Annotated in this window: 41 protein-coding genes, 3 tRNA genes and 1 pseudogene (1 of these 45 only partly in view); 13 read left to right on the top strand and 32 right to left on the bottom strand. The window is 27.7% G+C overall.

The genetic code is table 11. The features are described 5' to 3' along the window. From KJR01_RS04520 to KJR01_RS04615, 20 genes are all read right to left on the bottom strand, one after another. Positions 1–73, bottom strand: partial view of an ATPase gene (locus tag KJR01_RS04520; protein ID WP_214117469.1) — the beginning only. It extends 518 nt beyond the left edge of the window; 73 of the gene's 591 nt are visible here — the first part of the coding sequence; its start codon is at positions 71–73; the stop codon falls past the left edge of the window. 179 nt (positions 74–252) lie between these two features. Then, the gene (locus tag KJR01_RS04525) at positions 253–2,100 is read right to left on the bottom strand and encodes an Lnb N-terminal periplasmic domain-containing protein (RefSeq protein ID WP_214117470.1); all 1,848 of its coding nucleotides are present in this window, start codon (positions 2,098–2,100) and stop codon (positions 253–255) included. After that, positions 2,101–2,541, bottom strand: a complete 441-nt coding sequence (locus KJR01_RS04530; RefSeq protein ID WP_214117471.1) for a DUF3015 family protein — start codon at positions 2,539–2,541, stop codon at positions 2,101–2,103. A gap of 64 nt (positions 2,542–2,605) precedes the next feature. Next, positions 2,606–2,682: transfer RNA gene (locus tag KJR01_RS04535), tRNA-Arg, on the bottom strand. Positions 2,683–2,706: 24 nt separating this feature from the next. Next, positions 2,707–2,797 (bottom strand) — tRNA-Ser (locus KJR01_RS04540). A 49-nt stretch (positions 2,798–2,846) separates the two neighbouring features. Further along, positions 2,847–5,168 carry a tetratricopeptide repeat protein gene (locus KJR01_RS04545; RefSeq protein ID WP_214117472.1) on the bottom strand — a complete coding sequence of 774 codons (2,322 nt, stop codon included), beginning with the start codon at positions 5,166–5,168 and terminating at the stop codon, positions 2,847–2,849. After that, positions 5,168–6,484, bottom strand: a complete 1,317-nt coding sequence (locus tag KJR01_RS04550; protein ID WP_214117473.1) for an NADH-quinone oxidoreductase subunit N — start codon at positions 6,482–6,484, stop codon at positions 5,168–5,170. Before KJR01_RS04550 ends, KJR01_RS04545 begins: the two co-directional genes overlap by 1 nt. 9 nt (positions 6,485–6,493) lie before the next feature. After that, positions 6,494–7,870 (bottom strand): complex I subunit 4 family protein, encoded by a 1,377-nt coding sequence (locus tag KJR01_RS04555; protein WP_214117474.1) that lies wholly within the window; start codon positions 7,868–7,870, stop codon positions 6,494–6,496. Beyond that, a complete protein-coding gene (nuoL, locus tag KJR01_RS04560) occupies positions 7,863–9,668 on the bottom strand; it encodes an NADH-quinone oxidoreductase subunit L (protein WP_502756448.1) in 1,806 nt (601 codons plus the stop codon). Before nuoL ends, KJR01_RS04555 begins: the two co-directional genes overlap by 8 nt. Beyond that, positions 9,659–9,937: an NADH-quinone oxidoreductase subunit NuoK gene (nuoK, locus tag KJR01_RS04565; protein ID WP_214117476.1), complete on the bottom strand. Its 279-nt coding sequence runs from the start codon at positions 9,935–9,937 to the stop codon at positions 9,659–9,661. The genes nuoL and nuoK overlap by 10 nt, the downstream gene beginning before the upstream one ends. Then, on the bottom strand, positions 9,934–10,443 hold the full coding sequence (locus KJR01_RS04570; RefSeq protein WP_214117477.1) for an NADH-quinone oxidoreductase subunit J: 510 nt from the start codon (positions 10,441–10,443) through the stop codon (positions 9,934–9,936). The genes nuoK and KJR01_RS04570 overlap by 4 nt, the downstream gene beginning before the upstream one ends. Continuing rightward, positions 10,436–11,107, bottom strand: coding sequence for an NADH-quinone oxidoreductase subunit NuoI (nuoI, locus tag KJR01_RS04575; protein WP_214117478.1), 672 nt, complete (start codon positions 11,105–11,107; stop codon positions 10,436–10,438). Before nuoI ends, KJR01_RS04570 begins: the two co-directional genes overlap by 8 nt. 9 nt (positions 11,108–11,116) lie before the next feature. Next, positions 11,117–12,112 carry an NADH-quinone oxidoreductase subunit NuoH gene (gene nuoH, locus KJR01_RS04580; protein ID WP_214117479.1) on the bottom strand — a complete coding sequence of 332 codons (996 nt, stop codon included), beginning with the start codon at positions 12,110–12,112 and terminating at the stop codon, positions 11,117–11,119. Then, positions 12,105–14,510: an NADH-quinone oxidoreductase subunit G gene (locus KJR01_RS04585; protein ID WP_214117480.1), complete on the bottom strand. Its 2,406-nt coding sequence runs from the start codon at positions 14,508–14,510 to the stop codon at positions 12,105–12,107. Before KJR01_RS04585 ends, nuoH begins: the two co-directional genes overlap by 8 nt. Then, a complete protein-coding gene (locus KJR01_RS04590; protein WP_214117481.1) occupies positions 14,500–15,147 on the bottom strand; it encodes a hypothetical protein in 648 nt (215 codons plus the stop codon). The genes KJR01_RS04585 and KJR01_RS04590 overlap by 11 nt, the downstream gene beginning before the upstream one ends. After that, a complete protein-coding gene (locus KJR01_RS04595) occupies positions 15,144–15,371 on the bottom strand; it encodes an NADH-ubiquinone oxidoreductase subunit E family protein (protein WP_214117482.1) in 228 nt (75 codons plus the stop codon). Before KJR01_RS04595 ends, KJR01_RS04590 begins: the two co-directional genes overlap by 4 nt. Next, entirely contained in the window at positions 15,368–16,594 is a 1,227-nt protein-coding gene (nuoD, locus tag KJR01_RS04600; protein ID WP_214117483.1) for an NADH dehydrogenase (quinone) subunit D, read from the bottom strand. The genes KJR01_RS04595 and nuoD overlap by 4 nt, the downstream gene beginning before the upstream one ends. Next, positions 16,594–17,385 (bottom strand): NADH-quinone oxidoreductase subunit C, encoded by a 792-nt coding sequence (locus tag KJR01_RS04605; protein WP_214117484.1) that lies wholly within the window; start codon positions 17,383–17,385, stop codon positions 16,594–16,596. Before KJR01_RS04605 ends, nuoD begins: the two co-directional genes overlap by 1 nt. Further along, positions 17,385–17,885 (bottom strand): NuoB/complex I 20 kDa subunit family protein, encoded by a 501-nt coding sequence (locus KJR01_RS04610; protein WP_214117485.1) that lies wholly within the window; start codon positions 17,883–17,885, stop codon positions 17,385–17,387. Before KJR01_RS04610 ends, KJR01_RS04605 begins: the two co-directional genes overlap by 1 nt. Continuing rightward, complete coding sequence (locus tag KJR01_RS04615; RefSeq protein ID WP_214117486.1) at positions 17,867–18,256, bottom strand: NAD(P)H-quinone oxidoreductase subunit 3; 390 nt, start codon at positions 18,254–18,256, stop codon at positions 17,867–17,869. The genes KJR01_RS04610 and KJR01_RS04615 overlap by 19 nt, the downstream gene beginning before the upstream one ends. Positions 18,257–18,426: 170 nt before the next feature. Here KJR01_RS04615 and rpsL point away from each other — a divergent pair, with 170 nt between their 5' ends. The 5 genes from rpsL (at position 18,427) to KJR01_RS04640 (ending at position 23,096) form a co-directional block, all read left to right on the top strand. Further along, positions 18,427–18,834 carry a 30S ribosomal protein S12 gene (gene rpsL, locus KJR01_RS04620; protein WP_214117487.1) on the top strand — a complete coding sequence of 136 codons (408 nt, stop codon included), beginning with the start codon at positions 18,427–18,429 and terminating at the stop codon, positions 18,832–18,834. Between the two features lie 78 nt (positions 18,835–18,912). After that, positions 18,913–19,383: a 30S ribosomal protein S7 gene (gene rpsG, locus KJR01_RS04625; protein WP_214117488.1), complete on the top strand. Its 471-nt coding sequence runs from the start codon at positions 18,913–18,915 to the stop codon at positions 19,381–19,383. A gap of 12 nt (positions 19,384–19,395) precedes the next feature. Continuing rightward, positions 19,396–21,471 (top strand): elongation factor G, encoded by a 2,076-nt coding sequence (gene fusA / locus KJR01_RS04630; protein WP_214117489.1) that lies wholly within the window; start codon positions 19,396–19,398, stop codon positions 21,469–21,471. A 58-nt stretch (positions 21,472–21,529) separates the two neighbouring features. Beyond that, positions 21,530–21,606, top strand: a tRNA-Arg gene (locus KJR01_RS04635). 956 nt (positions 21,607–22,562) lie between these two features. Further along, positions 22,563–23,096: a YagU family protein gene (locus KJR01_RS04640; protein WP_214117490.1), complete on the top strand. Its 534-nt coding sequence runs from the start codon at positions 22,563–22,565 to the stop codon at positions 23,094–23,096. Positions 23,097–23,125: 29 nt separating this feature from the next. Here the strand turns inward: KJR01_RS04640 and KJR01_RS04645 are convergent, their stop codons facing one another. Together KJR01_RS04645 and fliW are read right to left on the bottom strand one after the other, a co-directional pair. Further along, positions 23,126–23,863 (bottom strand): pyrroline-5-carboxylate reductase, encoded by a 738-nt coding sequence (locus KJR01_RS04645; RefSeq protein WP_214117491.1) that lies wholly within the window; start codon positions 23,861–23,863, stop codon positions 23,126–23,128. Then, on the bottom strand, positions 23,860–24,270 hold the full coding sequence (gene fliW / locus KJR01_RS04650) for a flagellar assembly protein FliW (protein ID WP_214117492.1): 411 nt from the start codon (positions 24,268–24,270) through the stop codon (positions 23,860–23,862). Before fliW ends, KJR01_RS04645 begins: the two co-directional genes overlap by 4 nt. A gap of 83 nt (positions 24,271–24,353) precedes the next feature. Between fliW and bamD the strand changes: the two genes are divergently transcribed. After that, a complete protein-coding gene (bamD, locus tag KJR01_RS04655) occupies positions 24,354–25,016 on the top strand; it encodes an outer membrane protein assembly factor BamD (RefSeq protein WP_214117493.1) in 663 nt (220 codons plus the stop codon). 27 nt (positions 25,017–25,043) lie between these two features. On the opposite strand, the gene KJR01_RS04660 is transcribed toward bamD, so the two are convergent. From KJR01_RS04660 to KJR01_RS04675, 4 genes are all read right to left on the bottom strand, one after another. Then, a complete protein-coding gene (locus tag KJR01_RS04660) occupies positions 25,044–25,706 on the bottom strand; it encodes an anaerobic ribonucleoside-triphosphate reductase activating protein (protein WP_214117494.1) in 663 nt (220 codons plus the stop codon). Then, on the bottom strand, positions 25,703–25,834 hold the full coding sequence (gene nrdD, locus KJR01_RS10375) for an anaerobic ribonucleoside-triphosphate reductase (protein ID WP_214117495.1): 132 nt from the start codon (positions 25,832–25,834) through the stop codon (positions 25,703–25,705). Before nrdD ends, KJR01_RS04660 begins: the two co-directional genes overlap by 4 nt. Then, on the bottom strand, positions 25,831–27,900 hold the full coding sequence (locus KJR01_RS04670; protein WP_284444065.1) for a ribonucleoside triphosphate reductase: 2,070 nt from the start codon (positions 27,898–27,900) through the stop codon (positions 25,831–25,833). Before KJR01_RS04670 ends, nrdD begins: the two co-directional genes overlap by 4 nt. 267 nt (positions 27,901–28,167) lie before the next feature. After that, on the bottom strand, positions 28,168–28,494 hold the full coding sequence (locus KJR01_RS04675; RefSeq protein WP_214117496.1) for a rhodanese-like domain-containing protein: 327 nt from the start codon (positions 28,492–28,494) through the stop codon (positions 28,168–28,170). A gap of 114 nt (positions 28,495–28,608) precedes the next feature. On the opposite strand from KJR01_RS04675, the gene KJR01_RS04680 reads away from it, so the two are divergent. Continuing rightward, positions 28,609–29,922, top strand: coding sequence for a cation:dicarboxylate symporter family transporter (locus KJR01_RS04680; RefSeq protein WP_214117497.1), 1,314 nt, complete (start codon positions 28,609–28,611; stop codon positions 29,920–29,922). Positions 29,923–30,354: 432 nt separating this feature from the next. On the opposite strand, the gene traT is transcribed toward KJR01_RS04680, so the two are convergent. The 3 genes from traT to groES all read right to left on the bottom strand — a co-directional run bounded on the left by traT (position 30,355) and on the right by groES (position 33,114). Beyond that, complete coding sequence (traT, locus tag KJR01_RS04690) at positions 30,355–31,017, bottom strand: complement resistance protein TraT (RefSeq protein ID WP_214117498.1); 663 nt, start codon at positions 31,015–31,017, stop codon at positions 30,355–30,357. Positions 31,018–31,205: 188 nt separating this feature from the next. After that, positions 31,206–32,846 (bottom strand): chaperonin GroEL, encoded by a 1,641-nt coding sequence (gene groL / locus KJR01_RS04695; protein ID WP_214117499.1) that lies wholly within the window; start codon positions 32,844–32,846, stop codon positions 31,206–31,208. A 10-nt stretch (positions 32,847–32,856) separates the two neighbouring features. Continuing rightward, positions 32,857–33,114, bottom strand: a complete 258-nt coding sequence (gene groES, locus KJR01_RS04700) for a co-chaperone GroES (RefSeq protein ID WP_214117500.1) — start codon at positions 33,112–33,114, stop codon at positions 32,857–32,859. 156 nt (positions 33,115–33,270) lie between these two features. Here groES and KJR01_RS04705 point away from each other — a divergent pair, with 156 nt between their 5' ends. The 3 genes from KJR01_RS04705 (at position 33,271) to KJR01_RS04715 (ending at position 37,267) form a co-directional block, all read left to right on the top strand. Continuing rightward, positions 33,271–35,451 carry a translocation/assembly module TamB domain-containing protein gene (locus KJR01_RS04705; RefSeq protein ID WP_214117501.1) on the top strand — a complete coding sequence of 727 codons (2,181 nt, stop codon included), beginning with the start codon at positions 33,271–33,273 and terminating at the stop codon, positions 35,449–35,451. Then, a complete protein-coding gene (gene purB, locus KJR01_RS04710; protein WP_214117502.1) occupies positions 35,448–36,740 on the top strand; it encodes an adenylosuccinate lyase in 1,293 nt (430 codons plus the stop codon). The genes KJR01_RS04705 and purB overlap by 4 nt, the downstream gene beginning before the upstream one ends. Before the next feature lie 305 nt (positions 36,741–37,045). Next, positions 37,046–37,267 (top strand): helix-turn-helix domain-containing protein, encoded by a 222-nt coding sequence (locus tag KJR01_RS04715; RefSeq protein ID WP_214117503.1) that lies wholly within the window; start codon positions 37,046–37,048, stop codon positions 37,265–37,267. Positions 37,268–37,346: 79 nt separating this feature from the next. Here the strand turns inward: KJR01_RS04715 and KJR01_RS10560 are convergent, their stop codons facing one another. Together KJR01_RS10560 and KJR01_RS10565 are read right to left on the bottom strand one after the other, a co-directional pair. Next, entirely contained in the window at positions 37,347–38,231 is an 885-nt protein-coding gene (locus KJR01_RS10560; protein WP_502756449.1) for a methyl-accepting chemotaxis protein, read from the bottom strand. Next, positions 38,205–39,233 (bottom strand): annotated as a pseudogene (locus KJR01_RS10565) (cache domain-containing protein); the annotation flags it as partial. The gene KJR01_RS10560 and the pseudogene KJR01_RS10565, both read right to left, overlap by 27 nt. A gap of 211 nt (positions 39,234–39,444) precedes the next feature. Here KJR01_RS10565 and KJR01_RS04725 point away from each other — a divergent pair. From KJR01_RS04725 to KJR01_RS04735, 3 genes are all read left to right on the top strand, one after another. Next, the gene (locus KJR01_RS04725; RefSeq protein WP_214117505.1) at positions 39,445–41,421 is read left to right on the top strand and encodes a dynamin family protein; all 1,977 of its coding nucleotides are present in this window, start codon (positions 39,445–39,447) and stop codon (positions 41,419–41,421) included. Beyond that, a complete protein-coding gene (locus tag KJR01_RS04730) occupies positions 41,418–43,193 on the top strand; it encodes a dynamin family protein (protein ID WP_214117506.1) in 1,776 nt (591 codons plus the stop codon). The genes KJR01_RS04725 and KJR01_RS04730 overlap by 4 nt, the downstream gene beginning before the upstream one ends. 220 nt (positions 43,194–43,413) lie before the next feature. Then, entirely contained in the window at positions 43,414–43,857 is a 444-nt protein-coding gene (locus KJR01_RS04735) for a hypothetical protein (protein WP_214117507.1), read from the top strand. A gap of 15 nt (positions 43,858–43,872) precedes the next feature. Here the strand turns inward: KJR01_RS04735 and KJR01_RS04740 are convergent. After that, positions 43,873–45,512 (bottom strand): hypothetical protein (locus KJR01_RS04740; RefSeq protein WP_214117508.1); only part of this gene is annotated, 1,640 nt, incomplete at its 5' end.

Raw genomic sequence — 45,512 nt, forward strand, 5'->3', positions numbered from 1 at the left:
TTAAAAAATATAAAGTGGTTTTTCCTGCACCATTTACACCAGCAAAAATAGTAACTATAGGTTGATTTATCATAAATTTTCCTTATATAGATTTTAAGTAATTATAATAAAAATTAAATAATTTTATTAATATAAAAAACTAAAAATATTTTATATTTATTTATATCTTTTTATAAATTTTTAAAAACAATTACTAACCCGAATACTTAGAATTTAAAAAAAATCAAATTAAATTCCAAATCCAAAAAAATATCAAAAATAATAATTTATACCTATTTTAAATGTTTCGTTTTTGTGAAAATATTTTTGAAATTCAGCAAAAATCGCAGTGTTTTTATAAATCTTAAAATGAGTTTTGATACTTAAAATATCTTCTAATAAGCCGTGCTTATAAAAATTCTTATGATAACTTAAACTAAGCTTATTTGCTTTATAAGATAGGCTTGTAATTATTTGATTATTAAAGCTCAAACCATCTTTATAAGCTCTAAAACCACTTAAAAATGATAATAAAAAATACTCATTAACAAAACTAATCCCACCTAAAAGCTCCATATTTGCTAATTTATCATCTAATACATCATCATAAGCTAGTTTAAACAAAAAACTTGGCTTATGATTTATATAGTTAAAATCACTTAAACTTGCAAGTCTTAGCAAAACTAACTCATCTAATTTAGGCTTTTTATTATAATTAATAGTAGTGCTTAAAAATTCTATCCCGATACCTTTATCAAAACCCAAATCATCTTCATAAATATCGTGCAAGGCTGGTCTAATTGATAATAAAGCTTTCTTTTTTGTATCATAAGCAAATGATATTTTGCTAGGATAATTAGCCTTAATTATGCTTTCTTTTGAAGTTTTTAAAGGAAGCTTTGCTATTTTGCTTTGAGATAAATTACTAGATATTTTATGAGTTATTTTTTTGTATTCATCTACACTAAGCTCATTTTTACTAGCATAATACTGACTAAGCTCGTTCGCTAAGGCTAAAATAGAATAATCATAATTTGGCTCAATTTTACCTAAAGCTATATTTTTTGCTAGATTTATCTCATCAAAACTCAAATCTTTTGCTTGATTTAAAATGGTATTTAACTTTGATGCTCTATAGTGATAATCACTAATTAGATTAATATCGTTGATTTTTTGTATAGTATTGCTTGGGATTACGCTATAAATAAATTTATTTCTTAATTTAATATCAGGATTTGCATTCTCAAGTAACCACAAAATATTATAAGAGCAATTTTTATCAAAAAACAAATAAACCGAACTACTATCCTTAATCTCCCATAAATGCAAAATCAGTCTATTTACTTCTTCTTCATTTAATTTTAAATCATACTCGTAAAGGTCTCTATTTTCGCTATCTTTGTATGTTTTTAACATATCATAATAAGGCTTTAAAGAATACTTACCAATGTATCCGCCAAACAAACCTTTAAAGGCAAACATTAAGCCATTTTCATCTTTTTCATCAACATCAGCAGCATAATTAATAGCGTAAGATAAAAGCCTTGAATTGTAATTAGAATTAATTAGCAAAAATGTATGCCCAAACATTGAAGCTGGGGAATTTAAATAAGCAGCTGGAAAAACTATGCTAATTGATTTAGGGCTAATATATTCTAAGAAATTATTCAAATCAGAACAATTTAAATCCTGATTTTTAGTAAGTTTTAGAGATTTTTCTATGTATTTTGCCCTTAAAGGAAACTTGCAAATAAAGTGCAAATTATCATTATCATTGCTAAAAGTTATAGCAGAATCTTTTTGATTTAACTCTTCTTTTTTGCCTAAATATATTTCTTTTTTTAAAAAATACATATATAAATTAAGCTCAAATTCTGATTTTAAATTCCTTTGATTTGAATAAAAAAATTCTTTATTAATTATCTCGCTTTTGTTGTTTGTAAAGTGAAGGAGATTTTTCCATTCTATTGTGTTAAAAACTTGTTTTTGATTAGCTTGTTGAATAATTTCTAAAAACTCATCTTTAGAAATACTTAATTTAGAAAAATCAAGATTTAATAATTCATTATCTTGTGCCTTTGCAAAAATACAAAAGCACAATAAAAATAAAAACTTTTTCAATTATAAAGCAGAAGCTCTATCTAAAACTTGAGCACCTACAACATCGCTTGAATTATAAATAGCTAAGTAATTTGCTCTTAAATTAGCTTTAAATAAATCAGCGTCTTTTACTTCTAAAAGTTCAGCTAAAGTATCTAAATGCTCGCCCATTCCTAAAGCAGCTTCATTTGATAAGGCGTCAAGATTTGCATTTACGAAATTAATTGCTTTTTCATTATGAACTAATCTTGTTTCTTGGCAATTTAGTGTTCCTGTAGTAATACCAAAAGTTTGATTACCTGAAGTTCCGTTTGTAGTAGCTTGTAAAGCATACATAATTGCTGAATCAGGGTTTTTAATAATTATAGTTCCAAGTCCGCAACCTGTTTGAGTATTTGCACCTGCAAATAAAGAAGTGCTAATCGCACCAACAACTACCAATGAAGAAAGTAATTTTCTCATTATAACTCCTTTTAAAGTATTAAAAAAACAAATTATAAAATTATATATTAACAATGAGTATGAATGGTGCGCCCGAAGGAATTCGAATCCCTGACCTTTTGAACCGCAATCAAATGCTCTATCCAGCTGAGCTACGAGCGCATAAAATAAGTTTTTGAAATAAAGTGGCGGACAGAGAGGGATTTGAACCCTCGAGCCCCGATTAAGAGCTGCACCCTTAGCAGGGGTGTGGTTTCAGCCACTCACCCATCTGTCCAATAAGTAAAACGCATATTATATATTTTAAAAATTAGATTTAGCTTAAATTATTCCAAAAGTTGTAATTTTTCATCACATAAATTTTTCCAATCACCACTTTTGCATTCTTTTAAAGTTTCTTTTGCTTTTTCAAATTCTTTATTTTTAATTAGCATACTAGCTTCTAAATATTTTGCATTGCTGTATTCTTCTTCGCTTAATTTTAATTTATATAAATCTATAAATATTTCTTTAGCTTCTTTTATATTATTTTTATTAATTAAAGCATTTAAAGTAATTAACTCTATCTTAGGACTATATAAATTAATACCTAAATAATTTTGTATATTAATTGCTTTTTTACCATAAGTAATAGCTGAAATATCAAGATTATTGTTTTTAAAGTAATTTAAAAATTCGTCATAAACCTCAACTAATCTTAATCCATTGCCGTATTTTTCAAGCTGTTTTAATGAAAAAATAGCATCATTGTATTTGTTTTGCTTAATTAATGATAATGATAAATAATAATATATCTCAAAATATTCTGGTTTTTTAATATTAAATCGTTTATTTAAAATAGATTTGATTATATTTTCCACATCTTTATACTGCTTATTTAAATATAAAAGTTTTGCTTGTTTGATTTTATAAAACACCAAATCTTCATTTTCAAACTTAATTGCAAAATCTAAAGCTAATTTATTTTCTTTTTTTCTTTCTAAACACTCTAAATATTTCATTTTATTAATGACTTTTTCATCACTTATAAAATTATTATTTTTTATGTATCCTAAAACTTCATCGCAATCATCATCATCTAATGCAATATTTAATAAATTAATCAAGCTACTATCATATAAAGAAATTAGCTCTTCATTTTCACTATCTTTTATTTTCTTTTCTAGTTTTAAAATCTTTTCATAATCTTGCTCTTTAAATAATAATTTTACTTCTTCATAAAGAGCTCTTTTTGATATGTTATTATCATATTTAGCCATTAAAAAATTATAATATTCGTGCAATTTGAAGCTATCTTGTTCATCTTTTTCAAAATATAAACTATCAATAGTTTCATCAATAATATTCATATATTCGCCATTTGGAAATAGCTTTTTATATTCATTTAAATATTCATCAGCCTTTTTATAATCATTATTTTTAGCTAAAGAAACACCTAAATTTTTTAACACTCTTTCATAATAAGGGTCTAATTTATTTGAATTTTTAAATAAAAACTCATAAATAGGAGCACTAATATCATACATTTTTTCCTTGAAAAAATCATCAGCTAAACCTAAGGTTTTATCCTTATCTTCTAATAAATATTGCTCATTTGCATTAAAGACTTTTAATACAAATTCCTTAGCTTCCTTTGCTTTATTATGACTAATATTGATTTTTGCTAAAGATATTGCAGCTTTACTAGCCAAAATCGCATCATCTGAACTAAATAAAATATTATTATAAATAATAGTAGCAGCATCTCTTTTGCCGTGAGATAGTAAAAAATCAGCATAGTTTAAACTTGCCAATTTTGTGTAATAAGAATTTGGATGCTCGTTATTTAAAATATCTATAAAATATTCAGCATCACTTCTTTGTTCTAATTTTAAATAAGTTTTTACCATCATTTGCAATATTTCAGTGTAATTCTCATCACTTGGAAAAACTCTTACATAATCTTTTGCACTTGAAATAATTTCTTCGCTTAAAGTGGTATTTTCATTTAGTAAATTAAACATAGCTCTAATTCTATACAAATAAAACTCGCTTATAAAAATACTATTTTTATATTTTTCTAAAGACATATTGCATAAATCTAATAGCTCTTTATATTGCTTATTATCGTAATATTTTTTAATACTCAAATAAGAATTAATATCACTATTATCGCTAATATTTACAGGATTTTGGTCTAAATCAAGTCCTTCTATAAAAGGAGTTTGCAAATCAGGAAAAATCACATCAAAATCAAGTCCATTAGGACTTAACACTCCTTGAGTATATGGAAAAAATATAAAAGTAAAATTTTTAGAAACTTTTTTGCTAGATGCAAAAACCACATTAGTATCATATAATTTTTGCTCGCTATCAACAATACTAACATTTGTTTTAGGGTAAATATATATATCTAAAGTATCTTTTGAATTTTTAAATTCTAATTTGAATAAGGTTAAATCTTGATTTGATAATAACCTTGATTTACCCTTCACACTACATTTAAAATAAGGTTTTAAATTCTCATCTTGTAATTTATCACAAGTTATATCGGTATTGTTTTTAATATGTAAAACTGATATATTTTTATTTATTTCCTTGCCAGAGTTTATATATAGTTCAAAAGAATATAAATAAACGCAAAAGCAAAGAAATAATATTTTTTTCATTATTTAATATAATCTAATCCAACGCTTGCAACAAAAGAAGCAATAACTGCTAAAATTAAAACTATTTTTTGAGCGTTATTAAAATATAAAAATCCTATTTCTTTATCTGCAAAAATTGCTTTTATAAATCTTAAATAAGCAAATAGCATAATAATTGAGCTAAGTGCCATACAAATTGCTGCATAAATATTAACATTTAAAGCTATATTAATTACACCAACCTTAGCAAAAAATACGCCAAATGGTGGCAATGCTGCAAGATTTAACAATAACACAACAATACAAATTCCTAATAAAGGATATTTCTTAAACACCCCTTTTAAATTCTCATAATTTGTGTCTTTAAACGCACCTAAAAACATAAATAATGCGATATTTACAAATGCAAATGTTAAAAAATAATATAAAAACATTTGGCTTGATAAATGAAAAAATGCAAGGGTTGAATAAGCAAAAGATGAATGTGAAACAGAGCTATATACTAACATTGATTTTGCATTATCTTGCTTTAATGACATAACACTAGCAAAAAGCATAGAAGCACAAGCAATAATTAAAATAATCTCACTTACATTGAAGAAATTTTCAAATGAAATCATAAATCTATATGCAAATACCATCATAGCTATTTTTGGAACTATTGAAATAAATCCAGCTAAACTTGAATCAGCCTTTAAATACACATCTTTAAGCCACATATGAAGCGGTGCTACTGATAATTTAAATAATATTGTAATTCCTATCATAACAAAGGCTAAAATACTAGCCGTGCTAATTGTAGCTAATGAGTTTAGTTCTAAACTTGCACTATCAAAATAATACATTGCAGAACCCATAGCAAAAAATGCTGAGCCTAGCATTCCGTAATTAAAGTATTTAATAGCACCTTCAATTGCTTTTTTCTTAAACGCTATTAAGCTATAAAGTGCTAAAGAAGAGCCTTCAAGAGTTATAAAAGCTACTATTAAATTATTAGTGCTTACCATAAAATTTAAACAAGCTATCATCATTAAAAATAATGCAAAAAACTCACCTTCATCAGCTCTTTTATTAGCAAGTAGAAAATAAATAGCTGATAGATTGATTAATATACTTGAATATTTTGCTAAATTATCAAATATAAATAAATCAAAAAAACTCTCATCATAAGGGCAATTAAATTGGCAAATAATAGCAATTATTAAAGCCACAATACTAAGCCCTTTTAAAGCTCTTAAATCAAATTTATAAAATAAATTAGCAACCAATATAAAACAAGCAAAAACTATCAAAGCAAGTTCAGGTAAAATAAGTAATACATTTAAATCAAGTTGCATTCTATCTCCTTATACCGCAAAGTTGATATAATCTAAAATTATATTAGGATTTACTCCAAATACAATTATAATCAAAGCTATGAAAGATAAAATTATTATCTTAGATAAACTAACCTTTATGTCTTTAGCTTCATTTTCTTTACTTAAAAAGCTATTTCTAAACATATTTAACATATAAACAGCTCCAAGTATCACAACTAAAGTAGCAAAAACTCCAGCCATCTTACTAGCTGCAAATACTCCATAAAGAACCAAAAACTCACCTGCAAAGCTTATAGTAAGTGGTAAAGAAATTGATGAAAATAATAAAACTCCAAAAATAAATGTCAAATAAGGCATATGTTTAGCTAAGCCCTTTAACTCACTTAGATTATAAGTTTTGTAATTATCTTTTAAAATTTCAGCGTAAAAAAACATTGCCCCACTTACAATAGCATGAGCTACCATATAAACAACAGCTCCACTTAAAGCAATTGGATGCATAGAAAAAATACCTAAACAAATAATTCCTAAGTGTGATATTGAACTCATTGCACTTAATTCTTTATAATTTTTCGCATTGCTTGCTAGAAGTGCTGCATAAATTGCTGAAATTATACATAATGTATAAATTATCCCACTAAATTCATTAATGCTAACAGCAAATAAAGGAAGGCAAAACTTAATCATTCCAAAAGGCGCCATTTTAAAACTTGCAAGCATTACAGAAACAAAATTAGGTGCTTTTGAATAAGTTTTAATAGCCCAACTATGAAATGGAAAAATAGGAGCTTTTATAGCAAATGCTAAGAAAAATCCTATAAATAATAAAGTATTTTCAATAGGACTTAAATTTGTAGTTGAGAAATAACTAATATCAAAATTTAAAATCGCATCATTAACTCTTGCATTATAAGCTAGATAAATCATAGCAAGTAGCATAAAAATTGAGCCTAAAAATGCAAATACAAAAAATGACCTAGCTAGTTTTGCTTCATTGTTTTTAACCATTAAATATAAAAGTGGAAATAATGAAACTTCCCAAAAAATATAAAATAATAAAGCATCATTTGCTAAAAATAAACCATTCATACAAGCACTTAAAATCATAGCACTTATTAAAAAGTCTTTTGTTTGTTTAGAAAAAAAGCACATTGACAAAAATAGCATTAAATTTGCAACAAAAGCTAAAGTAAATGCTATCTCATCAGCTTTTAAATTAATCCCAAAATTAAAAGCTTTTATTAAAGTATAGTTAAATGTATGAATTTCATCAATTATCACATAATAATTAAGGCATAAAATTATAAAAGAAAATAAAATTCCGCTAATTTTAGAAGCCTTATCATTTATAAAATATGCACTAACCCCAAAAATTAAAGGTAAAAATATCAATAAACTAAGCATATATCACCACCATTGTTAAAAGTAAAAACACACAAAATGCACAAATAAACACAATGTGAAGAGTTAAGTTATTGTTTTTGTTCTCACAAGAAACAAGATTTAAAAGCTTTTTAGGACATTCAAAAATAAATGAATATAGACCTTCTTCAAATCCTGTTAATACTTTAGCTAAACATTTATAAGGTTGTATGAAAATAATCTCATATAATTTAGGTATGTAATATTCATTTTCTAAAAGCTTTTTATATTTACAATTGCAAGTTTCTTTTGCACCATTTTTATAAACTACTATAGCTAAAACTATTCCTACTATAGCAACCACTAAAGAAATAGCAATTAATACATAATTATGGTGTAATTCTTGCATAGGAATTCTAATAAATTCAAAGAATTGACTATCCCAAAAACCTGCAATAATTGCTAATATTGCTAAAGGTAGCATTGCAATTAATGCTATAGGTTTTGCTTCGTGTGGATGGATTGTGTGATTTTTTGGAGCAAAAAATACCATCATTAATAGTCTAAAACTATAAAACGCTGTTAAAAACGCTGTAAATAATAAAACAGAATATAAGCCAAAATGCTCTATTACAAATGCAAAATCTAAAATCTTATCTTTTGAGAAAAATCCTGCGAATGGATAAATACCACTTAAAGCTAAACTTGCAATTATCATTAAAACTGCTGTAACTTTCATAGGTTTATACAATTTACCCATTTTGTAAATGTTTAATTCATCGTGCATTGCGTGCATAATATTTCCAGCACCTAAGAATAATAATGCTTTAAAAAATGCGTGAGTTACTAAATGAAATAATGCTATTTTATAAGCTCCTAAACCACAAGCTACGAACATATATCCAAGTTGAGAAAGTGTAGAAAATGCCACAATTCTTTTTAAATCTTTTGCAGCAATTGCCATTGAAGCAGCAAATAAAGCTACAAAAGCACCTAAACAAGCTATAAAATAACTTACATTTGGAACTTGCGAAAATAAATCGTGAGAGCGAATTACCAAATAAACACCAGCAGTTACCATCGTAGCAGCGTGGATTAATGCTGAAACTGGTGTTGGACCTGCCATCGCATTTGCTAGCCAAGTATGGAATGGAAATTGAGCTGATTTACCCATAGCACCAACAAATAGTAAAGCAGCAATTAAAGTTAATAAATTAGGATTTAACATTTCGTGAAAGCTTAATATAGCAAATACTTCTTTATAACTTAAAGTTCCGAAATTAAAATATATTAAAAATATTCCTAAAAGCATTGCAAAATCGCTTATTCTATTCATAATAAAAGCTTCATTTGCTGCTAATGAGAATTTTTCATTTTGATACCAAAAGCCGATTAATAACCAAGAGCATAGACCAACGCCTTCCCATCCAACAAATAGTAATAAGAAATTATCACTCATTACTAAAATTAGCATACAAAATACGAATAAGCCTAAAAATGCAAAGAATTTATTAAAACCTTCATCGTGCTCCATATAATAAATACTATAAAAATGCACACAAGTAGCAACTAATGTTACAACGCACATCATAGTAAGGCTAACAGAATCTATTAAAAAGCCGAAATTAACATTTAAAATTCCTATCCAATGACCCAAACTAATATACAAATTCTTATCTGCTAAATAATATAAAGATATAAAAGCAAAAATACAAGCTAAAAGCATTAAATAAGAACAAAAATAACCTATTACTTTATTTTTTGGAGAAAAAGAATAAATTCCTGCAAAAATTGCACTTAATAATGGTAAAAATAAAACACATAATAAACTCATTTGCACTCTCCAAAATCTAGACTTTTATCGCGTCTATATTTAATCACACAAAAGCTAAGCCCAATAGCTACTTCGCAAGCTGCTATTGCCATAATAAAAATAGCAAAAACTTGCCCATCTAAAGCATTGTGCATTTTTGAAATTGCTACAAAAGCTAAATTTGCAGCATTTAACATTATTTCAGTAGATATAAAAAACATTATTAAATTCTGTCTTTTTAATACTCCTACTAAACCAATCAAAAACAATACAATTGATAATAATAAATAATTCATTGTTCTTCCTTTATCTTCTTTGCTACTAGCACAATAGCTGCTATTATTACCATTAGTAAAACCACTGCAACTATCTCAAAAGCTAAAAGGTATTTTGTAAATAAAATAATCCCTAAACTACGAGTATTTTCAAGCTCTTCACTAACCAATAAACTTGATTGAGATAAATTTAACTTAAATCCTAAAGTCATAATTATCATAAGAACACTCGCTAAAATACTTAAACTAAAAAAAGTTTTTTTATGTTTTAGCTTTTCTTTTAATTCTTTGCTTAAATCAAAAAACATCATAGCAAAACTATAAAGCCCTAAAACAGCACCACTATATACTATAATTTGAGCAGCACCCAAAAACTCTGCTCCTAATAAAAAATAATGAGCGCTTAAAAATACCATTCCACAAGCAAGAGAGCTAAGAGAATATAAAATATTTTTAGAACTTACCGCAATTATAAAAAATCCCGCAACTAAAGCAGCGAAAATATAAAATATAATTAACTCAAACATCTTTTGCCTCTTTATTCGTTTTATCTTCTTTTGTATCGCTAGAATTTGAAATTGAAGCTTCACTTTCTCTTGCTTTCATTACATCATAATAATTTGGTGTAACCTTTACAAAATCATCAGCATCAGCTCTTAAACTTCCAGCACCTTCAAATTCAACTTGATTAATTAGATTATCAATTGGAGTTAATATATCTTTTTTATGTGCGAAATATGACCTTTGCTCTGCTGCATTTTCATATTCAACACCATGCACGATAGCAAGTTCAGGACAGACTTCAGCACAAAATCCACAATAAATACAACGACCAAGATTAATAGAATAATTACTTACTAATTTTCTACCATCATCGCCTAATTTTGTCTCCATTCTAATACAATTTGAAATACAAATTTTTTCACACAACCCACAACCAATACAGCGTTCATTTTCGCTTTCAATAAATCTTTGCAATCTATGCACAGCACGATAACGATTATCTAATTTGATTTTTTCCATTGGATATTTAATAGTTGCTGAATTACCCCTTTTTAAGGTTTCATTAATTATAAATGCTAAACCGCTGATTAAATCAGTATTTAAACATCTTTTAACACTTCTTATAAATTTTTCATAAGGAGTAAGAATTAATTTTCTTTTTTCATCTACTACATAATATTTTTTCATATATTCTCCTTATAAAGCCAATAACGCAGTTATGATTAAATTCGCACCCGCAACAGGTAATAATATCAAATAGCTCATTCTCATAACTTGATCAGCCCTTAAATGTGGGAAAGTCCCCCTAGCCCAAAAATACCAAGAAAATACAAAGCATATTTTTAAAATCATAGCAATAGCGCCTGGTATGAAATAAAAATCGTTATATCCACCTAAAAATAATAAAGTAATCAAAATTGAGCCTAAAATCATACTAGCGTATTCACCTATAAAAAACATTCCCCAGCGAAGACCACTATATTCAGTGCCATAACCTGCAACCAATTCAGGGTCGTTTTCTGCTAGACATAAAGGAGTTCTGTTTGTTTCAATAAAAATTGCTATTGTAAATAAAACAAATGCAATTGGTTGTTTAAATACTAACCAAGATAAAATTCCACCTTCTTGATAAGCGTTAATATCAACTAAGCTCATAGAACCAGTTAATAAAACAACAGCTAATAAGCAAAGACCACTAACGCCTTCATAAGATATGATAGTAACAAGCCCCCTAGCACCACCTATTAAAGGATATTTACTAGAACTTGACATACCACCTAAAAATATAGCATAAGCACAAAGTGATGAGCATCCAGCAATGTATAAAACCGCTATATTTACATCAGCAATAATTGGTTTTATCGTATGCCCAAATAATGTAAATTCAGGAAAAATCGGCACAGCAGCAAAAGCCATAAAAGCACAAATTGCTGATACTAAAGGAGCTACTTTAAATACTTTACTATTTGTCATATATGGGATTAAATCTTCTTTTGTAAATAATTTAATCATATCAGGAACAATTTGTAAAACACCAGCAGGTCCTACCATATCAGGCCCAAGTCTTCTATGAACATAACCTAAAACCTTTCTTTCTAAATAAGTTGCAAATCCAGCTAATGAAGCAAAAATTGCAATTACTAAAAGACATTTAATCAGCGTAACGATTATAAAAAACATAGTCTCACTCATAGCTAATTTCCTTTATATTTAACGCATAGTAGCGTCTTGTTTTAAAGAATTTATAAGGATTAATCTTATCATCAAAAGTAGGTAAATAAGCACCATTTTCAATATTCTTATCTAAAACTACTTTTATAATAATTTCATCTTTATCATCATAAATCTTAACCATAGAATTTTCTTTTAAATTATGTTTAGCTAGATAATCTTTACTTGCGTAAAGTGAAGCACATTCGTTAAAAAAGCTTGATTTATTAGTATATTTTGATAGATTTCCAATTGGATTTGCAAGTATTACAATATCATCTTTTTTACATTCGCAAGTTGATTTTATATTTTGTGGAATTTGATTATCTTGTTTTAAATTCTTTACAAACTCACAAGTATCAATTAAATACCCACGATGATTATTTCCTGCATTATCATAATGATTTGTCAAATCATCAAAAGCAATATTTAAAAAGCCTTTATCTTTAGGTAATTGCTCTGTATATTCAATCGTATAAAGTGCATCTAATCCAAGAGCATTTGCTAAATCATTTAAATAATATCCTTTAAATTTAAGTGCAGCATTCGTAGGAACAAGCCTTTTATCATAATTTACAAATGTTCCTTCTTGCTCAAGTAGATTTGAACTAGCAAGATTATTATGCTCATCATTTGAGAATGAGAAATCTCCACGCTCATTATATCCTAGCGTAAAACCATCACTAGCTTTACTTAATTTACACAATAAACTTACACCTAAAGTATTAGTGCGTGGTGGGATTAACATAACTTTAAAATCAGTTAATTTTTGAATATTTGCAAGTAAATACGCTAAATATTTTGCATTTTCATGGTAAAAATAATCATTTCCGATAATTAAAGTAAAATTAGCTTTTTTAAGTAATAAATCTTTTAATTTATCTTCATCAAATCCTAATTCTTTAGCTAGGCTTGATTTTTTGATTGTTTCTTGCTTTTTCTCTTTAATCTCATTGCCTTCAGCATCTTTACTTTTAACTTCTACTTCAATTTGTTCTTCATAAAAAGCATCTTTGATATATGCTAAATCCTGCGGCAAGTCTTTTGCAAAATATTGTAAAATAAATTCTAAAACTTGAGCTTCTTTACCATAATCACAATTTACACTTACGAAATTCTTAGCAATTTTTGAAAATTTTGTATCTTTAATAGGATGAAAATAAAGTCCAGCACCCTTATTCATAACAATTGCATTATTTACCTTATAAGATAAAGTAGGATTATCGTGTCTTAAAAAACTTCCTGCAATTACGATAAAATCAGATTTTTTAACATCATCACTACTTGCATTATAAAAACTACCTGAATGAGCGCAAAAAGTCTTTAAGAAATCTTGAAAACATAAAGCTTCATTATTTACTAAATTAAAGCCATATTTTTGTCTAAGTAATTCTAAAATATATGCTTCTTCATTTGTTATATAGCTATTAAATTTCACATTTTTAATTTTATTATCTTTAAACAACGATACTAAGCGATTAAACTCTACTTCATCTTTACCTTTACAATCGCTTGCTATATCATAAGCAAATCTTGCAGCCTTATTTAAAGTAGTAAAATGAAAATCATTTGAAACTCTATAAACCATCTTAGTATTATCTTTAATACTTTTTTGTTTAACATCATAATACATAAGCTCACAATCACTACTATGTGGATTACTAGCAGGTATGCGAGTAAGTTCCCAAGCATTTGAGCGATATTGAAAATTCTTATTAATAATTGCACCAGTCGGACAAACGCTAACACACTCAGCACATTCTTGACAATCTAAAGTCGTTCCATTTTGTGGAGCTATTAGTGATTTTTGAAATTTTGTCCAAACTGCATAAGCATCTTTACTCATAGTATCTTTAAAATCTTTATCAGGTGCATCTCCACCACGAGCTATAGTTTTTAACTCACTATCTCCGATTTTGTCCTTACATACGGTAATACATCTTTCACAAACTATACAAAGACTTGGGTCATATTGTAAAGCACCCCAATCTTGATGTCTTCTATCTATTTCTTTTATCCAATGATTTTGAGTATCTACTTGTGCTTTATGCGTGAAATTCTGTAATTCACATTCTCCACTTTTATCACAAACTCCGCATTGTAATGGGTGATTTATGCAATAAGTTTGCATAATAGCATTTCTTTCGTCCCATAATTCTTTAGTATTGCTTAATACCTGCATTCCATCTTTTACTTTAGTATTACAAGCGTATGAGCGTTTGCCATCAATTTCAACCATACACATTCTACAAGCTAAAGTTGGGCTGCAATCATTTAAATAGCAAATTGCAGGTATGAAAATATCATTAGCACGAGCAACTTGTAAAACATAATCGCCATCATTAGCTAAGCATTCTTTACCATTAATGTTAATTTTCATTGCTTACTCCTTTAACCACACAAGGACTAAACGCATAAGCATTATCTTTTTTACTTAATGCAAATAATCCTTTTAAACTATTATCAATTTTTACTTTCTTTTTTAATGTTTTAGTTTTTGTTTTAATTTCTACTAAATCAAATTCTTTAATTTTTGCAAGATTTGCAAAAGCTGGACTTACTATAAAATCATCATTATCTAAACATTCATATAAAATAAGCCCATTATTATCATCTAATTCAACCAACTCAACATCTTTTAATTCATAATCAAACATAAGTTTTAAATCAAAATGTTTAGCCAATTTACTTGCAAAATAATATATATTTTTGTCTTTATGATAAAGCAAATTACTATCTAATAAAATTAAATCAGCACTCTTTAAAAACTCTAAAATCTCACTAGCTTCTTCTTCTCCAAAACAACTCTCAGCACTAAGTTCGCCTATATCAAATTCGCTTAAATTAAGCATAGTGCAAAACAATGCTAAAACATAGCTTTCGGTTCCTAGTTCGCATTTATAAAATTTTTGTTTTAATCTCTCATCGTAAAAACTACCGATATTTACTATTTTATCTTGGCTAAAATGACTTAAGACTTCTTTACTTGCATAATTTAAGAAGCTTAATATTTTCATTTTGCTTCCTTTTTAATAACTATAGTCCAATCACTTTGATTAAACTTAAGTGAGTTCATCATCTTACAATTATTATTAGCTACAAATTCATAAGATTTATCAATATTAGAAAAATCTCCGATTTCAAATAAAACAACCAAAACTTCATTAGCTTTAGCATTATCAATATGAGTTTTTAAATCAGCAAATAAATCTTTACTTTTTCTAAGGTCAATTCTTCTCATCTATCAATCTCCCCTAAAACAATATTTGTTGAACCCATAATAGCCACAACATCAGCCACATAAGTTCCAACCAAAAGCTCTTCATAAAACGAACAATGCCAAAAACTAGGAGTTCTAGCTTTAAGACGATAAGGTCTAGTTGAACCATCACTTTTAATAAAATATCCAAGCTCTCCTTTAGGACTTTCTGTTGGCACATATACATCTCCAACAGGTGGGCGAAGACCTTGAGTAACTAATACGAAATGCTGCATTAAAGAATAATTTTGGGTCATAATTTGTTCTTTACTTGCACTTACAAATTCTTTATTGTTGCAAATTAATTCAGGAGAACTCTCTCTATACATAGGCACTAATTGTCTAAGTATTTTTACACTCTCACGAAACTCTTGCATATAGCATTTATATCTTGCGTAAGTATCTCCTTGGTTTGCAAAAGGAACACCAAATTGAACTTCATTATAAAGTAAATATGGCTCTTCTTTTCTAATATCCCATTCAATTCCACTTCCACGAAGCATTACTCCGCTACAACCCCAGCTTAATGCTTGTTCTTTTGTAACAACCCCAACGCCTTCTGTTCTAAGACGCCAAATTCTATTATCATCAAGTAAGGTTTCATAATCTTTTACATCGTTTAGGAATTTATCACAAAATGCTAATAATTCTTGAGTGAAATTAGCTGGTAAATCAAGCATTGCACCACCTATTCTCATAGATGAATGCGTAAGTCTTGCACCACAATATTTTTCTATTAAATCCATAACATATTCACGCTCTCTAAAGCAATATAAAAATACAGTCATTGCTCCAATATCAAGTGCGTGAGTTGCAAGCCATAATAAATGACTGGCAAGTCTATTTAATTCTAATAACATCATTCTAATGATTTGAGCTCTTCTAGGAATTTCTAAACCACAAAGCTTCTCAACAGCTGCTACATAAGCATAGTTATTTGCACTTGCTGCTACATAATCCATTCTATCAGTAGTTGGAATAAATTCTTGATAAATCATATTTTCAGCCATTTTTTCCATACCACGATGCATATAACCAATCATTGGAGTGCATTTAACTACTTTTTCCCCATCAAGCTCTAACACTAATCTTAAGTTTCCGTGTGAGCTTGGGTGCTGAGGACCAAGATTTATAATCATTCTGCCATCTTCTTTACTAAAGGCTACATTTTCATAATAAGGTTTTAACTTTGATGGTATTTGCATTATCTTCTTCCTTCTATGAATTTTGAATCAGCACGCTTAACTTTCTTAACAAACATTACGCCTTCATCTTCTTGATATTCTTGTTTATAAGCAATACTAATAGGCTCAGCTCCTTTTGGAACTTCGTGATAAATTCTAGAAAAATTATTTGTATCATTACAATCAACTCTTCCTGAATCACGATTTTCAGGCCCTACAACTTCACGATATTCCTTACCAAAAATTCTATCTATTTCATACCATTTGGCAAATTCATCTCCTTCTAAAGGATAAGATTTTTTAAGCGGATAATCAAACCAATCATCAGGCATTAATAGTCTTTTTAAATTAGGGTGATTAATAAAATTTACACCTAACATATCATAAGCTTCTCTTTCAGACCAATTTAAACCCTTAAATACACAAACTCCACTTTCAATAGTTTCATCTGCCTTACAGGTTGTAACTATTCTAAGTCTTTGTTTTTTATTTATATTTAATAAAAGATATTGAACTTCATAAGAATTATCTTTAGCTAAATAATCAGAACAAATCAATTCAGTAAAAGTTGTAAAACCTAAATCTTTAGCCTTTCTTAAAGCCTTTAAATTATCTTCTTTATTGATTATAAAAACTGCAATATCAAGCTCAATAAAAGAATTTAAAACAGAAAAATTATTATTAAACTCATCAAATAAATATTCAAATTCACTACCTTTTATATCAATTTTAGTAGTTTGTGGTGCGTGATAAAATCTATCTTTGTAGTAGTCTTGCTTTTGCGCATTAATCTTGTCTTTATATTCTCTCATTACACCAACCTTTTTGCTGCTATTTTTTTAGATATTTTTTCTTTTCTAATTTTCTTTTGAAGTATCATTAAAGCAAACTGAAAACTTTCAGGGCGTGGAGCACAACCAGGAACATAAATATCAACAGGAACTATCCTATCAACACCTTGAACCGTTGAATAAGTATTAAACATACCACCAGTGTTTGCACAACTACCAACAGATATAACCCACTTTGGATCAGGCATCATATCGTATAATCTTCTTGTAAATTCTGCATGTTTTTTACTAAGAGTTCCAGCTACAAGCATTACATCGCTATGTCTTGGACTTGCTCTAAAAATAGTTCCAAATCTATCAAAATCATACCTTGAACCACCACCAGCCATCATCTCAATAGCACAACAAGCAAGACCATAAGAAAATGCCCATAAAGAGTTACTTTGACCCCAACCAACTAACTTATCTACCGAAGTTAAAGCTATTGGCATTCCATTTGTGTTTAATTGATGCTCTGCCATTGTAACGCTCCTTTTTTATACGCATAGATAAAACCAACTAAAAGTAAAACAAAAAAACAAACCATTTCAATCAATGCAAAAAGTCCTAATTGCTTATACATTAAAGCCCAAGGATACATAAAAACAACTTCTATATCAAACAAGATAAAAATTAAAGCAAAAATAAAAAATTGTGAATTTATTTTAACTGCTTGTTTTTGCGGTAAAGGTCCGCACTCATAAGGTCCTAAGCCTAATTTTTTTCTATTTTTTCTAGCTAAAGAATTTCCTATTGTTTTTGCTAAAAAAACTAGTCCAAAAAATAAGCCTGTAGCAATAACTAACATTGCTAAAATGCCGAAATACTGAATATCCACATCTGAACTAGACATTTTAATTCCTTTCAAAATTTTTTTGGATTTACTAAAAAATAATTCGTAAATGATAGTGAAAAAAACTTAATTATTTCTTGTTCTCAATTAAGGTTAAAAGTATTAAAACTTTTTTAAGAAAAATATTATATAATCACGACTTTTTAATAAATTTTTTGAAAGGATGAAACGTGCCTACCATAAATCAATTGGTTAGAAAAGAACGCAAAAAAGTGATTGTTAAATCAAAATCACCAGCGTTAAAAGATTGCCCACAAAGACGTGGCGTTTGTACAAGAGTTTATACTACAACTCCTAAAAAACCTAACTCAGCGTTAAGAAAAGTTGCAAAAGTTAGATTAACAACAGGATTTGAAGTTATTAGTTATATTGGTGGTGAAGGACACAACCTACAAGAACACAGCATCGTTTTAGTGCGTGGCGGAAGGGTTAAAGACTTACCAGGTGTTAAGTATCACATCGTTCGTGGTGCTTTAGATACTGCAGGTGTTGCAAAGAGAACAGTTTCAAGATCAAAATATGGAACAAAAAGACCAAAGCCAGGTCAAGCAGCAGCTCCTACAAAAGGCAAAAAATAAAAACGAGTTTCACAGATTTGCAGCTTAGATATGCGGCATAATTTGAGTAAATTATAATTTAAAGTTGAAGAGGAAAAAATGAGAAGAAGAAGAGCACAAGTTAGAGAAGTTCTAGCTGATCCTATTTATGGTAGTAAAGTAATTACAAAATTTATTAATTCATTAATGTATGATGGTAAAAAATCTGTTGCTACTGAAATTTTATATGGTGCGATTGATTTAATATCGTCTAAAAATAGCGAAGTTAAAGGTATAGATATATTTAATGATGCTATTGAAAATGTAAAACCTGTTTTAGAAATTAAAGCACGCCGTGTTGGTGGTGCAACTTATCAAGTTCCTGTTGAAGTTCGCCCTGTTCGCCAACAAGCACTAGCAATTCGCTGGATTATTCTAAACGCTAGAAAAAGAAGCGAAAGAACAATGATTGAAAAATTAGCAGGTGAGTTAATGGATGCAGCAAATAGCAAAGGTGCAGCATTCAAGAAAAAAGAAGATACTTACAAAATGGCAGAAGCGAACAAAGCATTTGCACATTATAGATGGTAAAAAGGAGTTAAAATGGCAAGACAAACTCCTTTATCTCGTGTTAGAAATATTGGTATTGCTGCGCACATTGACGCAGGTAAAACTACAACATCAGAAAGAATTTTATTCTTTACTGGTATGAGTCATAAAATTGGTGAAACTCACGAAGGTACAGCTACAATGGACTGGATGGAGCAAGAAAAAGAGCGTGGTATTACAATTACTTCAGCTGCTACAACTTGCTTTTGGAAAGACCACCAAATCAACCTAATTGACACCCCAGGCCACGTTGACTTTACTATTGAAGTTGAGCGTTCAATGAGGGTTTTAGATGGTGCTGTATCAGTATTTTGCTCTGTTGGTGGAGTTCAACCACAAAGTGAAACCGTATGGAGACAAGCAAATAAATATCATGTTCCAAGAATAGTATTCGTAAATAAAATGGATAGAGTTGGAGCAAATTTTTATAATGTTGAAGCACAAATTAAAAATCGTTTAAAAGCTAATCCAGTTCCAATTCAAATTCCAATTGGTGCTGAAGACACATTCCGTGGTGTAGTTGATTTAGTAAAAATGGTTGCTTATGTTTGGGATGATGATAAAAAACCAACAGATTATACAGAAATTGAAATTCCAGCTGACTTAAAAGAAAAAGCTGAAGAATATAGAACAAAATTAGTAGAAGCAGTTGCTGAAACTAGTGAAGAACTAATGGATAAATACCTAGGTGGAGAAGAATTAACAAACGATGAAATCTACAAAGGTATCAAAAAAGGTTGCCTTGATTTATCAATTATTCCTATGTGCTGCGGAACTGCATTCAAAAATAAAGGTGTTCAACCACTACTAGATGCTGTTGTAAAATACTTACCAGCTCCTGATGAAGTTGCAGATATTCGTGGTCAATATGAAGACGGCACAGAAACAAGTGTTAAATCAACTGATGATGGCGAATTTGCAGGATTAGCATTCAAAATTATGACTGACCCATTCGTTGGACAACTTACTTTCGTTCGTGTTTATCGTGGAAAACTTGAAAGTGGTAGTTATGCTTACAATGCAACAAAAGATAAAAAAGAAAGAATTGGTCGTTTATTAAAAATGCACTCAAACAAGCGTGAGGAAATTAAAGAACTTTATGCTGGAGAAATTGGTGCTATCGTAGGTCTAAAAGATACACTAACAGGTGATACTTTAGCAAGTGAAAAAGATAAAGTAATTTTAGAAAAAATGGATTTCCCTGATCCTGTTATTAGTGTTGCAGTTGAACCAAAAACTAAAGCTGACCAAGAAAAAATGGGTATCGCACTTAATAAACTTGCACAAGAAGACCCAAGCTTTAGAGTTTCAACTGATGAAGAAAGCGGACAAACTATTATTTCAGGTATGGGTGAATTACACCTTGAAATTATCGTAGATAGAATGCTTAGAGAATTTAAAGTTGATGCTGAAGTAGGTAAGCCACAAGTTGCTTATCGTGAAACAATCCGCCAAAGTGTTGAGCAAGAATACAAATATGCAAAACAATCTGGTGGTCGTGGTCAATATGGACATGTATTCTTACGCCTTGAGCCACTTGAGCCAGGTAAAGGATACGAATTCGTTAATGATATTAAAGGTGGGGTTGTTCCAAAAGAATATATTCCTGCAGTTGATAAAGGTATTCAAGAAGCATTACAAAATGGTGTTTTAGCTGGATATCCTGTAGAAGACGTAAAAGTTACACTATTTGATGGAAGTTATCACGAAGTTGACTCAAGCGAAATGGCATTTAAATTAGCTGCTTCAATGGGCTTTAAAGAAGGTGCTAGAAAAGCTGGTGCTGTAATACTTGAACCTATTATGAAAGTTGAAGTTGAAACACCTGAAGATTATATGGGTGATGTAATTGGAGATTTAAATAAACGCCGTGGTCAAGTAAATAGTATGGATGAGCGTGGTGGAAATAAAATCATCGCAGCATTCTGCCCACTTGCTGAAATGTTTGGATATTCAACTGACTTAAGAAGCCAAACACAAGGTCGTGCTACATATTCAATGGAATTTGACCACTATAGTGAAGTTCCAAGAAATGTTTCTGAAGAAATCATTAAAAAAAGAAATATGTAATATCTAAACTAGGGATTAAAATCCCTAGTTCTTCAAAAAATAATAATCAAATCTTTTAGTCCTCATAGCTCAGCTGGATAGAGCGTAGAATTCCTAATTCTAAGGCCACAGGTTCAAATCCTGTTGGGGACACCACTTAATATTGATTTTAAAATATATATTTAAGCTTCTAAAGTATTTTTTATAATTATTTATATTTTTATCTTTACTTATAAAAACATATAATAAGAATTAAAATATTTAAAAAATTACTAAGAAACAATCATAAATAAATAGCGAGTGATAAAGCATAAAACCTAAAAGGCACAAATAAAGCGTTTCTACTATATTTATGTGAGATATAACCAATCTAATAATTTAACTAAATGTATAAGTGATTTTGCATTCTCTTTATTAATTACTATTAAAAAATACTCTTAATATTTTAAAATATTAATTCTTATATATTAAATCGTATTTTTAAGCACTAATTTTAAGCTTAATATATTGATTTGTATACTAAAATTGCAAATGCCAATGCAGTATAATTTATGTATTTTAATTCTAAAATGTTTAAATATATTATTTCCAATTAACTAAACTTGCAATTAACAACAATCTTAAATATCCACGAATAAGACTATGATTATTAAATGTAACCAAGATAGAGAAAATAATATTGTAATTATTAGCATATAAATTAAAGCTTTATACCATAAGTTTAAATAAATATAAGAGCAGTTGTAACACTTGAAATAAAAAAGCTTTTATTACCAATAAAAATATATATTATAAATTAAATACTACAAACCTTATCATTATTTTATAAATACTATCTCTATACTTTTCTAATTTATAACATATACTTAAAATAATTATCTATATATTATTTATAAATAATTTAAAATAATACTTTTAAAATTTTATAAAATAATATATAAAAAATATATATTTTTTTAAATTAATAGTATGAAAAACTATATTAATTTATTTAAATAAAATTAATAATTTAGGTAATTAATTAATAAATATTATTAAAAGATAATATATTTTATTTAATTATTAATATTAGTTAGTATAATTCAGTTTTAATTTATTTTTAAGGAGATTTTATGACTTTTACAAAACCTAGCGATAGGCGTTTGGCTTTATCTTTTTGGATTGGAATTCTAGCTGGAATATTCGGTGCTATTGTGAAATGGGGCTGGGAAGTGCCATTTCCACCAAGAAATCCTAATTTTGTTTGGCCTCTTGATGCATTAGAAAGAACCACTCCACCTAAAATATTTTTAGAACAAATTGGTATGCCTACCGATTTTACTTATATGTTTTCAGGTATGGATATGCCTTTATCAATTTTCATTGTTCATGTTGGATTTTCAATCGTATTTGGTGTTATGTATTGTATGATTGCAGAAATTTGGCCTCGTATTAAAATGTGGCAAGGTGCTGTATTTGGATTCTTCGTATATTTATTCGCGCATGTAATTGTAATGCCTTTAATAGCACAAGTTCCACCTTTATCACAAATTCCATTTGATGAACATTTATCAGAAATATTTGGACATATTGTATGGCTATGGGGAATGGAAATAGTAAGAAGAGATATAAGAAATAGAATTACAAAATCACCTGATATTGAATAAGCTTTACACACCTTTTATAGGTGTGTAAATTAATTTTTATTTGCACTAGCTTTTATAGCTTTTATAAAAGCACTTCTAACAGCTTCATCTTCTAAAATATTAACACCTTTTATACTAACTCCAGCTGGAGAGCATACGCCTTCTTTAATTAATGCTGGATGATTATTAGCAATTAAACTCTCAAAACTAGCAAATAATGATTTTACCAACTCATAAGATTTATCGTTTTTAAGCCCTATACTAACTCCACCATTAGCTAAAGCTTCAGCAACTAATGCTAAAAACGCAGGGGCGCAACCATTAATAGCCATAGCTAAATTAAGCTCATTTTCATTCTCACATTCTATTGCCACCCCAAAACCTTTAATAATATTTAAAGCTAAATCAAAATATTTATGAGTTTTATCTCCTACATAAGTAGTGCAAGATTTATTGTATTCAGCAGCAATATTTGGCATAATTTTTAAATAATATTCAGATGCAATTACTTTTAAACTATCAATACTAATTCCTGCTAAAGGACTAATGATAATTTTTGCAGTTTTACCTAAAAATTTTTTACTAACTTCATCTAAATTATATGGCTTAAAGCATAAAATACAAATCTTATTAGCAATATCAAATTCTTCATAAGAAATACAATTTTTAATACCTACATTTAATTTATTTCTTACTACAAAAACCACATTAAAATTTGAATTCTCTAATCCTTTAGCAATAGCTTTCGCCATTTTGCCATTGCCAAGGATATAAATATTTTCATTCATTGCTTTAGTTCATTCATATTTTGTTGTAAGAAATTTTTAATCTTTTCTGTTGGATGATAGAATGGATATTGAGTTGGGTCTAAAATAATTTGCGCCATAGTGTTATTATCGTGGTTTAAAATCACTGGAGCTAACATATTTATAGTAGATTCTTCAACGCTTTTATTTAAAATCAAAATATTATAAATTTCAATATTTGAACTAGCTGTAACTTCAAGTAAAGCTTTGTAAGAAAGTGGCATATCAAATTCGTATTCTTTACAAATAGCATAAGGATTTAGCATAGTAAATGTAAAACCTCTACCATCAACACTCTTTAATCTCGCGAAACAATCATACATTTTTTCTAACTCTACTTTTGTAGTATCTTCAAAACCTAATATAGGAAACTTAACTTCAAATATCATTATTTCTCCTTTAAAAAAATATCCTAAGTATATAATAAATATTTAACATTAGAACTTATAATCGCCTTTTTAAAGGAAAATAAATGAAAAAACTTAATATTTTTTTACTAATTTTAACGATATTTTTTAGCGCTTGTGCTAGCAATAAAAAAGATATGTTTGATGATTATAATTTAAGCGATAGTGCTTGGTTAGAAAAAATCATTGAAAGTGTAAAAAAGAATGATTTAGAAAAAGCAGATAGTGATTATATATCTTTGTATAGCGAGCATATAAATAGCCCACTTTTAGCAAGTGCTATGCTAATTTTATCACAAGCACACGCAAATGAGCACGAGTATTTATTAGCAAATTATTACATAGATGAATATATAAAGCTATATGGTAATAGCCAAAATTACGAATGGCTAAATTATCTTAAAATTAGAAATAATTTTTATGCTTTTTCATTGCCTAATAGAAATCAATATTTGCTTTTAGACTCAATTAAAGATGCTGATATTTTCTTATCTACTTATAAAAATTCAAAATATACGCCTTTAGTAAATAGTATTAAGACTAAATTAAATCTTACTCAAATTATGCTAGATACTGATATTAGGAATTTATATAGAAGAATGGGACATGATATAAGCGAAGAAATCTATGATAAAAAGATTAAAGATAGTGATTTAAACGATATTAAATATATAAAACCAAGACTTCCTTGGTATAGAAGATTATTTGAAAGCAGCTACGCACTTTGATTTAGGAATTTAATTCCTAAATTTTATTTAATTAAAATTCCTTAACACAAAATCATCATTAAGTCTATCAAAATCAATCGTTTTAATGCTTTGCTTTAGATTAGCAATATTTGGCACTTCTAGGAATTTTTGCAAATAATATTTATTTTTATAACCCTTTTTTCTTAAATACTCATTCATCTTAAGCACTTCATCAACGCTAAGTAAGTCAAAATGCCAAGTAGTTCTTATTTCAAATTCTGCTTTAAAATCTAGCAAAATATCTAAAGTCTTATCAAACTCATCAAAATAATCAAGCCCCGTAAGAGCTTTTAGTTTCTCTTTAGGGGCTTTAAAGTCAATAGCAAAATAATTTGCTAAATCATTTTCTAAAATATTTTTAATTACATTAGGATTTGAGCCATTGCTATCAATTTTAATTAAATAACCTAAGCTTTTTGCTAATTTTATATAATCTAATAAATTAGCAGAATTAGTGCATTCTCCACCACTAAAAACAACCCCATCAACTAAGCCTACCCTACTTTCTAAAAAGCTTTTTAATTGATTTTTACTTACATTAGAAAAACCATTGATAATATGCTCGTTATAGCAATATTTACACCTTAAATTACAACCTGCAATCCACACTATGCAAGAGATATAATTAGGATAATCAATCACACTAAAAGGGGTAATATCATAAATCATTTGATAACAAACATTTTCCTTTCTTTATGTTCGCCTTTTTTGCCTAGATTAAAGCTTTCTACGGGTCTATGATAACCCATTACTCTAGTATAAACCATACATTTTGTTCTTTTTTCGTTATTTTTCATTTTTTCTCCTTTAATAATTCATCACATTTAGGGCAATACTCATGCTCTCCTGCAATATATCCATGTATTGGACATACGCTAAAAACAGGCGTTATCGTAAAATATGGCAAACGATAATTATTCGCTATTTTTTTAACCAATCTTTTACAAATTTCTTTGTTTTCTAATCTTTCTTTCATATAAAGATGAAGAACGGTTCCACCCGTATAAGCACACTGCAAATCATCTTGCATATTGAGTGCAAAAAATGGATCATCAGTGTAATTTACAGGTAGTTGAGTGCTATTTGTATAATAAATCTCATCGCCATTTCCTGCTTGGATAATATCTTTAAATCTTTTTTTATCTTCTTTAGCAAAACGATAGGTCGTCCCTTCTGCTGGAGTGGCTTCAAGATTATATAAATTACCTGTTTCTTCTTGAAATTGCTTAATTTTTTCTCTAATATAATTTACTAATTTAATGCAAAAATCTTTTCCTATTTCTGAACTTATATCATAAGCATCATTGCTAAAATTCCTAAGCATTTCATTAGCCCCATTTATCCCTATGGTTGAAAAATGATTATTAAAACTTGGCAAATACCTTTTAGTATAAGGATAAAGCCCCCTATCATACATTTTTTGAATGAAAGCCCTTTTTAATTCAAGACTATCACGGGCTAAAATTAATAGCTCATCTAAGCGTTTATAAAGACCCTTTTCATCTGCTTTATACAAATACCCCAAACGAGCTAGATTAATAGTAACTACACCAATACTTCCTGTCATTTCAGCACTTCCAAAAAGCCCACCACCACGCTTTAACAATTCTCTTAAATCAAGCTGAAGCCTACAACACATAGAGCGAACCGCATTTGGTTTATAAGCATTTTCATCTTCTACTTTATTGCCAAACTCATCTAATTTATATTGTGAGCCTAAGAAATTTTGAAAATATGATGAGCCCATTTTTGCTGTATTTTCAAAAATCGCATCAGCTACTTCGCTATTCCAATCAAATTCTTCAGTAAGATTTATAGTAGGTATTGGAAAGGTAAAAGGCTGATGATTTTTATCGCCTTCGCTTAAAACTTCATAAAATATCCTAACAATTCTTTGCATTTCTTCTTCAAAATCACCATAAGTTAGCTCTTCTAGTGAGTTTTTGCCACGCATTTTTGCCTTTTGTTCTAACTCATCATCTTTTATGCCCTTAAAAAAATGAATATCATTAGTGGTTGGAAATTGATTTTTTAAATCTTGCGGACAAACTATGTCTAAAGTAATATTAGTAAATGGACTTTGCCCCCAACGAGCAGGGACATTTAGGTTATAAACAAAACTTATTAAAGCCTTTTTAATCTCTAAATCACTCAATTTATCTTTAAAAACATAAGGAGCAAGATAAGTATCAAAGCTTGAAAACGCTTGAGCTCCAGCCCATTCGCTTTGTAAAATACCCAAAAAATTAGCCATTTGCCCTAAAGCTTCTTTAAAATGCCTAGGAGCTTTGCTTTCAACCCTACTTCTTACCCCATTAAATCCTTCATTTAATAATACTCTTAAACTCCAACCCGCACAATATCCACTAAGACAATCTAAATCGTGTATATGAAAATCAGCATTCCTATGTGCTAAGCCCATTTCATCACTATAGACATTATCTAGCCAATAGTTTGCAATTACTTTTCCTGCAGTATTATTTATAAGTCCTGCGTGAGAATAGCCTGTGTTTGAATTAGCATTAATTCTCCAATCGCTTTTGTTTATATATTCACTTATTGTATTTGAGCAGTTAATATAAGTGCCATATTCTAGGTCTTTTTCACGACGAAGCTTTCTAGTGTGTCTATAAAGCATAAAGCTTTTCAATACTTCAAATTCTTTTTCATTAAATAGTGTTTTTTCAATTTTATCTTGTATTTCTTCAACGCTTACTAAGTCTTTGCTCTCACACTCTTTAATAACTAAAGATATTAAAGAATTTGAAGCTTCTTTATTACAACTTGCGTAAGCCTTTTTGATAGCGTTTTCTATTTTATAAGGTTTAAAAACTTCTTTTAATCCATTTCTTTTAAGTATCATTTTGATTGTCCTTTTTATAATGAATATTTTCATTTTATTTTTAAAAGTTAAAGAAAAGTTGCTACTAAGTTAAGCCAAAATCAAACTGAAACTTTAAAGTAATTAATAATAATTTTAAAATATTTAAAACATTTATCGTATCGGACTTTGTTTGATTTTGATAAAAAGAATTTAAAATAAGAATTTTTTAAAAATTTTAATTATTTGACTATTTTAATAATAATTATTATAAATAGTCAAATATGTTACATATTGTAATGATTTTAATTAATTTTTTACTTTATCTGGGTAATTTTGACACATTGCAATAATACCACCTGATAAATTAAGAGCGATTTTTTCTTTTTGATTTAAAAACTCACATAAAAATGCACTTCTTGCTCCACTTCTACACATAATTACTAATGTTTTAGAATTATTTTTAATAATCTCATCAAAGTCTTTTTTGATAATTTCTTCATCAGCTGAATTAAAATCTATAGGATAAAGTAAAGTATCTTCTAAACTAAATTCATCAATTTCTTCTTGAGTTCTAATATCTACTATTAAATGTTTGTCAAAATCTATATCTTTTGCATTGATATTTATATTCATATTTTATCCTTTGTGTAAATTCGTAACATTTTTTATCTAATTTATTATTAAAAATTATCAAAAAAATATTTTTTTGGTTATTATGAGTGAATATTATCTAAAAAAGGAAAAAAAATGAGCAGGTATTTTAAAAGCCTTATTTTTTGGGTTATTGTAGGATTAATCCTAGGAATTGTTGTTGGAGCCATGCCTCCTATTAAAATAGAAGCACTTGGAATAGAAAATCTAGCTATTTGGTCTAAAGTGTTTATTGATATGTTTATTAAAGCATTAAAGCTTTTAATTGGACCTATCATTTTTGTAATGATTATTCTAGGAATAGTTGGACTAGGAGATATTAAAAAAATCGGCGGAATTGGTGTTAAGGCTGTAATTTACTTTGAAGTAGTAAGCACACTTGCTCTAATCGTAGGTATATTTATGGCAAGAATTATGCAACCAGGAGTTGGTATGAATCTTGATATAAATGCTTTAGATGCGTCAAGTGTTGATAAATATGTAAAAGCTTCTCAAGGTAGTGAAAGTAGTTTTTGGGGAGTTTTAAAAGGAGCAATTCCACAAGATTTAGTAAGCCCATTTACAGATGGAAAAACATTGCAAGTTTTATTTATAGCATTATTTACAGCATTTATTGTAATAACTTTAAAAGAACAAGATAGAGAATATATCAAAAAAGCTTTAGAAGTGTTCCAATCATTTGTATTTAAAATTCTTACTTTAATTATGTATTTTAGCCCACTTGCTACATTTGGTGCTATGGCTTATCTAATATCAAAATTTGGCTTAAGCTCACTTGTAAATATGGGATATTTATTATTTGTTATGCTTGCTGCTTGCTGTGTATTTATATTTGGAGTTTTAGGAATAATTTGTTATGTGGCTAAAGTAAATATATTTAAATTCATTAGATTTATAGCTAAAGAATTATTAATCGTATTTACAACAAGCTCAAGTGAGAGTGCATTATTACCACTTATGAAAAAATTAGAAAAAGCAGGAATTGATAAAAGCTGTGTTGGTTTAGTTTTACCTACTGGATATAGCTTTAACTTAGATTGCACAAATATTTATCTAGCTATGGCTGTAATATTTTTAGCACAAGCATTTAATATAGATATTAGCTTATGGCAAGAAATTACAATTTTACTTATATTAATGGTTACTAGTAAAGGTGCTGTTGGAGTAACAGGAAGCGGCTTTATCGTTTTAGCAGGAACTCTTAGCTCATTAGGAGATAATTTAATCCCTGTTGCAACAATCACCGTTTTATTAGGAGTTGATAAGTTTATGAGTGAGATGAGAGCGTGTGGAAACTTATGCGGTAACTCTGTTGCTTGCTTAATAGTTGCTATATGGAATAAACAAATAGATATGGAAAAATTCCGCTACGCACTAGACCACCCTAATGATTTTAAAATACAAGATTAGGAATACTTTTTGCTTTTGATATCCTGCAATATGAAAGGATATCAAATGCAAGTGTTAGAACAAGCTTTTTCTTTATTTGCTGTGCTAGTTTGCATAGCAACAATTTTTATTAAAAAAAATAATGAAAACCAAGAAAAATAAGGTTTTACCTGAATTAAGGAATTTAAAAAGGATTTAAATTCCTTAAAAATTAGAATAAATTATATATCTTCTTAGCCATTTCATTCTCAAGTATAGGTAATACTTCTTCAAGCTTAATATTTCTTTGTTTTGCTTTTGCATTAATTATTGTTGAGTTTTCAATGAAATCACTTTCGTAATTTTGAGATTTTGAATTGTTTTGTAATTTTAAAGATGAATTTGAATTTTTTATATCATAATTATTGTTTTGATTAATTAAGGAATTTAAAAAGGATTTAAATTCCTTAAAAATTAGAATAAATTATATATCTTCTTAGCCATTTCATTCTCAAGTATAGGTAATACTTCTTCAAGCTTAATATTTCTTTGTTTTGCTTTTGCATTAATTATTGTTGAGTTTTCAATGAAATCACTTTCGTAATTTTGAGATTTTGAATTGTTTTGTAATTTTAAAGATGAATTTGAATTTTTTATATCATAATTATTGTTTTGATTGATGACCTTATTTGCACTTCTTTGCTTAATATTAACATCAGCTTTTAATTCTATTGTATATTCTTCGCCGGTAATATTATTTATAATAGAACTTGCAAAACTTTTATTATTAGCAAAAGCAGCAAATGCTGGATTAATTGATTTTAAAGCATCTTGCTTTAATTCTTCTTCGCTTTTTTTAGAGCATTCAACAATATTAGTGCTTACAATAAAAGTAGCATTAGTAGGTTCATTTAATATTGTATAGCCTTTATTTTTTAATCCTTCAATCAGTTTTGATTCAATATTTACATTACAATCACTAGTATTTTTTGCAAATACAAATATACTTTTTTTGCTTTTAGCAACTGGTTCAATAAAAATACTATTATTTAATTTAGTATCAAGCTCTAAAGAATTACTAGCACAAGCACCAAACATCAAACCAACACCAACAATACTTAAAATTGTCTTTTTCATAAAAGTTCTCCTAAAATAAATTAAACTTTTATTATATGGGGGGGGGTTCTTAATATAAGCTTAAAATTTATTTTAATAAATAGTTTTTTAAAGATATGATTAAATTAGATTTATAAAATGAAGTTAATAAAATAATTTAGGAATTTAAATAATAAAAAGCTCCAAAATTGGAGCTTTTAAAAGTGGTATTACATCATACCAGGCATTCCGCCCATACCACCCATACCGCCACCCATTGGCATTTCAGGTTTATCTTCTTTAATATCGCTTATTGTAGCTTCTGTTGTAAGTAGCATTGAAGCAACGCTTACAGCATTTTGTAATGCTACACGCTCAACTTTAACAGGGTCAATTATTCCTGCTTCATACATATCTACATATTCGCCACTTGCAGCATCAAATCCTTTGTTTTCATCTTTGCAAGTTTCAATTGTATTTACGATAACTCCTGCATCAAATCCTGCATTTTCTGCAATTTGGCGAATTGGAGCTTTGATTGCACGGCGAACGATATTTGCACCGATTAACTCATCGCCTTCAAGATTTAGATTAATTCTATTTGTAGCGTGAATTAGTGCAGCACCACCACCAATTACTATACCTTCTTCAACAGCAGCTTTAGTTGCACTTAGTGCATCATCAACTCTGTCTTTTTTCTCTTTCATTTCAGTTTCAGTTGCAGCACCAACTTTAATAACAGCAACACCACCACTTAATTTTGCTAAACGCTCTTGTAATTTTTCTCTATCATAATCGCTTGTAGTTTCAGCAATTTGAGCTTTGATTTGATTAATTCTTGCATTAATTGCGTCTTTGCTACCTGCACCATTTACTATTGTAGTATTGTCTTTATCAATTACGATTGAACTAGCACTTCCTAAATCAGCTGCGTTTGCACTTTCAAGTGTTCTTCCCATTTCTTCGCAAATTACCGTTCCACCTGTTAAGATTGCAATATCTTCAAGCATTGCTTTTCTTCTATCGCCAAAACCAGGAGCTTTAACTGCAGCTATATTTAAAATTCCTCTTAATTTATTTACAACTAAAGTTGCTAATGCTTCGCCTTCAATATCTTCAGCAATGATTAAAAGTGGGCGACCATTTTTTTGTGCAGTTTCAAGCACAGGTAAAATGTCTTTTAGATTTGTGATTTTTTTATCATAAAGTAAAATTAATGGATTGCTTAATTCACAATTCATTTTATCAGTATTTGTGATAAAGTATGGACTTAGATAACCTCTATCAAATTGCATACCTTCAACAACGCTTAATTCATCATTGATTGATTTTGCTTCTTCAACTGTGATAACGCCATCTTTGCCTACTTTTTCCATAGCATCTGCGATTAATTGTCCGATTTTTTCATCGCTATTTGCTGAAATTGTAGCAACTTGTGCGATTTGCTTTCTATTTCCTGCAACTGGTTTTGCTAAAGCTTTTAGTTCAGCTATAATTGCTTCGCAAGCTTTATCCATACCACGCTTAACTTCAATTGGATTTGCACCAGCTGTTATATTTCTTAAACCTTCTTTAAAAATTGCGTGAGCTAAAACGGTTGCAGTTGTAGTTCCATCTCCTGCTTGATCAGCAGTTTTACTTGCAACTTCTCTTACTAAACTAGCACCCATATTTTCTAAAGTGTCTTTTAATTCAACTTCTTTTGCAACGCTAACACCATCTTTTGTAATAGTTGGAGCACCAAAACTTTTTTGAATTAATACATTTCTGCCACGAGGCCCCATTGTAACTTTTACAGCGTCACTTAATTTTTTAACGCCTTCATATAATTTATTTCTAGCTTCGTCTGAATAAAAAATTTCTTTTGCCATCTAAATCTCCTTATAAAATTCCTAAAATATCTTCAAAACTTAAAATTAAATATGTTTCATTATCAATTTTTAATTCGCTACCTGCGTATTTACCAAATACTACTTTATCGCCGATTTTAATATCGCTAATTTCTTTAGCAACTGCTACAACTTCGCCTTGTTGTGGTTTTTCTTTAGCATTGTCAGGTATAATAATTCCTGAAGCTGTTGTTTTTGTTTCATTTGCGCATTTGATTAATACACGCTTATTTAGTGGAGTAAAATTCATTTTTTCTTCCTTTCTTGTGGTTTATCACTCTAATTCTTTGAGTGCTAAATTATAATTAAAATAAGTTAATCAAATCACTAAATGATAAAAAATAACTAAAGAAACTTTAGTGAAAATAGCTCAAGTTTATTTATGAAAAAAACGAAAGGTTGTATTATGAAAAAAGTTATTTATTCGCTCCTTGCTTTGATTTTAATAATTGTTATAGGGGCTTATTGTGTGTTATTTACAAGTTTTGGAAATAATTTCGTAAAAAATATAGCAGAGAAAAAAATCAATGAAAATTCAAACATAGCAGTTAAAATTGAAGAATTTGAATTGAGATTTTCAACTATTAATTTAAAAGTTTTAGTTAATGGAATGCTTGAAGCAGCAGTTAATGGAGATTTTTCACTATTATCTCGCAATCTTAATATAAATTATGAATTAAATGGAAAAAACTTAGAAACCCTAAAAATCACCGACCCTTTAAACATTAAAGGCAATATAAATGGTAGTTTTAATAATTTTAACATAGATGGAAAAGGTGTTATTTTTACTAGCCCACTTACACTCGATGCAAATATAAAAGATTATTTTCCAACCAAGTTAAATCTTAATGCTAATAATTTAGATATAGAAAAATTAAGCAAAATCGCAAATGTTGATTATGCAAGTGGATTTATCAACCTAAATGCAAATGTTGATGAATTTGATAAAGATAAACTTGACGCAAAAGCATTAATTAATATTTATTCAGAACTTAAGCTAAAACCAAGTATCACAAAAGAATTTGGAATTGACATTTCAAGATTTGGTAAGGTTATAATTGATTCTAAAAATACTTATAAAGCTAATGAAATTACTCCAAATATCAATGTAAAATCAAATATTTTAAATATTACAAGTGATTTTAAACCTATAAATCTTAATAAATTAGAAGTTCAAGGGCAATTAGTTACAAGCCTTACTGAATTAGCTTTCATAAATCCTAATTTAAATTCTGATTTGAAAATCACTTCGCAAATTGATTTTAAAAATAAACTAGCAAATATAAATTCTATAGTTGGTGGTAAAAATATAAATGCAAAAGATTTAAAAATCACTCACGATTTATCTAATAGCAAAACTGCAATTAATACTGATTTAAGAGCTAACGCAGGACTTTTAAAACTTAGTGGCGATGAGATAATAAATCTTAAAGCTAGTGCTAATTTAGATAAAAATGGTTTAGAAAATGCGAATGTAAATGGTTTATTATTAGGTGCAAAATCAGATATAAAAATGGGTAGAAATGATTTAGTAGCTAATATTGAAGGTCTAAAATCTCTAGCTTTATTAGGCTTATTAAATCAAGATAAAATGTTAGATGCAAATATTAATATAAACGCAAAATTAAGCGATTTAAAAAACCTAATAGGCTCGGCAAATCTTAATATAAACGGAAAAACAATCCCAAGTTATTTCAAAAAAGAATATGATTTAGAGATTAATTCAAAAGTATTAGCAAACGCTGATATTAAGCTAAATGGTGCTGATAATATCAGTTTTGACGCTAAATTAAATACTGATTTAGTAGATAGTTTTAATGCAAATGGTAATTACAAAAAAGGCGTAGCAAACGCAAATTATGATGCGAGTGCAAATCTAGCTAATTTTAATGCTTTACTTAATAAAAATATGAGCGGAAATGTAAAAGTTGATGGGAATTTAACTTTTGATAAGATATTAAATCTTACTTTAAACTCAAAAGAATTCTTTGGCGGTTCATTAGCTGCTAAGCTAAATGGGGATAAATTTAACGCTAATTTAACTAGCGTAGCTTTAGATAATCTTGCAAAATCTTTTGATTTAATTGATATTTATAAGGCAAATATCAATGGGAATTTAGATTATGATTTAAAAAATGCTAATGGAAAATTAGTTGCAAATCTTGGAAAAGGACATTTAAAATATCACAAAACTATAAAATTAATTAATACGATTTTAAATACTGATATTACCCAAGTTATTTTTGATAAAGGCGATGTATTAGTAAATATTAATAAAAATCTAATTGATTATAATGCAAAAATTAGTGCAACAAGTGCAAAAATTGAAGTAAATAATGGAACATATAATACTCTTACAAAAAGTATCAATGCACCTGCTCTTGTAGCATTTAATAATAATGAAATTAAAGGAACATTTTCAGGTGTAAATGATGATGTTAAATTCATTCCTGATGCAAAAAATACTATAGAAAATGCTGTAAAAGTATTAGATAAAATAACAGGCAAAAATAATGGTGAAAAAATAAATGAAACATTAAAACCTGCTGAAAATCTTATTAAAGGATTATTTGGAGGTAAAAAATGATTGCAAGATATTCAAACCCTGAAATGTCAAGTATTTGGAGTGAAGAAGCTAAATTTAATGCTTGGCTAGAAGTTGAGCTTGCAACTTGCAAGGCGTTTAATAAAATAGGTGTAATTCCTAATGAAGATTTAGAAAAACTATATAAAAATGCTAAGTTTGATATAGCAAAAATAAAAGAAATAGAAGAGCAAACCAAACACGATGTAATAGCATTTACAAGAGCATTATCACTTAATTTAGGCGATGAGAGAAAATGGGTTCATTATGGACTAACAAGCACTGATGTAGTAGATACTGCACAAGCAATTCAACTAAAAAAAGCAAATGAAATAATAAAAGCTAATTTAGAAAATCTTTTAGATATTTTAAAAGAAAAAGCAAATCTTTATAAATATACTCCACAAATAGGAAGAACTCACGGAGTTCATGCAGAGCTTACTACCACTGGGCTAAAGTTTGCTTATTTTTACGAAGAAATCAAAAGAAATTATGAGCGTTTTATAAACGCTAGTGAAGAGATTAGAGTAGGAAAAATTAGCGGTGCGGTAGGCACTTATGCAAATGTTCCACTAGAAGTAGAGCTTGATATTTGTAAAGAGCTTGGATTAAATGTAGCAAATATCAGCACTCAAGTTTTACCTAGAGATTTGCACGCAAATTACATAAGCGTGTGTGCGTTGATTGCAAGTGCACTAGAAAGATTTGCTACAGAGATTAGACACCTTGCAAAAACTGAATGCGTAGAAATGCTTGAATATTTTAGTGAAAATCAAAAAGGTAGCTCTGCAATGCCACATAAGAAAAATCCAATAGGAAGTGAGAATATTTGTGGTCTTAGCCGTGTGATTAGGGGGTATTTAATAACTGCTTATGAAAACATAAATCTATGGCACGAGCGTGATATTAGCCACTCAAGTGCAGAGCGAATTATGCTTCCTGATGTAACGATTTTGCTTGATTATATGCTAAAAAGATTTAGTTCTATTGTAAAAAATCTTATGATTTATCCTGAAAATATGAAAAGTAATTTAGATAAATCTTATGGATTAATCTTCTCTCAACAAGTGCTTTTAGCCCTTATTCAAAAGGGTTTAAGTCGTGAGATGGCGTATGATTTAGTGCAAGGACTAACTAAAAAGGCTTGGAGCGAAAAGCTTCAGTTTAAAGAATTATTAAAAAATAGCAAAGAAATTTGCGAAATCTTAAGCACCGAAGAGATTGAAAATGCTTTTTTAGTTGATTATCATCTTAAAAATATTGATAAGATTTATGAGCGTTTGGGATTGTAAAAAATAATAGGAATTTCAATTCCTATTATTTATCTCATTTTAAAACCAATTTTTTAGCTTTATTTGTTTATTTAATAGCTTTTAATAATTCTTTATATATATTCTTCTAAATATAATTTATGAATTATTATTTTTCATTCCTATCTCTTACTTGCTTCATTTAATAAAAAGCTTAACTATGCTTACACTTAAAATATATTCATTACTTTTATCATCATAAAAATACAAAAATTTAAAAAATATATATTTTGCTTAATCATTTAAATGATATTATATAAAAAATATATTTGTATTAAGGATATGATATGAAAGTAGAAGAAATAAAAACATTTTGTAAAGAAAACAATCTAACCTACAAAGAATTAGCAGAAAAAATTGGAATGAGTGAAGGGAGTTTAAGAATTGCAATTGCTACAAATAGAATAAGCACAAGAACCATAGCTGCTATGAATTTGCTAAAAAAAGTTTATAAACTAGAAAATGAATTAAAAGATTTCAGAAAATTAAAAGAAATCCTATCAAACTAACAATATTAAAAAACTTTTACAAATAATCTTAGAATTTAAATTCCACTAAAAGATTAAACCAGCATTTAGCTGGTTTAAATTAGATTTTAAATTTACCCAATTCTTCATCAAGTTTAATAGTCATCTTAGATAAATGCTCACTTGCTCCTGCTACTTCTTCTACGCTTCTAGCATTTGAATTAGCGATTTTGTTAATTTGCTCAATTTGAGTTATAACACTACGAATAGTCTTAGCTATATCTTTATATTCATTTACGCTATTTTTATTAGCACTAATGCTTGTTTGAACGATTAAAGAGTTTTCATTAACCACTTCTTCTAATTGAACACTAGATTTTGAAATATTTGAAATATCTTGAGCGTTCTTTTCCATTTCTCCACACGCATCATTTACTGATTGAACTACCACACCTATTGTTGTATTTATTTCTGCAAGGCTTTTTTGCGTTCTTTCAGCTAATTTTCTAACCTCATCAGCAACCACAGCAAATCCACGACCATGCTCACCCGCACGAGCTGCTTCAATAGCTGCATTTAATGCTAATAAATTAGTTTGGTCTGCTATATCGTTTATAACATTTAAGATATTTTTAACTTCTTCTGTGTGTTGGCTAGTTTGATTTAATTTATTTGATAATTCAGTAGTTTGTAAAGATTGATTTTCTAATACTGAAACAAGTTTTAATATTTGATTTTTAATAATATCTAAATTATCACTAGCTGTTTCAAGTTGTTTTGAACTCTCTTCGGCGTGTTCAACGGTAGCATCTATATCTTTTAATATAGCTTCTCCTGCCTTAGTAGCACAACCTATTATTGTAGTTTCTTCTTCTACTTGTTTACCTACTGCTAGTGAAGTTGAGCTTAATTCTTGAGCTACACTTGCATTTTCTGTTGAAGTTGATTTTGAATTAGCGATTAAAGTTTGGATTTTTTGTATAAAAGTATTTACATGCTTTCCTATTTGAGCTATTTCATCATTACCATTAATCGCAACTCTTTTTGTTAAATCACCTTCACCTACTGCTAAATCTTTCATCATTAAGCCTAGTCTATCAAATGGTCTAAACAAATAAACTAAAACCAATATAACAATACCAATAGTAACCACAATAGCTAAAACACTTGCGATTATTAGCGTTTTAAACTGATTGCTAACATCTTTAAATGCTATTTCTTTATTTATCGCAGCAGCAACTTTCCAGCCAGTTTCAGGAATAGTGCTAAAATCCATAATTTGATTTACTCCATTTAATTCAAATTCTAATTTTCCACTATTTTTTGAATACATTTCATCAAGCATTGGTTTTAAATCAGGAAATACTTCTACTAATTTTTTACCTATTAATTGTTGGTCAGGATAACCAATAATCATTCCATAATTATCTAAAACATATAAAGCTCCACCTTCAATTCCAGCATTTTTAGAAAAATCAGAAACTTTATCTAAAGTAACATCAGCACCTAAAGCACCTTTAAAATTAGAATTTGTATCATAAGTTGGAGAAACTACTGACATAACTAATTTTTTAGTTTGAGCGTCTTCATAAACATCGGTTACAAAAGTTTTATTTAATTGTTTTGCTTGTTTATACCAACCTCTTTGAGTTGCATCAAAAGGTGCTTTCCAGCCTGTGCCATCATACATAGAGCCATCTTCAAACGCTAAAAATACCATAGGAGAATTTAAAACCCTAGTTTCATTTTCTAAGTAAGGCACAAAAGCTTCTTTAGAATTTGAATCAAACTTAGATAAAGTTTTAGCAGTCTCTTTAATGCTTTGCTCTGTTATGCTAATGAAATTTTGAATGTAATTTAAATTCTTATCTACAATATCATCTAAATAGCGTTCAATATTAGCAGATATAGTTTTGCTACTAGTGCTATAACTAATGTAGGTTAGAGCCGAGTATCCAACGACTAATAACACAATTAATGTTAAATAAATTTTATTTTTAAAACTCATTTTTTTCCTTTTTTTATTAAAAATTCGGCGAGATACTAACACAAAAAATATAATAAAAATATAATTAATTGATAAATATAATTAAAATATTTATAGGTATTTGAGTAGTTTTTACACAAAAACTAGATAATTTTTCTCCTAATTACTATTTGTAACACTTCTTTAAGTCTTAATAGCTAAGATTTTTAAATCTTTTCAAAAAGGAATTAAATTGCAAGAATTATTAAAAAATTTATGGAATGATGAATTAGGAAATCTTGATTTTAACTATGAAGAAAATATTTTTAATCCCGAACTTGCCGCATTAATTTTATGTGCTAATGAATTAAATTATAAAGAATTATTAAATCTAAAAACATACAAACAATACCTAAATACTGATAGTTTTTTTGAGCTTAAAATGAAGCAAATTGCTGTTTTAAATTCTATTCACAATAATCTTTTAAATCCACTTGAAATAATCTTTTATCTTGAAAAATTAAAATTATTAAAAATAAAAGAAAATATCTTCACTTATCTTCAAAATACAAAAATAAATTCATCAAAAGAATTTAATAATAATTTTAAAAAAAGCCAAGATAAACTTGAAAATATTTATAAAAATTTACAACAAATTCTAAGCAATGAGCTTAAAGATAAGCTTGATGAGTTTTATACTCAATTAATTAGCAAAGATTATAAAATAGCTTTTAGCGGGATATTTAACGCAGGAAAAAGTAGCCTAATAAATGCTTTATTAAATCAAGATTTTTTAGGTGTATCAAATGCACCTGAAACAGCAAATCTTAGTGTAATTAGCTATGATGAAAATGAAAAAATAAAAGTAAATTTTTATAATGAAGCAGAATTTAATGCCTTAAAAACTCAAGCTAGTTTGAATGAAGAATTAAATAAAATCTTTAATATTGATTTTGTTGAGCATAAAAGCGTTGAAGTAAAAATAAACGAATTATACGATTATACAAGTGCAAATTCTAGCATAAGTATTTTTGTAAAAGATATTGAAATCCATCTAAACAACGAGTATTTAAAAAATAAAATAAATATAATAGATACTCCTGGTCTTGATGATGTAGTAATTAGTAGAGAACAAAAAAGCTTAGAGTTTTTAAAAACTGCTAATTGTGTTTTATACCTTATGACTTGCACTCAAGCACTTAGCATTAAAGATTTAGAATTTTTAACAAGTTTTGCTAAAAATAATCCTAATTCAAAGCTAGTTTTAGTGCTTACAAAAAGTGATTTAATAAGTATTGATGAGCAAATTAAATTAAAAGAATATGTCAAAAATCGCTTTAACAATGAGCTTAAAAACCTAGATATTACACCTAATTATGAGCTATTTTGCGTAAGTGCTAGTGAATTTAAAAAAGACAATTCAAAAGGTGAAATAAATGCTTTAAAAGCCTATTTAAATGATGTTTGCTTTAATTCTACTAGCTCACAAGAATTTATAAATAGCATTAGCGAAAAATTTAAAAATCTAATTGATTTAGAAATTACGCTTTTAACCAATATAAACAATTCTTTAAAGCTAGATAAAAACGAATATATGAAAAATATAGAAAATCTACAAAACGAAAATGCCAAAAAGCTAGCCTTAAAACAAGAACTTGAAATATTGCTAAATGAATACTTAAATAAAGACTACAAAATCCAAGCACACGAATTAAGCTTTTTAGCAAAAAATCAAGCTGCTAGGATTTTTGATGAATTAAATTATGACAAAAATTACTCAAACGAAAAGGTAAGAAATGTAATTTTTCAAGGTTTTAAAGATTTATTAAATGGGCTTAACTCAAGTATGAGTAATAAATTCTTAAACGATTTTAATGAAATTAAAGCAAAGCTAAATATTACTAAAGATTGTGAAATTATTTTTGATAAAAATAAATTACAAGAAATATTTGAAGAATTTGAAAAAATCATAAATAAACTTGATTTGCTAAGTGATAAAAGTGAAAATGCAATCAATAATAAATTAAATGCGATTTATTTAAATATCAATCTTAATTTTTTTAATTTTAGCGAACAAAAAAAATTAGCTAATGAGTTTTTGAAAAATGAATTTTTTAGTATTTATCACATTGAAAAAATCAATATAAATGAATTTAACGATGAAAATCTATTGAGCTTAAATACACAAAAAATAGAAAAATTATTAGAAATAAAAGAGAATTTAAAATGATAAAAAGTGTCTTAAAAGAATATAATGAAAAATATAATATAAGTTATGAAAAAGGCTTTTTAGGAGATTTAAAAACCTTAAAAAACACTCTAAAAAATCCTAATTTAATGCTTAGTAATAAACTAATTAATAATATTGATAATTTATGTAAGCATTATAATCTACCATTGCAAGTTGGTGTGATAGGACAATTTAGTTCAGGTAAAAGCTCACTTTTAAATCTGCTTTTTAAAAAAGATATTTTAGCTACAGGAGCAAGACCTGTTAGCGTTGTTGCTACTTATATTAATTATGGTTTAAATGATTTAGTTTTAGCAGAATTTGAAAACGGCTTAAGCGAACTTACAAACAATATTGTAAATGACCAAAATGAAGAACTAAATGGGCTTAAAAGTATTAATATTTTTACAAATAACGAGCTTTTAAAAGATATTACATTAATTGATACTCCAGGACTAAATGCAAATACTACTGATGAAGAATTTTCTAAAAATTTATTTAATTCTTTTGATGCTTTAATTTGGCTAAGTTTAGCTGAAAGTGCTGGTAAAGCTAGTGAAGAAAAGGCTATTAAAGAATTAAAACCAAATATAAAAAAGATTTGTCTAATTAATCAAAAAGATAAATTAAACGAAGCCGAGCAATTAAGATTAAAGAATTATTTAAATGAAGTTTTTGCTAAGTATTTTGAAAAAATTGAGCTAATTTCTTGCAAACAAGCAAGTGAAAATAATCCTGATTCAAATATTTCGGCCTTTTATGATTTTTTAAAAAATCTAAATAAAACAAGCATTAAAGAAGATAATATAAAAGCTTCTTTAAAAACATTAAATAATGAGCTTTTAGGAATTATTAGCGAGATTAAACTAAGCCTTGAAGAATTAGAGTGTAAAATTAAAAATTATTTAGAAATACTTGCAAAAAATGAATTTGATTATAGTGGCTTTAATGATGAGATTTTAAATGCTTTAAAGAGTATAGCAAGGACGATTGCTAATGAATTTATGACTAATTTTAAGGTAAAAAATGCTTATTTTTATACCCAAAATGATGGGGTATTTCATAAAAATTGCTTTAATAAAAACGAATATTCATACAAAACTTTAAATCCTGATGATACATTTTTAAGTATTTTTTACAACAAAGATACGATTAATAAGCAATTTTTAAAAATTAGAAAAGAAATAAACGAGCAATTTTTAAACCTTTTAGATAATTTTCACAAGCCTTTAAAAGAATTTAAAAATGCTTTAAATATTGCTAAAACAAAAGAATTAGATAAAAACTACAATGACCTTGTAAATGCTGATTTTTACGCAATAGCAGATGATTTTTATAAAGCATTAGATGAGCTTATTATAAATGATTATGAAAAGGCTTTAAATAATTATGAGCTTAAATTAAATAAGCTTTTTGAAAAAATAAATATAAAAGCATTAAATAATTACGAAAACGCAGCTAAATTAAGCCTATCATTTTTTTATGAAAAAATTAATGCAAGTCGTGAATTTTATGAGCTAGATAGCAAACAATTTAAGCTTTATTTGCCTAGTGAAAATGAAATTTATCAAAGATTGCTTACTGATTGTAGTTTTTTTGAATTTGAAGAACTATTGATAAATAAAAAAGAAATCATAAAATTAAAAAATGAATATCTAAACGAGTTAAATACAATACTGCTAAAACATACAAAAAGCCTAGATAATAGGCAAATTAAATTAAATAATATTAAAGATATTATTTCAAATTCTTTTTTAACTTTTGACATATAAAAGACCTTTTAAGTATAAATATTTAATATTTATACTTAAATTTTCAATGTATTATTTTATATATTTATGACTATAAAAGATAAAAAATACTAATATTTAGGCTAAATGCTTAATTATTAAAATTATTTTAATTAAAAAAACTAATTAAATAACCTAAAAAATTTACCTTTATTTTTCTTTTTAATGTAATATAAATGTAATAAATATAGTAGGTGGTAAAATGAAAGATTACATTAGAGCTATTGAAATATTAAAAGAACTTGAAACACTACTTGAAAATGATAGTGTATTTTTGCAGAGTGAAGAAGATAGAATTAATGATGAAAAATTTATCAAAAAAGTAGCCAAAGATTTCCCAAATACTCCTTACGAACAAATAAAACAAGAAATAATCACACTATTAACCACACAATGCAACGAGCAATATATTATGTATCATAATAAAAGATATTTATTACTAACTCCAAGTTTAAATGTAATAACATATATTTTTGGATGTGTAAATAAAGATAAAATTCAAAATCCTAAACATATTGATTTTGAAAATGATGAAACTACTAATTATTTAAATATTTGCATAGATATTGCTAGGAAATGTAGTGAAGAAATAAAATATAGAAATGATAAATTAAGAAGTTTATTAGGAGAATTAGGTCAAATCTAACTCCCCTAAAAATTATTATTTTCCTTGAACTGCTTTATCGTAAGTATCTTTAACTAATTTATGTGCTGCAGAAGTATTTACATATTTTAAAATATCAGAATCTACGTTATGATTAGCTCCATTTATCTTAAAATTGCCTTTTAATATAGCTCCAACTTTATCAGCCTTCACTGCAAAATTATAATCATTATTGCTATCGCCTACTGTTAGTGTATAACCTGAATTTACATCTCTAATACTATTTATATTAAATTTTTGAGAATGTTTAACATCTTGAACCCTACCATCAACTCTTTTAACATAGGTAGCATCTCCGATATTTTTATCAAAAGTTACTCTAAAAATATTTCCATACCCACCATCATATACTACATAACTATCTACTTCTTGCTTAGCGGGATTTAATTTAATTGAGCTTCCACTACCTGCATAAAAATATTCCTTATCTTCATCAGCACCTAAATATTTACTTTTATAAGTATCTTTATATTTATCAAATTCATTAGAAAAGTATTGAAATCTATTTTGCGGGTCTAATTGAGTATCCATCAAACTAGAAATTACACTTCCAAAATTAATTTCTGCTTTATTTTTATCTGCTTTTAAAGCAAAATCTTGATTTTTAATGCCATTAGAAGCATTTGCTTGTATATTATAAGTAGATGAGCCGTTAATAGGTGATATGGTTTTGTTATATACATCATAAGTTTGCTTATCATAAGAACTTCCTGAACTCTTTGCGTTTTCGTAATATATTTGATTTGCATATTTAAAATCAGCATAAAGTTTTTTAGCTTCATATGCATCTGCATAATAATAAGCAATAGATGAATTTTTAAGATTTAACTGCATTGCAGCTTTATTTGAACCATAATAAAATACCTTATTTAAATCTGATACATTGAAATAATCCTTATTTTTTTCAAATAATGTATTTGTAAAATTACCCCACTCTTTATCTATAGCATTATAATTAGAATTTGTGCTTGTGTCTTTTAACATAGAAAAACTATCATCTAAAATATTTGCTTCTAATTTTTCTTTATTAGCAGTATAACTTACTTTTCCATCATTAGCACTAAATTTTAAATCGCTATATCCATCTAAACCACTAATTGTAGTATCTGTTAAACTATATGAAAAATCTTCAACACTATTAGCATCATTTGTAGTTTTTAATATGTTTAGCTGATTATTTGTAACGCTAATTTTTTTAAAATCTGTAATATTATTACCGCTTTTAGTATTACTAAGGATATTTAAACTACCTTTTTTCACATTAAGCTCTGCAGCGTCTTGTCTAACATCGCCACTTCTTAGGCTAGTATTTGATGAATAATAATAGTTTTTATTGTCTGCATTTGAAAAATATTTATTATAAACAGGCTCACTAGGAACTATTGGCATATCTGGTTTATTTGTGTCATTATTATTATTTTCTTCATCTTCTTTATTATTATCAGAATTTTCATCATCTTCTTTTTCTAATAAAGCCACTACTTTATTATTAATTTCTTCTTTAATTTCAATTTGCTCACTAGTTTGTAAAGTATTTTTAGAATTTGAATTAGTGTTTTCAGCTTTAATATCACTACTTAAAGTAATACTTGTTACTTTATTAGTATTTGTAGTGCTTTGTTTATCTTCTTGTTTTT

Origin of the sequence: Campylobacter sp. 2018MI10 (assembly GCF_018501175.1) — a bacterium.
Taxonomy (GTDB): Bacteria; Campylobacterota; Campylobacteria; order Campylobacterales; family Campylobacteraceae; genus Campylobacter_E.

Coding starts and splice junctions, on each gene's coding strand:
- KJR01_RS04530 (WP_214117471.1), bottom strand. CDS start 2,541: ATGAGAAAATTACTTTCTTCATTGGTAGTTGTTGGTGCGATTAGCACT.
- KJR01_RS04545 (WP_214117472.1), bottom strand. CDS start 5,168: ATGAAAAAAATATTATTTCTTTGCTTTTGCGTTTATTTATATTCTTTT.
- KJR01_RS04550 (WP_214117473.1), bottom strand. CDS start 6,484: ATGCAACTTGATTTAAATGTATTACTTATTTTACCTGAACTTGCTTTG.
- KJR01_RS04555 (WP_214117474.1), bottom strand. CDS start 7,870: ATGCTTAGTTTATTGATATTTTTACCTTTAATTTTTGGGGTTAGTGCA.
- nuoK (WP_214117476.1), bottom strand. CDS start 9,937: ATGAATTATTTATTATTATCAATTGTATTGTTTTTGATTGGTTTAGTA.
- KJR01_RS04570 (WP_214117477.1), bottom strand. CDS start 10,443: ATGTTTGAGTTAATTATATTTTATATTTTCGCTGCTTTAGTTGCGGGA.
- nuoI (WP_214117478.1), bottom strand. CDS start 11,107: ATGAAAAAATATTATGTAGTAGATGAAAAAAGAAAATTAATTCTTACT.
- nuoH (WP_214117479.1), bottom strand. CDS start 12,112: ATGAGTGAGACTATGTTTTTTATAATCGTTACGCTGATTAAATGTCTT.
- KJR01_RS04585 (WP_214117480.1), bottom strand. CDS start 14,510: ATGAAAATTAACATTAATGGTAAAGAATGCTTAGCTAATGATGGCGAT.
- KJR01_RS04590 (WP_214117481.1), bottom strand. CDS start 15,147: ATGAAAATATTAAGCTTCTTAAATTATGCAAGTAAAGAAGTCTTAAGT.
- KJR01_RS04595 (WP_214117482.1), bottom strand. CDS start 15,371: ATGAGAAGAATTGACCTTAGAAAAAGTAAAGATTTATTTGCTGATTTA.
- nuoD (WP_214117483.1), bottom strand. CDS start 16,594: ATGCAAATACCATCAAAGTTAAAACCTTATTATGAAAATGTAGCCTTT.
- KJR01_RS04605 (WP_214117484.1), bottom strand. CDS start 17,385: ATGAGAGAATATAAAGACAAGATTAATGCGCAAAAGCAAGACTACTAC.
- KJR01_RS04610 (WP_214117485.1), bottom strand. CDS start 17,885: ATGGCAGAGCATCAATTAAACACAAATGGAATGCCAATAGCTTTAACT.
- KJR01_RS04615 (WP_214117486.1), bottom strand. CDS start 18,256: ATGTCTAGTTCAGATGTGGATATTCAGTATTTCGGCATTTTAGCAATG.
- rpsG (WP_214117488.1), top strand. CDS start 18,913: ATGAGAAGAAGAAGAGCACAAGTTAGAGAAGTTCTAGCTGATCCTATT.
- fusA (WP_214117489.1), top strand. CDS start 19,396: ATGGCAAGACAAACTCCTTTATCTCGTGTTAGAAATATTGGTATTGCT.
- KJR01_RS04640 (WP_214117490.1), top strand. CDS start 22,563: ATGACTTTTACAAAACCTAGCGATAGGCGTTTGGCTTTATCTTTTTGG.
- KJR01_RS04645 (WP_214117491.1), bottom strand. CDS start 23,863: ATGAATGAAAATATTTATATCCTTGGCAATGGCAAAATGGCGAAAGCT.
- fliW (WP_214117492.1), bottom strand. CDS start 24,270: ATGATATTTGAAGTTAAGTTTCCTATATTAGGTTTTGAAGATACTACA.
- bamD (WP_214117493.1), top strand. CDS start 24,354: ATGAAAAAACTTAATATTTTTTTACTAATTTTAACGATATTTTTTAGC.
- KJR01_RS04660 (WP_214117494.1), bottom strand. CDS start 25,706: ATGATTTATGATATTACCCCTTTTAGTGTGATTGATTATCCTAATTAT.
- nrdD (WP_214117495.1), bottom strand. CDS start 25,834: ATGAAAAATAACGAAAAAAGAACAAAATGTATGGTTTATACTAGAGTA.
- KJR01_RS04670 (WP_284444065.1), bottom strand. CDS start 27,900: ATGATACTTAAAAGAAATGGATTAAAAGAAGTTTTTAAACCTTATAAA.
- KJR01_RS04675 (WP_214117496.1), bottom strand. CDS start 28,494: ATGAATATAAATATCAATGCAAAAGATATAGATTTTGACAAACATTTA.
- KJR01_RS04680 (WP_214117497.1), top strand. CDS start 28,609: ATGAGCAGGTATTTTAAAAGCCTTATTTTTTGGGTTATTGTAGGATTA.
- traT (WP_214117498.1), bottom strand. CDS start 31,017: ATGAAAAAGACAATTTTAAGTATTGTTGGTGTTGGTTTGATGTTTGGT.
- groL (WP_214117499.1), bottom strand. CDS start 32,846: ATGGCAAAAGAAATTTTTTATTCAGACGAAGCTAGAAATAAATTATAT.
- groES (WP_214117500.1), bottom strand. CDS start 33,114: ATGAATTTTACTCCACTAAATAAGCGTGTATTAATCAAATGCGCAAAT.
- KJR01_RS04705 (WP_214117501.1), top strand. CDS start 33,271: ATGAAAAAAGTTATTTATTCGCTCCTTGCTTTGATTTTAATAATTGTT.
- purB (WP_214117502.1), top strand. CDS start 35,448: ATGATTGCAAGATATTCAAACCCTGAAATGTCAAGTATTTGGAGTGAA.
- KJR01_RS04715 (WP_214117503.1), top strand. CDS start 37,046: ATGAAAGTAGAAGAAATAAAAACATTTTGTAAAGAAAACAATCTAACC.
- KJR01_RS04730 (WP_214117506.1), top strand. CDS start 41,418: ATGATAAAAAGTGTCTTAAAAGAATATAATGAAAAATATAATATAAGT.
- KJR01_RS04735 (WP_214117507.1), top strand. CDS start 43,414: ATGAAAGATTACATTAGAGCTATTGAAATATTAAAAGAACTTGAAACA.